48 protein-coding genes (1 of these 48 running past the window's edge) are annotated in these 57,671 nt (G+C 68.1%); 19 read left to right on the forward strand and 29 right to left on the reverse strand.

Going from position 1 to position 57,671, the window contains the following annotated elements; genetic code table 11:
- Positions 1–32: 32 nt before the first annotated feature.
- The 3 genes from exaC to AC1DHX_RS09215 form a co-directional block, all read right to left on the reverse strand.
- Positions 33–1,556 (reverse strand): acetaldehyde dehydrogenase ExaC, encoded by a 1,524-nt coding sequence (exaC, locus tag AC1DHX_RS09205; protein ID WP_230008636.1) that lies wholly within the window; start codon positions 1,554–1,556, stop codon positions 33–35.
- A 144-nt stretch (positions 1,557–1,700) separates the two neighbouring features.
- Positions 1,701–3,080, reverse strand: coding sequence for a GAF domain-containing protein (locus AC1DHX_RS09210; protein WP_476851253.1), 1,380 nt, complete (start codon positions 3,078–3,080; stop codon positions 1,701–1,703).
- 115 nt (positions 3,081–3,195) lie between these two features.
- Entirely contained in the window at positions 3,196–4,641 is a 1,446-nt protein-coding gene (locus tag AC1DHX_RS09215; RefSeq protein ID WP_476899971.1) for an FAD-dependent oxidoreductase, read from the reverse strand.
- A gap of 151 nt (positions 4,642–4,792) precedes the next feature.
- On the opposite strand from AC1DHX_RS09215, the gene rarD reads away from it, so the two are divergent.
- From rarD to AC1DHX_RS09235, 4 genes are all read left to right on the forward strand, one after another.
- Positions 4,793–5,797, forward strand: coding sequence for an EamA family transporter RarD (gene rarD / locus AC1DHX_RS09220; protein WP_476859354.1), 1,005 nt, complete (start codon positions 4,793–4,795; stop codon positions 5,795–5,797).
- A gap of 92 nt (positions 5,798–5,889) precedes the next feature.
- The gene (locus tag AC1DHX_RS09225; protein WP_223913730.1) at positions 5,890–6,294 is read left to right on the forward strand and encodes a DUF7793 family protein; all 405 of its coding nucleotides are present in this window, start codon (positions 5,890–5,892) and stop codon (positions 6,292–6,294) included.
- Positions 6,281–7,813 (forward strand): putative bifunctional diguanylate cyclase/phosphodiesterase, encoded by a 1,533-nt coding sequence (locus AC1DHX_RS09230; RefSeq protein ID WP_476859353.1) that lies wholly within the window; start codon positions 6,281–6,283, stop codon positions 7,811–7,813. Before AC1DHX_RS09225 ends, AC1DHX_RS09230 begins: the two co-directional genes overlap by 14 nt.
- A 50-nt stretch (positions 7,814–7,863) precedes the next feature.
- Positions 7,864–8,694: a class I SAM-dependent methyltransferase gene (locus AC1DHX_RS09235; protein WP_476863705.1), complete on the forward strand. Its 831-nt coding sequence runs from the start codon at positions 7,864–7,866 to the stop codon at positions 8,692–8,694.
- Here the strand turns inward: AC1DHX_RS09235 and AC1DHX_RS09240 are convergent.
- Positions 8,661–9,533 (reverse strand): universal stress protein, encoded by an 873-nt coding sequence (locus tag AC1DHX_RS09240; protein WP_223913727.1) that lies wholly within the window; start codon positions 9,531–9,533, stop codon positions 8,661–8,663. The two genes, AC1DHX_RS09235 and AC1DHX_RS09240, sit on opposite strands and share 34 nt — an antisense overlap.
- Positions 9,534–9,726: 193 nt before the next feature.
- Between AC1DHX_RS09240 and AC1DHX_RS09245 the strand changes: the two genes are divergently transcribed.
- Positions 9,727–10,509 (forward strand): AMIN-like domain-containing (lipo)protein, encoded by a 783-nt coding sequence (locus AC1DHX_RS09245; RefSeq protein ID WP_476859351.1) that lies wholly within the window; start codon positions 9,727–9,729, stop codon positions 10,507–10,509.
- A 164-nt stretch (positions 10,510–10,673) separates the two neighbouring features.
- On the opposite strand, the gene gabT is transcribed toward AC1DHX_RS09245, so the two are convergent.
- Together gabT and AC1DHX_RS09255 are read right to left on the reverse strand one after the other, a co-directional pair.
- On the reverse strand, positions 10,674–12,038 hold the full coding sequence (gene gabT, locus AC1DHX_RS09250) for a 4-aminobutyrate--2-oxoglutarate transaminase (RefSeq protein WP_223913725.1): 1,365 nt from the start codon (positions 12,036–12,038) through the stop codon (positions 10,674–10,676).
- 77 nt (positions 12,039–12,115) lie between these two features.
- Entirely contained in the window at positions 12,116–13,546 is a 1,431-nt protein-coding gene (locus tag AC1DHX_RS09255) for a gamma-aminobutyraldehyde dehydrogenase (RefSeq protein ID WP_476899972.1), read from the reverse strand.
- 146 nt (positions 13,547–13,692) lie between these two features.
- Here AC1DHX_RS09255 and AC1DHX_RS09260 point away from each other — a divergent pair, with 146 nt between their 5' ends.
- The 5 genes from AC1DHX_RS09260 to AC1DHX_RS09280 all read left to right on the forward strand — a co-directional run bounded on the left by AC1DHX_RS09260 (position 13,693) and on the right by AC1DHX_RS09280 (position 21,281).
- Positions 13,693–15,135 (forward strand): PucR family transcriptional regulator, encoded by a 1,443-nt coding sequence (locus AC1DHX_RS09260; protein WP_476899973.1) that lies wholly within the window; start codon positions 13,693–13,695, stop codon positions 15,133–15,135.
- 168 nt (positions 15,136–15,303) lie between these two features.
- Positions 15,304–16,596 carry an MFS transporter gene (locus AC1DHX_RS09265; protein WP_476859349.1) on the forward strand — a complete coding sequence of 431 codons (1,293 nt, stop codon included), beginning with the start codon at positions 15,304–15,306 and terminating at the stop codon, positions 16,594–16,596.
- On the forward strand, positions 16,593–17,273 hold the full coding sequence (locus AC1DHX_RS09270; RefSeq protein WP_223913963.1) for a FadR/GntR family transcriptional regulator: 681 nt from the start codon (positions 16,593–16,595) through the stop codon (positions 17,271–17,273). Before AC1DHX_RS09265 ends, AC1DHX_RS09270 begins: the two co-directional genes overlap by 4 nt.
- Before the next feature lie 341 nt (positions 17,274–17,614).
- Positions 17,615–18,484: a polyphosphate kinase 2 gene (gene ppk2 / locus AC1DHX_RS09275; RefSeq protein WP_223913723.1), complete on the forward strand. Its 870-nt coding sequence runs from the start codon at positions 17,615–17,617 to the stop codon at positions 18,482–18,484.
- A 28-nt stretch (positions 18,485–18,512) separates the two neighbouring features.
- Positions 18,513–21,281, forward strand: coding sequence for a cation-translocating P-type ATPase (locus tag AC1DHX_RS09280; RefSeq protein ID WP_476899974.1), 2,769 nt, complete (start codon positions 18,513–18,515; stop codon positions 21,279–21,281).
- 94 nt (positions 21,282–21,375) lie between these two features.
- Here AC1DHX_RS09280 and AC1DHX_RS09285 read toward each other — a convergent pair whose 3' ends face one another.
- Complete coding sequence (locus tag AC1DHX_RS09285; protein ID WP_476899975.1) at positions 21,376–21,912, reverse strand: hypothetical protein; 537 nt, start codon at positions 21,910–21,912, stop codon at positions 21,376–21,378.
- Positions 21,913–22,193: 281 nt separating this feature from the next.
- Between AC1DHX_RS09285 and AC1DHX_RS09290 the strand changes: the two genes are divergently transcribed.
- Together AC1DHX_RS09290 and AC1DHX_RS09295 are read left to right on the forward strand one after the other, a co-directional pair.
- Positions 22,194–23,033, forward strand: coding sequence for a DUF1206 domain-containing protein (locus AC1DHX_RS09290; protein ID WP_476859347.1), 840 nt, complete (start codon positions 22,194–22,196; stop codon positions 23,031–23,033).
- Positions 23,034–23,146: 113 nt separating this feature from the next.
- Entirely contained in the window at positions 23,147–23,728 is a 582-nt protein-coding gene (locus tag AC1DHX_RS09295) for a hypothetical protein (protein WP_476899976.1), read from the forward strand.
- Positions 23,729–23,753: 25 nt separating this feature from the next.
- On the opposite strand, the gene AC1DHX_RS09300 is transcribed toward AC1DHX_RS09295, so the two are convergent.
- The 12 genes from AC1DHX_RS09300 to AC1DHX_RS09355 form a co-directional block, all read right to left on the reverse strand.
- Positions 23,754–24,755 carry a DNA topoisomerase IB gene (locus AC1DHX_RS09300; RefSeq protein WP_476899977.1) on the reverse strand — a complete coding sequence of 334 codons (1,002 nt, stop codon included), beginning with the start codon at positions 24,753–24,755 and terminating at the stop codon, positions 23,754–23,756.
- 174 nt (positions 24,756–24,929) lie between these two features.
- Positions 24,930–26,405, reverse strand: coding sequence for an FAD-dependent oxidoreductase (locus AC1DHX_RS09305; RefSeq protein WP_476899978.1), 1,476 nt, complete (start codon positions 26,403–26,405; stop codon positions 24,930–24,932).
- A gap of 88 nt (positions 26,406–26,493) precedes the next feature.
- Positions 26,494–27,780 carry a uroporphyrinogen-III C-methyltransferase gene (cobA, locus tag AC1DHX_RS09310; protein WP_476859344.1) on the reverse strand — a complete coding sequence of 429 codons (1,287 nt, stop codon included), beginning with the start codon at positions 27,778–27,780 and terminating at the stop codon, positions 26,494–26,496.
- A 123-nt stretch (positions 27,781–27,903) separates the two neighbouring features.
- The gene (locus tag AC1DHX_RS09315) at positions 27,904–28,200 is read right to left on the reverse strand and encodes a putative quinol monooxygenase (RefSeq protein WP_476859343.1); all 297 of its coding nucleotides are present in this window, start codon (positions 28,198–28,200) and stop codon (positions 27,904–27,906) included.
- A gap of 199 nt (positions 28,201–28,399) precedes the next feature.
- A complete protein-coding gene (locus tag AC1DHX_RS09320) occupies positions 28,400–29,338 on the reverse strand; it encodes an ABC transporter permease (RefSeq protein WP_476859342.1) in 939 nt (312 codons plus the stop codon).
- The gene (locus AC1DHX_RS09325; RefSeq protein ID WP_018775157.1) at positions 29,328–30,053 is read right to left on the reverse strand and encodes an ABC transporter ATP-binding protein; all 726 of its coding nucleotides are present in this window, start codon (positions 30,051–30,053) and stop codon (positions 29,328–29,330) included. Before AC1DHX_RS09325 ends, AC1DHX_RS09320 begins: the two co-directional genes overlap by 11 nt.
- 44 nt (positions 30,054–30,097) lie before the next feature.
- On the reverse strand, positions 30,098–31,285 hold the full coding sequence (locus tag AC1DHX_RS09330) for an ABC transporter substrate-binding protein (protein WP_476859341.1): 1,188 nt from the start codon (positions 31,283–31,285) through the stop codon (positions 30,098–30,100).
- A 283-nt stretch (positions 31,286–31,568) separates the two neighbouring features.
- Positions 31,569–33,008 (reverse strand): sulfate adenylyltransferase subunit 1, encoded by a 1,440-nt coding sequence (locus AC1DHX_RS09335; protein ID WP_476859340.1) that lies wholly within the window; start codon positions 33,006–33,008, stop codon positions 31,569–31,571.
- The gene (cysD, locus tag AC1DHX_RS09340) at positions 33,008–34,063 is read right to left on the reverse strand and encodes a sulfate adenylyltransferase subunit CysD (protein ID WP_476899979.1); all 1,056 of its coding nucleotides are present in this window, start codon (positions 34,061–34,063) and stop codon (positions 33,008–33,010) included. Before cysD ends, AC1DHX_RS09335 begins: the two co-directional genes overlap by 1 nt.
- Positions 34,060–34,770, reverse strand: a complete 711-nt coding sequence (locus AC1DHX_RS09345; protein WP_476859338.1) for a phosphoadenylyl-sulfate reductase — start codon at positions 34,768–34,770, stop codon at positions 34,060–34,062. The genes cysD and AC1DHX_RS09345 overlap by 4 nt, the downstream gene beginning before the upstream one ends.
- Positions 34,767–36,512: a nitrite/sulfite reductase gene (locus AC1DHX_RS09350; RefSeq protein WP_476859337.1), complete on the reverse strand. Its 1,746-nt coding sequence runs from the start codon at positions 36,510–36,512 to the stop codon at positions 34,767–34,769. Before AC1DHX_RS09350 ends, AC1DHX_RS09345 begins: the two co-directional genes overlap by 4 nt.
- Positions 36,513–36,643: 131 nt before the next feature.
- Positions 36,644–37,390, reverse strand: a complete 747-nt coding sequence (locus AC1DHX_RS09355; RefSeq protein ID WP_476899980.1) for a sirohydrochlorin chelatase — start codon at positions 37,388–37,390, stop codon at positions 36,644–36,646.
- 61 nt (positions 37,391–37,451) lie between these two features.
- On the opposite strand from AC1DHX_RS09355, the gene AC1DHX_RS09360 reads away from it, so the two are divergent.
- Complete coding sequence (locus AC1DHX_RS09360; protein WP_476859335.1) at positions 37,452–38,117, forward strand: trimeric intracellular cation channel family protein; 666 nt, start codon at positions 37,452–37,454, stop codon at positions 38,115–38,117.
- 20 nt (positions 38,118–38,137) lie between these two features.
- On the forward strand, positions 38,138–38,566 hold the full coding sequence (locus AC1DHX_RS09365) for a hypothetical protein (RefSeq protein WP_223913705.1): 429 nt from the start codon (positions 38,138–38,140) through the stop codon (positions 38,564–38,566).
- Positions 38,567–38,709: 143 nt separating this feature from the next.
- Here AC1DHX_RS09365 and AC1DHX_RS09370 read toward each other — a convergent pair whose 3' ends face one another.
- From AC1DHX_RS09370 to AC1DHX_RS09385, 4 genes are all read right to left on the reverse strand, one after another.
- Positions 38,710–39,531: an endonuclease domain-containing protein gene (locus AC1DHX_RS09370; protein WP_476859334.1), complete on the reverse strand. Its 822-nt coding sequence runs from the start codon at positions 39,529–39,531 to the stop codon at positions 38,710–38,712.
- A 500-nt stretch (positions 39,532–40,031) separates the two neighbouring features.
- Positions 40,032–41,132 (reverse strand): polyprenyl synthetase family protein, encoded by a 1,101-nt coding sequence (locus AC1DHX_RS09375; RefSeq protein WP_230007829.1) that lies wholly within the window; start codon positions 41,130–41,132, stop codon positions 40,032–40,034.
- A 9-nt stretch (positions 41,133–41,141) separates the two neighbouring features.
- Entirely contained in the window at positions 41,142–42,521 is a 1,380-nt protein-coding gene (locus AC1DHX_RS09380; protein ID WP_476859333.1) for a geranylgeranyl reductase family protein, read from the reverse strand.
- 12 nt (positions 42,522–42,533) lie between these two features.
- Positions 42,534–43,325 (reverse strand): demethylmenaquinone methyltransferase, encoded by a 792-nt coding sequence (locus AC1DHX_RS09385; RefSeq protein ID WP_476899981.1) that lies wholly within the window; start codon positions 43,323–43,325, stop codon positions 42,534–42,536.
- Positions 43,326–43,478: 153 nt separating this feature from the next.
- Between AC1DHX_RS09385 and AC1DHX_RS09390 the strand changes: the two genes are divergently transcribed.
- From AC1DHX_RS09390 to AC1DHX_RS09405, 4 genes are all read left to right on the forward strand, one after another.
- Entirely contained in the window at positions 43,479–44,885 is a 1,407-nt protein-coding gene (locus AC1DHX_RS09390; RefSeq protein WP_476859331.1) for an isochorismate synthase, read from the forward strand.
- A gap of 268 nt (positions 44,886–45,153) precedes the next feature.
- The gene (locus AC1DHX_RS09395) at positions 45,154–46,107 is read left to right on the forward strand and encodes an ABC transporter substrate-binding protein (protein ID WP_476851223.1); all 954 of its coding nucleotides are present in this window, start codon (positions 45,154–45,156) and stop codon (positions 46,105–46,107) included.
- A 35-nt stretch (positions 46,108–46,142) separates the two neighbouring features.
- Positions 46,143–47,114: an amino acid ABC transporter permease gene (locus AC1DHX_RS09400; protein ID WP_476899982.1), complete on the forward strand. Its 972-nt coding sequence runs from the start codon at positions 46,143–46,145 to the stop codon at positions 47,112–47,114.
- Positions 47,111–47,887, forward strand: a complete 777-nt coding sequence (locus AC1DHX_RS09405; RefSeq protein WP_028276658.1) for an amino acid ABC transporter ATP-binding protein — start codon at positions 47,111–47,113, stop codon at positions 47,885–47,887. Before AC1DHX_RS09400 ends, AC1DHX_RS09405 begins: the two co-directional genes overlap by 4 nt.
- An 81-nt stretch (positions 47,888–47,968) precedes the next feature.
- Here AC1DHX_RS09405 and menD read toward each other — a convergent pair whose 3' ends face one another.
- The 4 genes from menD to AC1DHX_RS09425 form a co-directional block, all read right to left on the reverse strand.
- Positions 47,969–49,702 carry a 2-succinyl-5-enolpyruvyl-6-hydroxy-3-cyclohexene-1-carboxylic-acid synthase gene (gene menD, locus AC1DHX_RS09410; protein WP_476859330.1) on the reverse strand — a complete coding sequence of 578 codons (1,734 nt, stop codon included), beginning with the start codon at positions 49,700–49,702 and terminating at the stop codon, positions 47,969–47,971.
- Positions 49,699–51,534: an arginine--tRNA ligase gene (gene argS, locus AC1DHX_RS09415; RefSeq protein ID WP_476859329.1), complete on the reverse strand. Its 1,836-nt coding sequence runs from the start codon at positions 51,532–51,534 to the stop codon at positions 49,699–49,701. The genes menD and argS overlap by 4 nt, the downstream gene beginning before the upstream one ends.
- Before the next feature lie 217 nt (positions 51,535–51,751).
- The gene (locus AC1DHX_RS09420; RefSeq protein WP_476899983.1) at positions 51,752–53,848 is read right to left on the reverse strand and encodes a PhoX family protein; all 2,097 of its coding nucleotides are present in this window, start codon (positions 53,846–53,848) and stop codon (positions 51,752–51,754) included.
- Between the two features lie 158 nt (positions 53,849–54,006).
- On the reverse strand, positions 54,007–55,044 hold the full coding sequence (locus AC1DHX_RS09425) for an o-succinylbenzoate synthase (RefSeq protein ID WP_476899984.1): 1,038 nt from the start codon (positions 55,042–55,044) through the stop codon (positions 54,007–54,009).
- A gap of 358 nt (positions 55,045–55,402) precedes the next feature.
- On the opposite strand from AC1DHX_RS09425, the gene AC1DHX_RS09430 reads away from it, so the two are divergent.
- A complete protein-coding gene (locus tag AC1DHX_RS09430; RefSeq protein WP_476899985.1) occupies positions 55,403–56,506 on the forward strand; it encodes a phosphatase PAP2 family protein in 1,104 nt (367 codons plus the stop codon).
- Positions 56,507–56,566: 60 nt separating this feature from the next.
- Here the strand turns inward: AC1DHX_RS09430 and AC1DHX_RS09435 are convergent, their stop codons facing one another.
- Both AC1DHX_RS09435 and AC1DHX_RS09440 read right to left on the reverse strand, forming a co-directional pair.
- The gene (locus tag AC1DHX_RS09435; protein ID WP_476859325.1) at positions 56,567–57,073 is read right to left on the reverse strand and encodes a hypothetical protein; all 507 of its coding nucleotides are present in this window, start codon (positions 57,071–57,073) and stop codon (positions 56,567–56,569) included.
- Between the two features lie 228 nt (positions 57,074–57,301).
- A protein-coding gene (locus AC1DHX_RS09440; protein ID WP_476859324.1) for an MFS transporter crosses the window boundary here: on the reverse strand, positions 57,302–57,671 show its end. The gene runs 845 nt beyond the window's last position; 370 of the gene's 1,215 nt are visible here — the last part of the coding sequence; the start codon falls outside the window, past its right edge; it ends in the stop codon at positions 57,302–57,304.

A 57,671-nucleotide genomic window follows, 5' to 3' on the forward strand; every position in this document is an offset into this window, starting at 1 on the left:
TGCGCGATCCGCCCCGCCCGGGTCAGTGCGGCTTAGAAGAAGCCGAGCTTGTTCTCGTTGTAGCTGACCAGGAGGTTCTTGGTCTGCTGGTAGTGGTCCAGCATCATCGAGTGGTTCTCGCGGCCGATGCCGGAAGACTTGTACCCGCCGAACGCGGCCCCTGCCGGGTAGGCGTGGTAGTTGTTGACCCACACGCGGCCGGCCTGGATCTCGCGGCCGGCGCGGTAGGCGACGTTGCCGTTGCGGGACCAGACGCCGGCACCGAGGCCGTACAGGGTGTCGTTGGCGATGCCCATGGCGTCGTTGTAGTCGCTGAAGCGGGTCACGGAAACAACCGGGCCGAAGATTTCCTCCTGGAAGATCCGCATCTTGTTGTGGCCCTCGAAAATGGTGGGCTGGACGTAGTAGCCGCCGGCCAGGTCTCCGGGCATTTCGGCCCGGGCACCGCCGGTGAGCACCTTGGCGCCCTCCTGCTTTCCGATGTCAATGTAGGAGAGGATCTTTTCCAGCTGGTCGTTGGAGGCCTGGGCACCGAGCTGGGTTTCGGTGTCCAGCGGGTTGCCCTGGATGATTTTCTCCACCCGGGCCACGGCGTCGGCCATGAAGGATTCGTAGATGTCTTCCTGGATCAGGGCGCGCGACGGGCAGGTGCAGACTTCACCCTGGTTGAAGGCGAAGAGCGTGAAGCCCTCCTGGGCCTTGTCGTAGAACGCGTCATTGGTGTCCGCGACGTCGTTGAAGAAGATGTTCGGGCTCTTGCCGCCAAGCTCCAGCGTGACCGGAATCAGGTTCTGGCTGGCGTACTGGCTGATCAGGCGGCCCGTGGAGGTTTCGCCGGTGAAGGCGATCTTGCGGATGCGGGGGCTGGAGGCCAGTGGCTTGCCGGCCTCGACGCCGAAGCCGTTGACCACATTGAGGACACCGGCCGGCAGCAGGTCGCCGATGAGTTCCATCAGCACCAGGATCGAAGACGGCGTCTGCTCGGCCGGCTTCAGGACGACGGCGTTGCCGGCGGCGAGGGCCGGGGCGAGCTTCCAGACGGCCATGAGGATCGGGAAGTTCCAGGGGATGATCTGGCCGACGACGCCGAGCGGCTCGTGGTAGTGGTAAGCGGTGGTGTCGTCGTCGAGCTGGGACAGCCGGCCCTCCTGGGCGCGGACGGCGGAGGCGAAGTAGCGGAAATGGTCGGCGGCGAGCGGAATGTCGGCGTTGAGGGTCTCGCGGATCGGCTTGCCGTTGTCCCAGGACTCGGCGACGGCGAGCATCTCGGTGTTCTCATCGATCCGGTCGGCAATCTTGTTCAGGATCGCGGCACGCTCGGCCACGGAGGTCTTGCCCCAGGACGGTGCAATCTTGTGGGCGGCATCCAGCGCCAGTTCGATGTCCTCGGCGGTGCCGCGGGCCACCTCGCAGAAAGCCTTGCCGGTCACCGGGGTGATGTTCTCGAAGTACTGTCCCTTGACCGGCGCAACCCACTCGCCACCGATCCAGTTTTCGTAGCGGTCCTTGAAGGTGACCTTCGAGCCCTCGGTTCCGGGCTGGGCGTAAACAGTCATTGCTAGCTCCTTTGCTGTGCAAGATGGGGGGCTGCAAGGCGCTTCCGGCCCCCGTTGCACCCAGCGTAGGCGCGTGAAGGTTGCAGTCAGGTTGCAACCGGAGTGAGCCAGGTCACTGCGGGGCATTCCGGCGGTCCGCGACGGTCAGGCGCTTAGCTCGCGGTCCAGCCGTTCCAGATCGGCGACGACGGCGGCGCGCTTGGGCGAGCGCGGCGCCAGCAGCTTCAGCGCGGCGATGCGGACGTCGACGTCGTCCTTTGCTTCGGGCAGCGCGGCGTATTTCAGGAGCGATTCCGCGCTGCCGTCCGTCAACAGGGCCTCGCGCATCAGCGCGGAGACCCTGGCCCGCAGCTCCACGATGCCGGGGGCCTCGGAGCGGGGCAGCACGGCGCCGCGGTAGATTTCCAGCGCTATCCGGTGGGCGCCGCGCTGCAGGCAGTCCAGCACCTGTCCGGCGTCGGGGACCAGGTCCAGCGGCAGCCGGTAGGGGCGTGATTGCGGCACGGCATCGGGGTTGAGCTGCTGAAGTACCTTGCGCAGCCGCACCATCTCGGCGCGCAGCGTCATGGTGGAGGCGTCCCCGGGGTACAGGAGGGCGCAAAGCTCCTCGGCATTCAGCCCCGCCGGGTGGGTGCTGAGCAGGGCCAGGATCTCGCTGTGCCGGGCGGACATGGCCACGGTGCGGCCGTCAATGCTGAGCAGGGCCTGGTCGCGGCCGAGCAACTGGAGGCTGTTGCGGTAGAGGCTGCTGGCGCCCGGTCCCCCGGCCGTTTTCGGCGTCGAGTTCCGCCGCCTGGACGGCGAGGACTGGCCGGCGGCGGCCAGCTGCAGCCGCTCGACCCGCAGATGCGCCTGGGCCGCGGCGACCGTCGCCTCTACCAGCGACAACGTATGCGGGGCCACGGCCGACTCCGTGCCGGTGATGTCCACGACCCCCAGCAGGGCGCCGGAATCCGGATCGTGGAACGGCACCGCCGTACAGCTCCACGGATGCACGGAGCGCTTGTAGTGCTCGGCGCCGGAGATCTGGATTCCCCGGCCCAGGGCCAGCGCGGTGCCGGGGGCGCTGGTGCCGACCGTCGCCTCGGACCAGTCGGCGCCCGGGACGAACATCATGCCCTCGGCCCGGCGCTGCAGGGCGGCGTCCCCTTCCACCCAGAGGAGCCTGCCGACCTCGTCACCCACGGCTACCAGCATTCCGCTGTCGTGGCTGGGCAGGACCAGGAGCTTGTGGATCACGGGCATGATGGCGGCCAGGGGGTGCTGGCGGCGGTATTCTTCGAGTTCCTCGCGGTCCATGGCCAGCGGCGCCTCGGGGTTGTCCGGGTTGGCCTGCAGCCGGACGGAGCGCTGCCACGATTCCTGAATCAGGGTGCTGATCCCGGGCAACTGCAGGCCCTCGGAGAACGCCATTCCACGGGAATCCAGCTGCTCATGGCCCGCGCTGGCATATTGCTGGCGCAGCGCTGCGGTGACTCCGCCTGCCGGCGGCAACAGTGCTGCGGGATGGACCAGTTTCCTCATTGAACTCCCACCGGACGGGCTCGACGGCGTGCCGAAGGCCGCCTCGTCCGGCCCAGTCTAGTTCCGCGCGGGGCGTTTGGAAACGCACCGGCCTGCCGCCTCAGGCTGTCACAGCCTAGCCGCGGGAAATCTCGATCATGTCCTCGCGCGGCACCACCTTGATGCGCTCCCGTTCGATGCCGTTGGCGGACTCCGCCGCGGACCACTCGGCGCCGAGGGCGAGCTCGTGGGCATCGAGCTTGATCCACCCTTCCCACGTGGTGTACTCGATGCCGCGCTCCTGGAGCAGGTCGATGATGGCCTGCGGGTCCGGGTTCTGCGCCGGCGGCAGCGTCAGCCGGTCCTCCAGCAGGAAGCCGATGGTCTCCAGCGCGTCGCCCTTGGTGTGGCCGATCAGCCCGACGGGGCCGCGCTTGATCCAGCCCGTGGCGTAGATTCCGGGCACGGGGTTGCCCTCGGCGTCGAGCACGCGGCCGCCTTCGTTCGGGACGACGCCGCGGCGGGCATCGTATTCCAGCTCATCCAGCGGCGAAYCGTGGTAGCCGATCGCGCGGTAGACGGCCTGGACCGGGTAGTCGAGGAACTCACCGGTGCCCTTGACGTTCCCGGTGCCGTCCAGCTGCATGCGTTCGAACTTGATGCCGGCGACCTTGCCGGGGTTCGCGGCGTCGTCTGTTGTTCCATAGATTTCGACGGGGCTGTGCAGGAAGTGCAGGTGCAGCCGGCGCGAGGACGGTTCCTCGGCCTCGGCGTGCTCCTCGACGAGCCAGTTCGTGAGGGTGTTGACCATGGTCCGGATCTGGTTGTTGCTGCGAATGGCCTCGTCCGAAGCCTCGTCGAATTCGAAGTCCTCTGGATACAGGACGATGTCCACGTCCTTGGCGTGACTGAGTTCGCGCAGCTCCAGCGGCGTGAACTTCACCTGGGCCGGGCCGCGGCGGCCAAACACGTGGACGTCGGTGACCGGCGAATCCTTGAGCGCCCGGTAGACGTTGTCCGGGATTTCGGTGACCAGGAGTTCATCGGCGTGCTTGACCAGCATGCGGGCCACGTCGAGGGCCACATTCCCGTTGCCGATCACCGCAATCTCCTTGGCCTCCAGCGGCCAGTCCCGCGGCACGTCCGGGTGGCCGTCGTACCAGGAGACGAAGTCGGCCCCGCCGAAGGATCCCTCCAGGCCGATCCCGGGAATATCCAGGTCCGCGTCCTTGATGGCGCCGGTGGAGAAGATGACGGCGTCGTAGAACGCGCGGAAGTCATGCAGCGTCAGGTCCCGGCCATAGGTGACGTTGCCGAGGAACCGGATGTCGCCGCGGTCCAGGACCTTGTGGAGCGCGTTGACAATGCCCTTGATCCGCGGATGGTCGGGAGCCACTCCGTAGCGGATGAGGCCGTAGGGCGCCGGATACGCCTCGAAGAGGTCGATGCTGACCTGGAAGTCGCCGTCCTTGACCTCATTGGACTTCGTCAGGATGTCCGCGGCGTAGACACCGGCCGGGCCGGCGCCAACAATCGCGACACGGAGGGGACGAGAGGATGTGGATTCGGCCGAGTTGGACACCGGGAGCCCTTCTGAGTCTTAGGGACAGCGCCAGTAGTTACAGCGCACAGGCCCCCATTCTAAATGTGACCGGCCCGCTCGCGCTCCGATTGGCAGGAATAGGCGCCGCGCAGGTGGTGTTATTGGTCTTGTGTCTAAGCCCGAAGGATCCTTGTCCCCCGCCCCATTGACAGCGCCGGCCGGCCCGGCCGCTGGGGCGGGGCCGGCGCCGGCCCGGCCGGGCGGACCGGCACCGGTGGACAAGGACACGACGGCGGGAATCCTGTTCGGTATCGGCGCCTACGGGCTCTGGGGGCTGCTGCCCCTGTACTTCTACGTCCTGCATCCGGCCGGTGCGGTCGAAATCGTCGCCAACCGGGTGGTCTGGTCCCTCCTGTTCTGCGTCCTGCTCATCACCGTCACACGGTCCTGGCGGGTGCTGGCTGCTGCTTTCCGGGACCGCACGGTGATTGGGCCGCTGTCCATCGCCGCTGCCCTGATCGCGGTGAACTGGCTGACGTACACCTACGGCGTGACCACCGGCCAGGCTGTCGAGGCCTCCCTGGGCTACTTCATCAACCCGCTGGTCTCCGTATTGCTGGGGGTCTTCGTCCTGAAGGAGAAGCTGCGGCCGCTGCAGTGGGCCGCCGTCGGCATCGGCTTCGTGGCCGTCGGGGTGCTGACGGTCTCCTACGGCAAGCTCCCCTGGATAGCACTGACACTCGCGCTGAGCTTTGGCCTGTACGGATTCGTCAAGAAGCGCGTGGGCCCGCGGGCGGAGGCGATCACAAGCCTTACCGTGGAGACGATCGTCCTGGCGCCCGTAGCTGCGGCCACCATGATCTTCCTCGCGGTCAGCGGGTCGGCAACTCTGGCCGGAAACGGTGCGGGCCATTTCTGGCTGCTGGTGGCGTCGGGCGTCATCACCGCGGTGCCCCTGCTGTTCTTCGGCGCGTCCGCCCGCCGTCTGCCGATGACCACGATCGGGCTGCTGCAGTACTTCGCGCCCGTCCTGCAGTTCATCGTGGCGCTCGTCGTGTTCAAGGAAACCATGACACCTGACCGGTGGGCCGGTTTCGGCGTCGTCTGGCTGGCGCTGCTGGTACTGACCGTGGACATGCTGCACACGGCCCGGAAGAACTCCGTGACCCGGAAACGGGCCCGCGCCGCCGCCTAGCACTACCCCCCCGGCGGGTTGGCGGCCTGCTTACCCCTGCCGCCGTGCGTTAGTGTCATCATGAAGGGGACATGTCGGGGCGAAATTGAGGATTGCTGGTGCCACAAGAGGATCGTGAAACTCAGGGCGGGCGCGACATCTCGTCCCTGGACTTCGACAGCAACGGCATCTTGCGCCTTCAGTGGGCCCGCGGCGTGGTGATTGATGCCCCCAACGCCCAGCTGGCCATGGATCGTGTCAATGAGTTGTGCGGCGGCCGGCCCACGCCGCTGCTGATCGACATGGCCACCACGGAGTCCGTCAGCCGGGCCGCCCGGGCCGTGTTCGCCAAGCACTGCGACGCCTCGGCAATCGCGCTCCTCGGCTCCTCCGCCGTGGACCGGGTCCTCGCCAACTTCTTCCTCGGCGTCAATTCCGCGCCGGTTCCGACACGCTTTTTCACCAACGGTGAAGAGGCGGTCCGCTGGCTGACCTCGCAGGGCCATGACGGGGCGTGATGATGACCGCCGCCTCGAGGACCTCGTGGACGGCATCGTCGTACTGTCCTCGGGCGATCTGTCGAACCGGCTGCCGGTCTCACCGGCCCGGGACGGGATAGACGCAGTCACCACCGGCATCAACCTCCTGGCCGAAGAGCTTCAGAGCATGTACGAGGACCTGGAAGTCCGGGTCGCCGAGCGGACCGCGCTCCTGGAGGCGGCCAAAGCCGAACTCCGGCGCGTCATCAACACCGATGAGCTGACCGGCCTGGCCAGCCGCTCGCTGCTGCAGGAAAAAGTGGCCGAAGCCGTTGCCGGGGCCGGCACGGGACGCCAGCCGGCCCTGATCCTGATGGACCTTGATTCCTTCCGGCTCATCAACGACAGCCTCGGCCACGCCGCCGGGGACGCCGTGCTGCGCGAGACGGCCCTGCGGCTTAGCGCCGCGGCCGGACCGGGCCACTTGATCGCGCGCCTCAGCGGCGATGAATTCGCGGTGCTCGTCGCGGACCAGGACACGGAGTCCGTGCTGCAGACCGCTGCCCGGCTCGGCGAATCACTGAAGGACAGAATCGTTGCCGGCGGTGTGGCGGTCGCCCTCACGGCCGGCACCGGTGTCCGGCTGGGGGAACCGGGCCTGCGAAGCGAGGAACTCATCCGCGATGCCGACATCGCCATGCACGAGGCCAAGAAACGCGGCAGGGACACCCTCCTGGTGTTTTCCGCGGCCATGCACGAGGCCGCCAAGCAGCGGGTCCACCAGGTGGCGGAGCTGCGGACGGCACTGGCGATGGACCAGCTCGAGCTGGAGTACCAGCCCATCATGGACCTGCGCACCGGAGCGATCGCCGGCGCCGAGGCCCTGATCCGCTGGCGCCACCCCGCCTTGGGCCTGCTGGGGCCGGATACCTTCCTCGACGCCGCCGACGAGGCCGGGCTCACCGTGGAAATCGGCCACTGGGTGCTCCGGAACGCCATCGCACAAACCGGCCGCTGGAAGTCAGATCCGGGGCTTTCCGCGGACTTCAGCACGCACATCAACCTCTCCCCCGCGGACCTGCACCACGTCGATCTGGCACCCTACGTCGAAGGCCTGCTGGCCCAGCACGGCGTCGAGCCCCTCCATATTTCGATCGAAATCACCGAAACCGCGATCATGCGCGGCGGCCCCGAGGTGGCCGCCACCATGCAGTCACTCAATGACCTCGGCGTCCGGATCGAGATCGACGACTTCGGCACCGGCTATTCCTCCATCAGCTACCTGCGCACGCTCCCCGCCGCGCAGGCGAAGATCGATAAGTCCCTGCTCGACGGGCTGACCACGGACCGGCAGCAGGAAACCTTCGTCGCCGCCATCCTGCAGCTGATCCATTCGGCCGGGCTGGGCGCCGTCGCCGAAGGCATCGAGGACAGGGAGCAAGCCAACAGGCTGCGGCAGCTGAACTGCGAATTCGGCCAGGGCTATTTCTTCAGCCGCCCGCTCCCGGTGGCGGACATGACGGACCTGCTCGGGCACAGAGACGGCGCCGTCGCGTGAGCGTTCCGGCGGGCAGACGCAAGACAGGAACACGCAAGACAGGAAAACGCGTGCACAGGGTGGCAGACACTGTCCGGCTCGCGGCCAGGGTTGCCGTGCTCTCCCTGCACCGTCCGAGCCGCCCGGACCGGCGCTGGGATGCCTTCTGGCGCGGCGTGTCCCAGGGGTCCCTCCGGGAACCGGTCATTTGGGACGCAGCCCCGGGCGCCGGGAACGAAGAGATCCGGCACCACCTGCAGGTGATGGCCGGCGCGATGGACACCAGCCTTCCGGTGATCGATCTCGGCTGCGGGAACGGCACCATCACACGGCGACTCACCGCCATCTTCGCCTCGGTCCTCGGCGTCGACGTCTCACCCCAGGCCGTGGCAGCCGCGCATTCCGCGCAGCCGCAGGTCGCTGGCCTCAGTTTCCGGAGCCTGGATGCCACGCAGCCGGCCGCGGCGGCTGCGCTGGCGCGCGAACTCGGCGACGCCAACGTCTTTGTCCGCGGCGTGCTCCATGTCCTCAGCCGGCGTCGGCAGGCACGCCTCGCAGGCTCCATCGAAGCACTCCTGGGAACCCGGGGCAGGATCTACCTCGTCGAAACGAACGTCCCGGGCGGCGCCCTGAGCTACCTGAGGGAACTCGGCGCCACCGGCAAGCGGATCCCGGGACCGCTCCGCCAGGCCATTGCCTCGTTGCCGAAACCGGGCCACTTCGGTGCCGGGCAACGCTCCCGCGTGTTTCCCCCGGACCGCTGGACCCTCATCGCGGAGGGACCCACCGTCCTGAAGACGGTGCCGATGGAGGCCGGTGGACCGCCCAGCAACATTCCCGCGTATTGGGCGGTCCTGGCCCCGGGGCCTCAGACCTCCGGGAAGGCATCCACCCGCTGGTAGTCGCGCGGGACCACGACCATGGGAACGGGGAGCGCCCGCAGCACCTTGAAAGCCGTGCTGCCAATGAACAGTTTGTGCTTCTCCGCCAGGCGGGAGGACCCGACGATCATGACCTCGCCGTCGTCCCATTCCAGGTCATCGATCGCTTCCTCGATCGTGCGGCCGTGGGCGACCTCCACGCTGACGTGGTGGCCCTCGGGCAGACGGTGCGCGGCGGCAGCGAGGACGGTGTTGGCGTGGATGTGGGCGGCGTTGACGTTCTCCCCGCCGTCCCCCTCGACGTCCAGTTCCACGAGGGAAACCAGCCGAAGTGGCACCCCGCGGCGCTCGGCGGATTCGATCGCGACGTCGATCGCCGCCTCCGCTCCGACGCGCTGGCCCACCGCGAGGGTCAGACGCGTGATGGCTTCGGTATGGCGGTAGCCGCGCGGCGCCAGTGCCACCGGAACCGGGGCAGCGTGCAGCAGGGCGTTGGCCACATTGCCCACGGTATGGCGCTTGAACAGGCCGCTGCTGGCGGCACCCACCACGATCAAGCCTGCCCTGTACTCGAGTGCGGCCTCAATGAGGCCGGCCGCGAACGATTCTGCCTGTCGGACATGGAAGTGCGCCTCCAGCCCCTCAGGGACCAGTTCCATTCCCTGGCGTTCCGCTGAGCGGATCTGCTGCTCCGCGGCGCTGACCTGGTTTCCTTCCGGATTCATCGCCACATAGGGCGTGTGCCGATCCACCACATAGACCAGGTCGAGATGCGCTCCCTGCGCGCGGGCCATGGCTGAGGCCAGGGCAACGGCGTCCGCACCACGTTCGGTGGGTGTATAGCCGACTACGTATCGCATGTATGAACCCCTTTTTGGGTCTGGGGCAGATGCCAGCTGCGCCCCGGGGGTTCCGGGCGACGTCGGCCGGTCTGCGTTCCTGCAGTGGATAGGAACGACTCTAGTCCAGCGGAACCTCAAAAAGGTGGTGACTTATTACCCTGACCAGCACAATCTTCCGGACCTACGCTGGAATGGTCGAGGGGAGCGCACCATGGACGCCATTCGCAACGGACGGACCCGGACGCGGGCCGCGGGACTGGGAACCCTCACGCTCCTGCTGGTCCTGTCTGCCTGCACGCCGCCGGCCCCGCAGCCCTCCGCTGGCAGCCAGCCGCCGTCGCAGTCCCCGACCGCCTCCGCCGGCCCGACCGCCAGCCCGTCGCCGTCGGCAACCGGGGATGCCGACGAAACGGCACCGCCGCAATCAGGCGACAAGGTGATCTCCTCCACGGTCACCCACGACTGGTCCGTGCCGGGGCCAACCACTCCGTTCCACACGGACCACAAGAACCCTGTGCCGATCGCGCCCCCGCCGGCGGCACCGCTGCCGACGCTGTCCGCCATCGGCGCGGGCCAGCACCCCTCCGACGCGCCGCCGTACGACCAGTTGAGCTTCCGCTTCACCGGCGGCTTCCCCAGCTACGACGTCGAAATGGTCCCCGAACTCGTCGACGACGGCAGCGGCCTGCCCATCCCGATGCCCGGCACGGGAACCCTCCTCGAGGTGACCTTCCGCGGGGCCCAGTCACACACCGCGGACGGCACGGCCAGCACCGTGACCAGTGCGCCGCCGCCGGCAATCGGATACCAGGCGCTCACCAGCTACGCGCCGGCCGGGGACTTCGAGGGCGTGCTGAGCTACGGGATCGGCGTCGGCCGTCCGATGGGCACGATTCCGGAAACGAAGGTGCGGGTCACTGAGGTGGAGAAGATCGAGCAGGGCCAGCACCTGTACGTGGTGGCGATCCAGCTGGACGCGACCGCCTGGAAGTAGGACCGGATGCAGGGCCCGGATGCAGGGCCGAAAAAAGCCAGGCCGGAAACAGCGGAGGAGCCACGGACATGGTGTCCGCGGCTCCTCCGCTGTGTCGCCCGTTTTCGGGTAGCACCGGCTCGCCGGGAAAGGATCGCCTTCCCGGCAGCTCATTGGGCCTTGGGCTAGGCGTTGGCCTTAATGGCCGCGGCCAGGACCCCGAGGCCGTCCAGCAGCAGCTCGTCGCTGATGACCAGCGGCGGCAGCAGCCGGATGACGTTGCCGTAGGTGCCGCAGGTGAGGATGATGACACCCTCCTTGAGGCAGGCTGCGGCGACGGCCTTGGTCAGCTCCGGGTTCGGCTCCTTGGAACCGGCCTGGACGAGTTCAATGGCCAGCATGGCGCCGCGGCCGCGGACGTCACCGATCACCGAACCGTCAGCAAGCTCAGCGGCGAGTTCGCGCAGCTTGCCGAGGGCGATCTCTTCAATGTGCTTGGCGCGGCCGTTGAGGTCGTACTGCTCCATCGAGCCGATCGACGCCAGCGCTGCTGCGCACGCCACCGGGTTGCCGCCGTAGGTGCCGCCGAGGCCGCCCGGGTGGACGGCGTCGAGGAGATCGGCGCGGCCAGTGATGGCGGAGAGCGGCATGCCGCCGGCGATGCCCTTGGCCATGGTGATGATGTCCGGGACAACACCTTCGTGGTTCACGGCGAACCATTCACCGGTGCGGCAGAAGCCGGACTGGACCTCATCGGCGATGAACACGATGCCCTTGTCCTTGGCCCAGTCCGCCAGCGCGGGCAGGAACCCGTCGGCGGGGACAATGAAGCCGCCTTCGCCCTGGATCGGTTCGATGATGATCGCGGCAACCTGCTCGCCGCCAATCTGCTTCTCGATCATGGTGATGGCGCGCTTGGCGGCCTCGGCACCGGTGATCTCCGGGTTTTCCTCGCGGAACGGGTAGCTCATCGGCATGCGGTAGACCTCGGGCGCGAACGGGCCGAAGTTGGTCTTGTACGGCATGGCCTTGGCGGTCAGCGCCATGGTCAGGTTGGTGCGGCCGTGGTAGGCGTGGTCGAACGCGACGACGGCGTCCCGGCCGGTGGCCAGGCGGGCCACCTTGACGGCGTTTTCGACCGCCTCGGCGCCGGAGTTGAACAGCACCGTGCGCTTTTCGTGGTCGCCCGGGGTGAGGCGGTTCAGCTGCTCGGCGACGGCGACATAGCCCTCGTACGGCGTGACCATGAAGCAGGTGTGGGTGAAGTGCTCCACGGCTTCCTTCACGGCGCCGACGACGGCGGGGTCCGAGGCTCCGACGCTCGTCACGGCGATGCCGGAGCCGAGGTCAATGAAGGAGTTGCCGTCGACGTCGTGGATGATGCCGCCGTCGGCGTCGGCCACGAAGACCGGGACGCTGGACGCTACGCCGGCGGCGACGACCGCCTTGCGGCGCTCGGTCAGGGCGACGGACTTGGGGCCCGGGAAGTCGGCCTGGACGCGGCGCTTCTGCTCGAGCCGGTAGGTGATGTCATGTGCGGTGGTGGTCATGGGAAGGCCTTCCTAAGCGTGCGGTTGAGGCGCGCGAGTTATGCGTCAGGTTGAGGTAGCAGCGTTATGCGACGGCGTTATGCATCTAATGCAGACATGACGTGCTTGATGCGGGTGTAGTCCTCCACGCCGTACRTGGACAGGTCCTTGCCGTAGCCGGACTGCTTGAAGCCACCGTGCGGCATTTCGGCGGTGAGGAGAATGTGGGTGTTGATCCAGACTGCGCCGAAGTCGAGGTCGCGGCTCAGGCGCATGGCGGTACCGTGGTTCGTCGTCCAGACGCTCGAGGCCAGGGCGTAGTCGACGTCGTTGGCCAGTTCCRCGGCCTCGTCCTCGGTGCTGAACTTCTGCACCGTGATGACCGGGCCGAACGTTTCCTTTTGGACGATGTCATCGCTCTGCTTGGCGCCGGTGACGATGGTGGGCTCGAAGAAGAAGCCCTTCTCGCCCGCGCGGTGGCCGCCGGTCTCGATCCTGCAGTTGGCCGGCAGGTGCTCGACAACTGAGGTGACCGCGTTGAAGTGGTTGACGTTGTTCAGCGGGCCGAAGTAGTTGTCTTCGTCGTTCTGCGAGCCGGTGTGCAGGGTCTTGGTGTGCTCCACCATGGCGGCGACGACGTCGTCGTGCACCGAATCCTGGACGAGGACGCGCGTAATGGCCGTGCAGTCCTGGCCGGCGTTGAAGAAGGCGAACTCGGCGATCGCCGCGGCGCTCTTCTTGATGTCGGCGTCGGCGAACACAATGGCCGGGGCCTTGCCGCCGAGTTCCAGGTGGGCGCGCTTGAGTCCCTTGGCCGCACCCGAGGCGACAGCGATGCCGGCGCGGACGGAACCGGTGATGGAGACCAGGCCGGGGACCTTGTGCTCGACCATCATGGCGCCGGTTTCGCCGGTGCCCAGGACAACGTTCAGGACGCCGGCCGGGAAGATCGCACCGGCGAGCCGGGCCAGCACCAGGGTGGATTCGGGGGTGGTGTCCGAGGGCTTGAGGACCACGGTGTTGCCGGCAGCCAGGGCAGGCCCGATCTTCCAGATGGCCATGAGGAACGGGTAGTTCCAGGGGGCCACCTGCGCAACAACGCCGATCGGCTCGCGCCGCACGTAGGAGGTGTGGCCTTCGAAGTACTCGCCGGCGGACTTGCCTTCCATGATGCGGGCGGCGCCTGCGAAGAAGCGCAGCTGGTCGGCGCCCGCGGCCACTTCCTCGGAGGCGATCAGGGAGCGGACCTGGCCGGTGTTGCGGTGCTGGGCCTCCACGAGCTCGTCACTGTTGGCCTCGACGGCATCCGCCAGCTTGAGCAGCATGAGCTGCCGCTGCCCGGGCGTGGTGTGCTTCCAGGTCTTGAACGCGTTCTTGGCTGCCGTCATGGCGGCGTCGACGTCGGCCTGCACCGAGATCGGCGCCTGCGCCACCACGTCACCGTTGGTGGGGTTCACGATGGGCAGCAATCCTGTGCCGGCGGGGGTGACAAACTCGCCGTTGATGAAGTTCTGCAAGGTTTGAACCACGGTGTACAACCTCTTTCTTACTGCCAATGACGGATGTGTGACTGGTCACGAGCCTATGCCAGCAGGTCAAGGCAGGGAATAGGCACCTGCACACCATCCCCGCAGAACTTTAGTGCGCTTGACCAGCACCCGGCTATCCTGAATCCATGGCCATTTCACTCGCAGCCCTACTGGGAGTTCCGTCCCTGAATCTCACCAAGGCCGGACTCGCCGAAACCACCTGGCACCAGGACATTCTTTGGGTGGCCGTCACCGAACAGGAGGATCCGCAGCGGTTCCTCAATGGCGGCGAACTGATCCTGACGACCGGTATGCGGCTCAAAAGTGCCGCGGAGCAGCGCCGGTTCGTGCGTCAGGTCCAGCGGGCAGGCGCGGTGGGCATCGGGTTCGGGGTCGGCCTGACGCACGACGCCGTTCCGCCGGCCCTGATCGCCGAAGCCAACCGGTGGGGGCTGCCGGTGGTGGAAGTGCCCTACGAGACACCGTTCATCGCGATCGGAAAGCTCGTGGCCGACGCCCAGTCCGCGGACCACCTGGTCAAGCTTGAGCGGCTCATCGCCGGGCACCAGATCCTGGCCCGCGCCCTGCTGACGGGCGGCGGCCTGGCCGAGCTCCTGAAACACCTGGGGTCGATGCTGCGCACCGAGATCGTCCTGACCCAGTTCACCGCCCAGCTGTACAACAGCGTTGCGGGCCACCCGGCGCCCAAGGCCGAGGGCTGGGCGTCCTATCCCATCCCCACGGGACGCCGCGATGCCTGCACCCTGTGGGTGAAGCAGCCGTTCGAGGACWCGGGCATCGTGGGTTACGCCCAAAACCTGATCAGCGTTGAGCTCAACAACATGGTCAAGCAACGGCAGGCGCAGCGGGCGCTGGCGGGCCAGGTCCTCGACGACGTTATCCACGGGACGCTGGAGGCGTCCGAAGCCACCCGGCGCCTGGCCGGCGTCGGCATCAACAGCACCCGCAAGAACGTGGTCCTGCTCGCCGAATCGGCCGCCCACCAGAAGCAGTTGGGCAGCTCTTCGCTGCCCCAGCCGCTGGCCGCGGCGGTCGGCTCCGTCGTCGGGAAGGACCTCGTGGTGGTGGTGGCCGACGACGGCAGCGGCGCGAGCGCCCTTGCCCGCAGCCTCAGCGACCACCTCGCCGAGGCCGGGATCCAYGCCACGATCGGCMTAGGCGGGGCGTACACCAAGCCCAACGGCCTGCGCTGGAGCTATTTCGAGGCCCGTGACGCGGCCAGCCACGGGCTGCCGGTCAACGAGCCCGAGCGGCTGAGTCTGACCTCGCTGCTGCTCGCGAGCGAGGACGTTCCGCTGGCGGACATGGCCAACGAATCACTGAACCCGCTGCGGGCCTTCGACGCGGCGCACGGCGCCGAACTCATGGCCACGCTGGAAAGCTACCTCGGCAACAACGGCTCGGTGGCGGCCGTTGCCGAGGAACTGACGCTGCACCGCAATACGGTCCGCTACCGGCTGGCGCAGATCACCGAACTCACCGGATACGACCCCGCACAGACAGCGGACCGGGTGCAGCTCTGGCTCGCGCTCGCGGTGCAGCGGCTCAGCGCCCGGCACCCGCGCTGACCGCGCTGACCGCGCTTCCAGTCCGGCCCGCAGGCAACGCGGGGTCACTTAGCGCCCATTGAGCGGCCCGGGATGGGCGCTACGTGACCCCGCGTTGCTTTCTGTCACCTGCAGAGATATTCGCCACTAAAGGCTGAGTCTCAAACATCAAACGTCTAACCTTTAGCTATGGCTAGCAGCACGGCGGTTTCCGCACTTTCCCAGACAGCTCCACCCGGCGCGGTCCGCCCGCGGGGCGTGATCGTGGCCGGCGTCGTGGCGCTCGTGCTCATCGGGCTCAACCTGCGTGCCGGCATCACCGGCGCCGCCGCGCTTTTCCACGACCTGCAGGCTGTCCTGGGCTACGGCCCGCTGATCGCAGCGCTGCTCCCCTCGATCCCCACGCTGTGCTTCGCGGTGGCCGGCGCTGCCACGTCCTGGCTCACCCGGCAGCTGGGGCTGGAAAAAGCCATCCTGCTCTCCCTCGTGATGCTGGCGGCCGGGCTGCTGCTCCGCGGCGTCCCGTCCACCGGGATGCTGTTGGCCGGCACCGTGGCGGGGATGTCCGGGCTGGCCATCTGCAACGTGGCCATGCCCTCTTTCATCCGCGTGCACTTTGCGGACCGCACGTCCCTCATGACCGCCGTCTACACGCTGACCATGACCACAGGCGCCACTGCCACCGCCGTGCTGATCGTTCCGGTGGCCCAGGCCCTGGGCTCGCCGTCGGCGGGCGTCGGCGCGATCGGATTCCTGGCCCTGGGGGCGTGCCTCGGCTTCCTCCCGATCGCGGTGCACGCCCATCGCAACGCATCCCCCGGCAAGGCCGCCCGGGTTTCGCCGTGGCCCCTGCTGCGGACCCGCACCGGCGCGATGATCACGCTGGGCTTCACAGTGCAGGCGCTCCTGGCCTACGCCGTGCTCAGCTGGTTCCCCTACATGCTGGCCACGACGGGGCTCTCCGCGTCCGACAGCGGGCTGATGTTCGGGCTCATGCAGCTCGTCTCCGTCCCCGCCGGCATGGTGCTGGTGGCCATCGGATCACGCCCCCGGATGCTTCGGACCGCGTTCTATCTGGCCACCGTGACCATGGCCCTCGGCGTCCTCTCGATGCTGGTCGTGCCGACGGACTGGGCTCCTTTGACCGCGGTGCTGCTGGGATTCGGACTCGGCATTTTCCCGCTGGTCATGGTGATGATCAGCCGCAGCGGCCGCAGCACGTCCGAGACCACCGCGCTGTCCACCGTGGCGCAGTCCGCCGGGTATCTGCTGGCGACGCTCGGCCCGTTCGGCATGGGCCTGCTGCACAGCGCCACCAATTCCTGGACGTTGCCGTTGGCCCTGCTGCTGGCCGTGGCCCTTGGCCAGATCGCGGTGGGCCACCTGCTCTCGGCCGGACCGAAGGAGCTGCGGGCCAAGGAACTGGCAGCCAAAAAGCTGCGGGCCACCGCCCCGCACGCCCCGGAAGGAATCCGGCGATGACACTCACAGCTTCGCACCGGCCACCGCTGGCGGAGGAAATCACTGCCAAGCTGCGGGCCCTGATCCACTCGGGCGAGTGGCCGCTGCAGCAGCGCATTCCGGCCGAACCTGAGCTGATGGCCGCCTTTGGGGTCTCCCGTGGCACCCTGCGTGAGGCCATCAAAGCGCTGGCCCACAGCGGAATGCTCGAGGTCCGCCGCGGGGACGGCACGTATGTCCGCGCCACGAGCGAGATCGCAGGCGCCACGCAGCGGATGTATGAGGACCACTCCCAGGAGCACATCCTCGAGGTCCGGGTCGGGCTGGACACCCAGGCGGCCCGGCTCGCTGCACGCCATGCGACAGCCGACGACCTCACCGCCCTGCGCGGTTTGCTCACCGCCCGCCGTGCCGCCTGGCTCGCCGAGGACTACGCCGCGTGGGCCCGGGCAGACTGGGACTTCCATGCGCGCGTGGCGGAGGCGTCCGCCAACCCGCTGCTGCATGAGCTGTATGTCAGTTTCGGCAGCGTATTCCACAACGACTTGCTCCGCCAGCAGCGTCGGGGAGGCTTCAACGGCCTGCCGCACGAGGGCCACGACGAACTCGTGGCCGCAATTGCCGCCCGCGACGAGGCGGCCGCCGTCGAAAGCGTCACCCGTAACCTGAATTCCTGCGCGGAATGGCTCCAGGATTAACCCAAGGCTTTCCCAAGGTGCGCGGAAGATGCTCTGTCTCAGTGGCGGCCGCCACCCGCGCACCGGCCTCGCGGCCAGGCGGGTTTCCGTCATCATCGGCGCCAGCGCCGAGCCCGGACGGCCGGCCCCTGCGCCCAGCAGCAGGGGCCGGCTCGGCCGAGACACCCGGTTCCGCCGCCGCCCATTAGGGTCTTAGTGCCGTAGACCGGACCCGAGCCGCGGTCAACACTAAGAATGGCAGGACGCCGCACGAGGGTGCCCGCGACAAGTGCAGCCGCGCCCCAGTCCCGGGCCGGGGTGCCGGTCTCGTTGGATGACAGTCTCGCCGGTGTCGCAGTGTTGTGGTTTACCTCAGCAAGTACGTCGCGAGGAGGTCGATGGTGGGCAAGAAGAAGAAAAAGTCCAAGGGCTCCGACGAAGAGGACGGGCGCGCCGGGAAGAAGATGCCGCGCAAGAAGTACGAAGCGGAGATGGAGGTCCTGCAGGGTGAACTGGTCGCCATGCAGGAGTGGGTGAAGTCCACCGGAGCCAAAATCTGCATCGTCTTCGAGGGCCGCGACACGGCCGGCAAGGGCGGCACGATCAAGCGCATCGTCGAAAGGGTGAGCCCCCGGGTGTTCCGCGTGGTCGCGCTCCCCACACCGACCGAGCGGGAGAAGTCGCAGATGTACCTCCAGCGCTACATGTCTCACTTCCCGGCGGCGGGCGAGGTGGTCATCTTCGATCGCAGCTGGTACAACCGTGCGGGCGTCGAGCGGGTGATGGGTTTCTGCACACCGGAACAGACCCAGAGGTTCCTCGACATGACCCCGATGGTGGAGAAGGCGATGGTCGACTCCGGGATCATCCTGCTCAAGTACTGGCTTGAGGTCAGTGCGGACGAGCAGACCAGGCGGCTCGAGAGCCGCATGGACGATCCGCGCAAGACCTGGAAACTCTCTCCGATGGACCTGAAGTCCTACAAACGGTGGTACGACTATTCCCGGGCCCGGGACGCCATGTTCGAGGCGACCGACACCGCCTGGGCGCCCTGGTACGTCGCGCACAATGACATCAAGAAGCGCGGCCGGCTCAACGTCATCAGCCATATTCTCAGCCAGGTGCCCTACGAGCCGTACCCGGGGCTCGACGTCGAGCTCCCCAAGCGCCAGAAGGCCGGCGATTACACCGAGCCGGCACTGGCCGTGCGGCACATCCCCACCCCGTTCTAAGCAGCGCCCCGGCGATGAGGAGGAAGTCATGAGCGACGATCCCGGAGCAGTAGCTGGGGTGGCCCCGGCGGAGGCAGACGCGAGCTGGTACGCGCTGGCACCGGCTGAAGTGGCGGCCGAGCTGAAGGTGGATCCGGCTGGCGGGTTGAGCACGGGAGAGGCGCAGCAGCGTCTGCAGGAGTACGGCCCGAACGCCCTCGCCGCCGCTAAGCAGGAGCCGGTGTGGAAACGGTTCTTCAAGCACTATCAGGACTACATGCAGATCGTCCTTGTGGTCGCCGCCCTGGTCAGCTTGCTGATTGCGGAATACGGAACCGCCATTGGGCTTGCCCTGCTGACGCTGTTCAACGCGTGGCTGGGGTACCACCAGGAGGGCAAGGCCGAAGAAGCCGCCGCCTCCCTGGGGCAGATGATGAAGGCTATGGCCAAGGTGCGCCGCGACGGTGACGTTGTGGAGCTCCCCGCCGAACAGATCGTCCCCGGCGACATCGTGGTGGTCGATGCCGGTGACCGCGTCCCCGCCGACGGCCGGATCATCCTGGCGGCAACCCTCCAGATCGAGGAGGGCGCCCTGACCGGGGAGAGCGTCGCCGTCGAGAAGGACACCGAGACCATCGGCCGGCACGACGTCGGCATCGGCGACCGCCTGAACATGGCGTTCATGAACACGAACGTGACGCGGGGCCACGGCGAAATCCTCGTCACCACCACCGGCATGGGCTCGGAGGTCRGCCACATCGCCCACATGCTGTCCGGGCAGAAAGTGGAGAAGACCCCGCTCACCAAGCAGGTGGACCGGCTCACCATCTTCATCATTGTCGCGGCCCTCTTCGCGTTTATCGCCATCGTCGTGATGGGCCTGGCCTCCGGCGAGTCCTTCGCGGTGCTCTTCGGAATCGGTGTGGYGCTGGCAGTCGGCTCCATCCCGGACGCGCTGCCCGCCGTCGTCACCACCATCCTGTCCGTCGGGTCGGTCAATATGGCCAAGAAGAACGCCATCATGAAGGTCCTCCCTGCGGTCGAGACCCTGGGCTCCACCTCGGCCATCAATTCGGACAAGACCGGCACCCTGACCCTGAACCAGATGACGGTCCGCGAGATCACCACAGTGCAGCACCACTACACCGTCAGCGGTGAGGGCTACAGTTTCGACGGCCAGATCCAACGGACCACCGGGGACGCCGAGCGGGACCTGGACTACGTGATGTTTTCCTGCGCCTTGTGCAACGACTCCGATATCAACGACGGCGAGGTGGTCGGGGACCCCACCGAGGCGGCGCTCTACGTGCTCGCGCAGAAAGGCGGCGTGGACGTCAGGGAATTCCGCCGGAACAACCCGCGCGTGGCGTCGGTGCCGTTCGATTCCGACTACAAGTTCATGGCCACGTTCCACCGGATGCCGGGGGCCGATGGCAGGCCCGTGATCCGGGCCTACGTGAAGGGGGCACCCGACGTCCTCCTGAGCAGGTCCTCGTTCGGCCGGATGCCGGGCGGCCACGCCGAGCGCCTCACTGACGAAATGCGGGGCAAGGTGCTTGCCGAGAACGAACGCATCGCCAGCCAGGGCAGGCGGGTGCTCGCCCTGGCGCAGCGCGAGTTCGACCCGGCGACGTTCCAGCCTTCGGGCGACCTCATGGCGCTGATGCAGGATCTGGAGATTTCGGCGCTGATCGGCGAGGTTGACCCGCCGCGCGCCGAGGCGGTGGCCGCCATCGCCAAGGCAAAGCACGCCGGCATCCGGGTCCGGATGATCACCGGCGACCACGCCGTCACCGCTGCGGCGATCGCCGACGAACTGGGCATCAGGGGCCGCGCGGTGACCGGGGCCGAGTTCGCGGCGATGAGCGACGCGGAGGCCGACAGCCAGGTGGACGGGATCGGCGTGATCGCCCGTGTAGCCCCCGAACACAAGGTCAGGCTGGTCGAGGTGCTCAAGCGCAAGGGCAACATCGTGGCCATGACCGGCGACGGCGTGAACGACGCGCCGGCCATCGCGGCCGCCGACATCGGGATCGCGATGGGCATCACCGGCACCGACGTCGCCAAGGGCGCGGCCAAGATGATCCTGGCCGACGACAACTTTGCCACCATCGTGGCGGCGGTCGAAGAGGGCCGGCTCGTGTACGACAACCTGCAGAAGTTCATCCGGATCCAGGTCGCCAACCTGTTCATGTTCATTCTGGCGTTCATCGGATCCTCGGCCTTCGCCATAGCCGGCACGGCCCTGCTCAGCCCGGCCCAGGTGCTGTGGATCCACATGGCGATCGTCGCCCCGATTGGGGCGGTGATGGGCCTGGATCTCGCGACGCCGGGCATCATGGACCGCAAACCACGGCCCTTCAACCAGCCGATCCTCGTCCGGTCGATGATGGTGCGCCTGTTCATCGTCGGGCTTTTCATGGCGGCCGCGACGCTGATCCTCGTGCAGATCGGCAAAACCACCTACGGATCACTGGAGGTCGGCCAGACCATGGCCGTGGTGGGGCTGGGGCTGATGAACATCTTCGTGGCGCTCAATCTGCGTTACCCGACCGAGAGCGCCTTCGGGCCCGCCACGGTGTCCAACCCGAAGCTGCTCTGGGCGTTCGCGTGGGCCGTCCTCGGCTCGATGCTGATCACCCAGATGAAGGTGATGCAGGACCTGTTCGGCACGCTGCCGCTTTCCGGCCAGCAGTGGCTGCTCTGCCTGGTGCCGGGCGTGGTGTTGCTCTTCCTCGGTGAAATCTTCAAGATCATCCTGCGGGCCCGGCAATCGAAGGGCCGGGCCGCAGTCCCGGCTCCCCCCGTTCCGGCGTGAGAGTGCTGTTCCGGCGAGAGTGCGACTGCCAATGGTGAGGGCCGGAACGCGATGTTCCGGCCCTCAACAGTGGCGCATACCGGCTGTGCCGGGGCTAGCGGACGAGGCCCTTCAGTACGTTCTTAGGCCGCTGCATCTCGCCGTGCTTGGCGCCGAGCACGATCACCCAGCCGGCGAACACGGGGATGGTCCACTGCAGGATCTTCAGCTGCTGCTGCGCGGAACGGAGTTCCTCGGAGGCACCCGGCTTCGGCTCGGTGGCACCCTTGGCGCCCTCGRCGGCCAGCTTGTCCACCTTGGCTCCCTGCAGGCCCGCGTACAGGGTCACAGCGGCTCCGGCGAGGGTGACGACGGACTTGTAGACGCTCAGGCGCGTGACGCCGTCCTGCTTGGCCATCCGGCCCTTGTTCTCCCACATGACGGCGAGGCCCGAAAGAAAATGCGCCCCAAACGCCGCCGCCTGGTACGGCGCCCACTTCTTCCAGCCCAGGCTTGAGAGGCGGGTACGTTCCGCCGGGTCCTTGGCAGCAGCCGTGGCACCGTTGAGCCCAATGGCGCCCATCAGGGAACCGCCGAACCAGGCGGCTGCCGTCAGGTCGTGAATGGATCGGGCAACAAGATTACCTGCCATGTTGAGCTTCCTATCATCTGTCTTCGAATCCGAATCGCAGGGGCAGCAAGGCTGCCGGTCCGCGGCATGTCCACGAGCGGGGCCATGACCCGGCTATGGTAAGCACACTTACCAAAAACGCGGTAGTCCAAGCGGCTGCCACTTCGCCGCGCGTAGAATCGGCGCCATAGCCACACCGCAGTAAGGCACAACACCGGCACACCGCCGTAGGCACAACACCGGCACACCGCCGTAGGCACAACACCGTTCCACCGGACCAGATGAGGAATAGCCGCAGCACCATGGCAGAAGAAGAGTCCGGGATCGAAGCCGCCATCGGCGACGCCGTCGACACCGCGGAGGCGGCGTCGAACAGCACCGCGCTCGACGTCGTCGCACGTTCCGGATTCGCGGTGATGGCACTGCTTCATATCGTGATCGGGGCCATCGCCGTCGCCCTGGTCCTGGGCGCGCCGGGTCAGGCCGAACCCACCGGCGCCATCGAACAACTCGCTGCCAACCCCTGGGGTCCGGCGGTGATGTGGGCGGCCTGCATCGCCTGCGCGGGCCTCGCGCTCTGGCAGCTGAGCGAGGCGACGCTCCGGGGCCGCCACCTGCCGCGCCGGGAGCAGCTGGGCAAACTCATTTCCTCCGGCTTCCTTGCCATAGCGTACGGGAGCGTCGGGCTGAGCTTCGCGGGCTTCGGGCTCGGCCAGCGCGGCGATTCGGGCGACTCGACCCGGGATTTCAGCACGGCCCTGATCCAGTCACCGTTGGGGGTTCCGGCCCTGGTCGGCCTCGGGCTCACCATCATGGGAATCGGCGTGTATTTCATCGTCAAGGGCTTCGGGAAGAAGTTCAAGGAGGAACTGCAGCATTTCGAAGGGACCCGCCGCGGCAAACTGATCAGCGTGCTTGGCGTCACCGGCCACGTCTCGAAAGGGCTGGCGCTGATCCTGACCGGGCTGCTCTTCGTCGTGGCCGCGGCGACCAACAACCCCGGTTCATCCACCGGCCTGGACGGCAGCCTCAAGGCGCTCCGGGACCACCCCTTCGGCCCGTACCTGCTCCTGGCGATCGGGGCGGGCTTCATTGCCTACGGCGTGTTCGCGCTGGTCCGGGCGCGCTTCGGCCGGATGTAGCCGCCGCCCTGGGTGGGGATTTTCTTGTTTGGCATCCGCCCGCGGGACTATCGTGGAGCTACCCCGGGCCGGGCTGGGACGGCCACCGGCGGCAGGTCTCGCAGAGGCATGGCATGAGCTACGTTCCGGTGAGCAGACGCACCCTCCGACGGCACCGTGAATCTGAGCAGTCCACGCGGCGGCTCGTGRCCGCCCTGTCCGCCGCGGCCGCCGCGGCCTGGCTGCTCTCGGTCACGTTGTCCACCGCGGTCCATGTCGACACCTATGTCCACCATGTCGCCGTCGTGCTGCACGTGCTGTCGATGGTGGTGGCCTTTGGCGCCGTCGTCCTGATGGACTGGCACGGCTTCCTGTGGCTGATCGGCAGACGGGACCTGGCCGAAACCATCAGGCTCGACGGCGCGGCGACACCGCTGATCTGGGGCGGCCTGGCCGGCATGCTGGCCACGGGCGTGTTCCTGAACCCGCACCTGAGCAACCCGATGACCGACCTCAAGCTCGCCGCCGTCCTTGTGCTCAGCCTTAACGGGATCATGCTCATTCCGCTCATGCGGCGGCTGGCCAGGCTGACGCCCGATGCCTCGTTCAAGGACCTGACCGCCGGGCAACGGGTCCATCTGCTGCTGTGCCTGGTGATCTCGCAGCTGTGCTGGTGGACGGCGATTGTCATCGGGTTCATCAACGCCGAGTTCTGAGGTGCCGCCGGGCCGCGCCCGGGAACTAGCCGGCGGCCTTCCGCAGCGGCACCACGTCGCCTTCCTGGTACAGCAGGGCGCGGATCTCGGACTCGGCGGAATCCAGCCGCCTCGGGTCGATCGTTTCCCCGGCCGCGAAGTGGTCCAGCAGCCGGGGATCCACGTAGCTTTTCCGGGCGATCGACGGCGTGTTGCCCAGGACCGCGGCCGCGTCCTGCATGGCCTGGCTCACCGCGCTCTTCCGGGCCGAGACCTTAGTCTGCGGGCCGCTCTGCGCCAGGCTGACCGCTGCCGCCGCCGTCCCCCGCAGGGTGCGGAAATCCTTTGCGGTGAAGTCCTCCCCCGTGCGCTCCTTGACGTACTCGTTGATGTCCGCGCTCGACACCGGATGCCAGCTGCGGCCGTCCTTGTAGGCCAGCAGGCGGGCGTTGCCGCCGCGGCGCTTGAGCTGGCGCACGACGGCGGCGAGGTCGGCGTCGTCAATCCGCGACTCCCAGGTCTTGCCGCTCTTGGCCGGGAAGCTGAGCCGGAGYTCGTCYTTGCGCACMYKGACGTGGGCGCAGAGCAGSGTGGCGAGGCCATGGCTGCCGTTTTCRTTSGTGTAGCGCTCSGAGCCGACGCGCAAYGATCCGCTGTCSAGCATCCGAAAGGCGGCCGCCAGCACGCGTTCCCGCGTCAGCCCTTCGGAGCGCAGGTCCATGGTCACCAGGCGGCGTGCGGTCGGCAGGGTCTCAGCCAGCTGGAGCGAACGGTCGAACTTCAGCCGGTCCTTCCGTTCCCGCCAGCTCGGATGGTAGATGTACTGCCGCCGGCCCACCGCGTCCACTCCCGTGGCCTGGATGTGCCCGTTGTCGTACGGGGCGATCCAGACGTCGGTCCAGGCCGGCGGGATCCCGATGCCCTCGAGCCGTTCCCGCACGGGGCCCGGCGGCAGGGTAGAGCCGTCCAGGTCCTTGTAACTGAACCCGGTCCCGGCGGGGACCCTGCGGTATCCTCGGCCGGACGCGTTGCTGTGGCGGAGCCTCATTGGCCGGCCCTGGGCGAGTGTTCATCCATGACGGTAAGCCTACTGACTACCGCCCGGGTTTCCACGTAAATCAAACAACGCGGGGTCACTTAGCGCCCATAATCCCTTCCGGGATGGGCGGGAAGTGACCCCGCGCTGGTCTGCGTCGTTGCTCTGTGTTGCTCTGCGTTGCGGCTAGACCTCGACGGCGGCGCCGCGGGAGATCTCCACCATGTCCTCGCGGGGCAYCACCTTGATGCGCTCGCGCTGGACGGCGACGCCGTGCGACCCGCCGGCAGCGGTGGCCTTTTCACCGAGGGCGCGCTCGTGCTCGTCCAGAGCCAGCCAGCCTTCCCAGCTGGTGTACTCGACGCCGCGGCCCGCGAGGAGCTCGACGATCGCCTCGGGGGCGGGCGCCGCGGCCAGCGGCAGGTTTTCGCGGTCCTCAAGCAGGTAGGTCACGGTTTCGAGGGCGTCGCCCTTGGTGTGGCCGATCAGTCCCACCGGACCGCGCTTGATCCAGCCGGTCGCGTAGATCCCCGGCACGTGGGTGCCGGCGGCGTCCAGGACCCGGCCGCCGTCGTTCGGGACGACTCCCTTGCTGTGGTCGAACTCGACCTCGGGGAGGGCGGAACCGAAGTAGCCGATGGCGCGGTACACGGCCTGGACCGGGTACTCGACAAACTCGCCCGTGCCGCGGGCGTTGCCGGTGCCGTCCAGTTCGGTGCGCTCGAACTTGATCCCGGCGACGCGGCCGGGCGCGTCGGCGCCGTCTGTTGTTTCTGCGTAGATCTCGACGGGGCTGTGCAGGAAGTGCAGGTGCAGCCGGCGGGACGCGGTGAGCTCGGAGAGGTCCTCGGGCTGCTCGGCGATCCAGTTGGTGAGCGTGCCCACCATGGTCTTGGTCTGGTTGTTGCTCTGGATCTGCCGGTCCGATTCGGCGTCGAACTCGAAGTCCTCGGCGTAGAGGATGATGTCCACGTCTTTGGAGTGGGAAAGTTCGCGCAGTTCCAGGGGCGTGAACTTGACCTGGGCGGGCCCGCGCCGGCCGAACACGTGCACGTCCGTGACCGGCGAGGACTTCAGCCCGGTGTAGACGTTGTCCGGGATTTCGGAGACCAGGAGGTCGTCGGCGTGCTTGGAGAGCATGCGGGCCACGTCGAGGGCCACGTTGCCGTTGCCGATCACGGCGATTTCCTTGGCCTCCAGCGGCCATTCGCGGGACACGTCGGGGTGCCCGTCGTACCAGGACACGAAGTCGGCGCCGCCGTAGGAGCCCTCRAGCTCGATGCCSGGGATGTTCAGGTCCGCATCCTTGATGGCGCCGGTGGCGAAGATGACGGCGTCGTAGTGSGTGCGGAGGTCATCGATGGACAAGTCCGTGCCGTAGTCCACGTTGCCGAAGAACCGGATGTCGCCGCGGTCCAGGACCTTGTGCAGGGCGTTGACGATGCCCTTGATGCGGGGGTGGTCGGGGGCCACGCCGTAGCGGATCAGACCGTAGGGTGCCGGGTAGCGGTCGAAGAGGTCGATGCTGACGGTGAGCTCGCCGCTCTTGACGGCCTCGCTCTTGGTCAGGATGTCCGCGGCGTAGACGCCGGCGGGACCGGAGCCGACGACGGCGACGCGCAGCGGGCGGGCGGCGGTTCCTACGGGGGTGCTAGTTGACACGGCTGTGTTCCTTTTTTGTTCTGCATCCGTTGCTCCACAAACGCCCTTTGGGGCTTGATAACGGCAGTTGTGGAGCAATCGACGGGTGTTAGGGGGTCAGTACGCGGGTCTTGGTGGTGCGGGGAGCGTTCGGGGGGGTGGTGCTGTAGTCCGCGGTCTTGAAGTGCGACGGCGCGAACGGGCTGACGCGGACCACGTCGCCGATCACGATCACGGCGGGATTCGCTACGCCTGCGGCCTCCGCCTGGTCCGCGATGGTCCCGAGGGTTCCGATGGTCACCCGCTGGTTTGGCAGGTATCCATTCTCTACGATGCCAACAGGCGTCTGAAGAGGCAAACCGGCACGGGCCAGGGAGGCTGCGGAATCGCGCAGCTGGCCCACACCCATGAGCAGGATCACAGTGTGGTCGGCACGGGCCGGGACTTCCGAGAGTTCCTCATGGCCGGTGACCACACTGAAGCCTTTGGCCAGCCCGCGGTGCGTGACCGGGATGCCGGCGGCGGCGGGGACGGAAATGGCCGACGTGACGCCGGAAACCACTTCGACCTCGACGCCGTGCTGCCGGCAAAATTCGGCTTCCTCGCCGCCGCGGCCCAGGACGTAGGGGTCGCCGCCCTTGAGCCGGACCACGCGGTGGCCCTGCAGGGCTTCCTCGACCAGGATCCGGTTGATTTCGGACTGCGGCACCGGATGGTGGCCGGGGGTCTTGCCGACCTCCACAACGCGGACGTCGGGGGCCAGTTCGGCCAGGAGTTCACGCGGGCCGAGCCGGTCCGCCACCACGACGTCGGCCTGGCCAAGGAGCCGGCGGCCGCGGACGGTGATGAGTCCGGTGTCGCCGGGACCGCCGCCGACGAGGGCCACGGATCCGGGAGTTGCCCCCGTGCCGGAAACTCGGTGCCGGCGCAGCGGCAGGTCTCCGGTGGCCAGGGCGGTGGCGACGGCGTCGCGCAGGGCCATGGCGCGGCGCGGGTCTCCGCCGGCGTTGACGGCGATCTTGACGTCGTCCACCACGGCGACGGCGGGCGTCCAGGCGGCCGAGGCTTCGTGGTCGGAGGCGTTGACGCACCAGATGCGCTGCGCCTCGGCGTCGGCGGAGACCTGCGCGTCCACGGCGGCGTCGCCGGTGGCGGTCTGGACGAACCAGACGCCGTCGACGTCGGACCGCCGGTACGGGCGGGGCTCCCAGTTCAGGAGGCCGGCGTCGGCAAGTTCAGCGAGCGCCGGGCAGGCGGCCGGTGCCACGACGGTGACGCGGGCTCCGGCGTCGAGCAGCCCCTTGGTGCGCCGGGCGGCCACCGGGCCGGCGCCGACGACCAGCACGGGACGGCCGAGGAGGCGCAGGGCCGTGGGGTAAATGTCCTGAATTGCCATGCATCGACGATAGGGCGGCGTCACATAGCGGAACAACGGTGCGGCAACACCAGTTCACGCAAGGTAACGCCGCGTCACATAATGGCAATCGCCGCTCCTGATCTGCGGCGGCCGGGGGCACCGCTATTTCACGGCGATGAGTTCGATCAGCTTGATGTCGGGATCCTTGGCGAGCAGGGCGGGACCGTGTTCGCCGAGGGCGGCGGGGATGGCGCCGCTGAGGTGGGACTGACGGTCCTCCTCGGTATCGAAGGTGTCGAAGATGCCGAAGGTGTTCTCGTTGACCCGGAAGGCATACCAGGTGCGCGTTCCGGGCTCGTTGAGCACTATTTCGCGCCCTCCGTTCAGGAAGTCCCAGACGTCCTGTTCCTTCCCCGCTTTGGCTTCGACCAGGGCCAGCACGCCAAATTTTGCCGCCACAGCGACCTCCTAGGAATCGGGCTTTGCATCAGCCGTGGAAGGGGCCGCAACCCGGCCTCTAGGCGTGAGTGTAGGCCCGTGGATGTACCCGGGCAAGGAGCCATCGAAAAAGCAACGCGGAGTCACTTACGGCCCATAAACCAATGGATTATGGGCCGTAAGTGACCCCGCGTTGCTTTGGAGGAGCTGGGTGGCTGGCTTAGCGGGTGCTGCCGGCCAGGAGGCCGCGGCGGCGGAGCAGCCGCTTTTCAATCGGTGCGAACACGAGCAGCTCGATCAGGATTCCGACGGCGAGGATCAGCAGGATGGCGGACATGACGATGGTCATGTCGGACAGGACGCGGCCCTGGTCCAGCATGGAGCCCAGACCGAAGCCGATGGTGCCGCCGACGGCGATGATTTCCGCCGCCATGAGCGAGCGCCAGGAGAACGCCCAGCCCTGTTTGAGGCCGCCGAGGTACCCTGGCAGGGCCGCCGGCAGGATGATCTGCAGGGCCAGCTGAAGCCGGGACGCACCCAGGACCTTTCCGACGCTGCGGTACTGCGGCGGAATCTGGTCCACACCGGAGATCAGGCCGTTGATGATCGAGGGAATCGCACCCATGAACACCACGAAATACACGGTGGCATCCGTGATCCCAAACCAGAGAATAGCGGCCGGCACCCAGGCCACCGACGGCAGGACCTGCAGCCCGGAGATCAGCGGCCCGAAAGCGCGCCGCAGCGGTGCCACCTGGGCCAGCACGAGACCCACCGGCGTCGCGATCACCACGCTGATCAGGAAGCCCACGACGCCGCGCTGCAGCGAGGTCCAGACGGCCTCTTGAAGCTTGCCCTCCCCCCACAGGGTTCCGACCTGGCCGATGACATCCAGGGGGCCGGGCACGACGTCGCGCCGCTTGAAGCCGAGGGAGACGTACAACTGCCAGAGGATGATCAGCACCGCGAGCGCGGCCACCGGCAGCAGGATCCGGCTCCAGTCGATGCGGACCTTGCGGATGGCGTCTGACTGCAGAGAGTCGAGGCCCGCTTCGAGCTCGCGGAGGTCTTCCTTGCCGGTGGAGGAACGGGTCAGGGCGGCGTGGACCTTGCGGGTCTCGGCTGGCGCTTCCGCCACGGGAAGCTGGTTACTTGGCATGGCGGCGGATCTCCTCGCGTAGCCGGGCGGTGATTTCGCCGGTGAGCTGGCCGGCCAGTCCGGCGTCGGTGCGGTGCTCTTCGCTGACGTGCCATTCCCGCACCACGCGGCCGGGCCGGGAGGAGAGCAGCAGGACGCGCTGGCCCAGCCGGACGGCCTCGCGGACGTTGTGGGTGACAAAGACGATGGTCCGGCCGGTTTCCTTCCAGATCCGTTCCAGCTCGTCATGGAGCAGGTCCCGCGTAATCGCGTCCAGGGCCGCGAACGGCTCGTCCATGAGCAGCAGCTGGCGGTCCTGGGCCAGSGACCGGGCCAGGGAGACGCGCTGGCGCATCCCGCCGGAGAGCTCGTGGGGCCGTTTGTCCCCCGCACCGCCCAGGTGCACCAGGTCCAGCAGCTCCCCCGCCCGGACCCGGCGGTCGGCTTTCCCGACGCCGCGCAGCTTCAGGGCCAGCTCGATGTTCTCCCGCGCGGTCAGCCAGGGAAACAGTGCCGCGTCCTGGAACATGAAGGCGGCGCCGTCGCTGGGCACTTCCAGGGCGCCCGACGTCGGGGCCTCCAGTCCCGCCATGATGTTGAGCAGGGTGGACTTGCCGCAGCCGGAGGCACCGAGCAGGGCGACGAACTCGCCCTGCCCGATGGTGGCGTTGACGTCGTCCAGCACCGGGGCGCCGGCGCCGAAGCGCTTGCCCAGGTGTTCCAGTACGACTGGCATGGTCTGGTCCTTACTGTTGTGGCGGATGGCTGGGGGCCCGGGCGCTAGTCCCTGCCGAGCCCCTCGGCGGAGATCTTCTTGGCGGCACTCTCGCTCAGAACGCTGTTGAGCGCCGTGAGGTCGAAGATGCCGTTGATGTCGGCCTGCTTGGTGGTGCCGGCGTCGACGCCGTCCTGGAGCAGCTTCTTGTACGTCCCTGCGAGCGGGTCCGTGGTGAAGACGATGTTCTTCAGGGACCGGTCGATGACGTCGGCCGGCAACGCCTTGCCGGCGGCAGCCTTGAGTCCGTCGTTGAGGACGGTGGCTTTCTCGGCGGCGGGCGCCGCGTTGAGCCAGTCCACGGATTCGACATGGCCCTTCAGCAGCGCCTGCACCGTGGCAGGGTGCTCGGCCGCGAACGTCTTGTTCACGATCAGGACGGTAGTGACGAACTCGCCCTTCTCCCACAGGTCCTTCTCGTCGACCAGGACCTTTGCGCCGGCCTGGAGCACCAGGCGGGAGGCCCAGGGCTCAGGCAGCCACGCGCCGTCGAGCTTGCCGTCCTGGAACAGCTTGAGGGTCTGGGCGTTCTCGGTCGGGTTGATCGAGACGTCGCCGCTGCCGTCCGTGGAGGTCTTGAACCCCTGCTTGCCGAGCCAGGCGCGGAGGGCCACGTCCTGGGTGCCGCCGAGCTGCGGCGACGCGAGCGTCTTGCCCTTGAGGTCGGCCGCCGAGTTGATGCCGGGCTTGACCACCAGCTGCGCTCCGCCGGCCGCGGCGCCGGCGATGATGCTGATGGACTGGCCGTTGCTCTTGACATAGGAGTTGATGGCCGGGTTGGGGCCGATGTAGGTGGCGTCGATGGCGCCGGCGTTCAGGGCCTCGATCGCGGCCGGGCCGGCGTTGAACACCTGCGTGCTGAGCTTGGTCGCCCCGAGGTCCTTGGCGATGAACCCCTTGTTGACACCCACCAGGGCCGGGGCGTGGGTGATATTGCCAAAGTAGCCGAGCCTGAGCTCCGTGGCCGGGCCCGCATCCGCCGCTGCCGCTACGGGGGCGGTTTCGGGGCTGCGGGACAGCGAGGATGCAACTGCTGCGCCGGCGCCGATCAGGAGCACGAGGCCCGCGACCAGGGCGATCTCCAGGGTGCGCTTGCGTTTGGGTTTGCCGGTCTCGCCGGCGACGATCCGGGTGGTGCCGGGCTGTGTGCCGGGCTGTGTGCCGGGCCCGGGGTTTTCGGGGGTGTGTGACATGGGTGAAGTCCTGTTCTGGGGTGTGTGCGGAAGGGCCGGGCGGATGGTCAGCGCCGGCGACATCGCCCCTGGAAGTCCCTGCGGAGGAGGCCGGGGAACCGTTCCTGTGTCTTCATTCATTCACCATAGGGAGTGTCATATTCGGGGTTCAACGGCCCGGAAACCGGGGGTCACGCGGGTTCACGCAGAGTCACATTCGGCCCCAAAAGACGGCAGCTTGTTTCCCGGACAGCCGCCCATGGCGACCGACCGGGAAACAAGCTGCGCCCGTGTGACACGTGGCCTAGATCGAGTAGCGCTCGTCCTCGTGGTCGCCCGGGTGGTCTTTGACCAGGCCCGCGGCGAGGGTGTTGCCGTCGAGCGGGTCGATCACGAGGAACGCCCCGGTGCGGCGGTGGTGCAGGTAGTTCTCCAGCGGCAGCGCAGCGGCGAGCCGGAGCTGCGCGTGCCCGATGTCGTTGAGCTCCAGGGTGGTGGTCGGCTCCAGGCCGAAGCTGGCGAGGTCGAGCCTGCCTGTCACGTTCCGCACCAGGGCCTGGACCGTGCGGGTGCCGTGCTTGACCAGGACCTTGGAGCCCTCCCGGAGCGGCTTGGGCGAGAGCCAGCACAGGGCGGCGTAGAGGTCTGCCGATGCCTCGCGCACCGTCCCGGCCGCCGCGATCGTGTCACCGCGGGCGACGTCGAACTCATCGGCCAGGCGCAGGGCCACGGACTGCGGTGCAGCCGCCTCGGCGAGCTCGCGGCCCGCGAAGTCGATCCCGGTGATGGTGGTGGTGCGCGGGGCCTGGCCCGGGGTCAGGATGCTGACCTGGTCCCCCAGTTTCACGGAGCCTTCGGTGATCTGGCCGGCGTAGGCACGGTAGTCGCGGTAGGCCTCAGGATCGAGGCCGCCGGCGATGGCGTCCGGAGCCAGCGCGCCCTGCGGCCGGACCACCAGCTGGACCGGGAAACGGAAGCTTTCGAGGTGGCTTTCGAGTTCGTCGGCGGCCGGCAGCGTCTCCAGGACCTCCAGGAGCGCCGGGCCGTCGTACCACGGGGTCCGCTCCGAGCGGTCCACCACGTTGTCGCCGTCGAGGGCGGAAACGGGGACGACGAAGAGATCGGAGACACCGCCTGCATTTGAATCGTCACGGCCGAGACCGAGTTCGCGCCCGACCTGCTGGACGTCCGCCTCGATCCCGCGGAACACTTCCTCGCTGAAATCCACAAGGTCGATCTTGTTCACGGCGACGATCACGTGTGCCACGCGCAGCAGCTGCAGCACGGACAGGTGCCGGCGGGTCTGCTCGAGGACACCCTTGCGGGCGTCGATGAGCACGACGACGGCGTCCGCGGTGGACGCACCGGTCACCGTGTTCTTGGTGTACTGCACGTGCCCGGGGCAGTCCGCGAGAATGAAGCTGCGCCGGTCCGTGGCGAAGTAGCGGTAGGCGACATCGATCGTGATGCCCTGCTCGCGCTCCGCGCGCAGGCCGTCGGTCAGCAGGGCGAGGTCGATCGCTTTTGTGCCGGTGGCCCCTTCACCGCCGAACCCGCGGTCCGCCGAGGTGCGGGCGACGGCGTCGAGCTGGTCGGCGAGGATCGCCTTCGAGTCGTGCAGGAGCCGGCCCACCAGGGTGGACTTGCCGTCGTCGACGGAGCCTGCGGTGGCGAAGCGGAACAGCGTGGTGGGCAGCGCCGCGGCAACGAGGTCCGGGCCCGGGAGAAACGTTTCCGTGCTCATTAGAAATAGCCGTCCTTCTTGCGGTCTTCCATGGCGGCCTCGGAGATGCGGTCATCGGCCCGGGTGGCGCCACGTTCGGTGATGGTCGAGGCGGCAACCTCAATGACGACGTCGCGCACCGTGGCGGCGGCCGATTCCACGGCGCCGGTGCAGGACATGTCGCCGACGGTCCGGTAGCGGACGGTCTTGGTGATGACTTCCTCGTGATCGCGCGGCTGGGAGACCTCGCCGACGGCGCGCCACATGCCGTCGCGGGCGAAGACTTCGCGGCGGTGGGCGTAGTACAGGCCCGGCAGCTCGATGTTCTCGCGCTCGATGTAGCGCCAAACGTCCAGTTCGGTCCAGTTGCTGATGGGGAACGCGCGCACGTGCTGGCCCACCGTGTGCCGGCCGTTGTAGAGGTTCCACAGTTCGGGGCGCTGGTTGCGGGGGTCCCACTGGCCGAACTCGTCGCGCAGGCTCAGGATCCGCTCCTTGGCCCGGGCTTTGTCCTCGTCGCGGCGGCCGCCGCCGAAGACGGCGTCGAACTTGTTGCGCTGGATCGCATCCAGCAGCGGCACCGTCTGCAGCGGGTTCCGGGTTCCGTCCGCACGCTCGGCCAGCTCACCGGAGTCGATGAACTCCTGGACGGAGCCGACGACGAGCTTCAGGCYCAGCCGTTCCACGGTGCGGTCGCGGAAGTCGATGACCTCGGGAAAGTTGTGGCCGGTGTCCACGTGCAGCACCGGGAAGGGCACCTTGCCGGGCCAGAAGGCCTTCGTGGCCAGGTGCAGCATCACCACGGAATCCTTGCCGCCGGAGAAGAGCAGCGCAGGCTTCTCGAACTCGGCGACGACCTCGCGGATGATGTGAATCGCTTCCGATTCCAAAGTGTCCAGAGACGACAGGCGAGCCGGGGAGCTCAAGCGGGCCTGCGCCGTCGGCCCCGATGCCGCCCAGGGAGTGGCATCGGGCCTGTCGGAGCGGGACGCGATGCTGCTTGCAGCATCGCCGTCCCGCGAAGGGGCGGGGGCGGCATCGGGGTCGACGGCCACGAAAGTCTCAACATTGCTCATACGTGTAGTCCGCATTCTGTCTTGTCGGTTCCTGCCCAGCGTCCGGCGCGGGGGTCGTCGCCGGGCGCCACCTTGCGGGTGCAGGGCTGGCAGCCAATGGACGGGTAGCCCTGTGAAAGCAGCGGGTTGACGGGAAGAAGGTTGTCGTCGGAGTACTGCACCAGCTGGTCGAAGGTCCACGCCGCCACCGGGTTGACCTTGACCAGGCCGTTGGCTTCGTCCCAGGTGATCAGCGGCGTGTTGGTGCGGGTGGGCGCCTCGTCGCGGCGGACCCCGGTGAACCAGAGCTCGTAGCCGGCCAGGGTGCGGCGCAACGGCGCCACTTTGCGCAGGGCGCAGCACTGCGCGGGGTCGCGGGCGAAGAGGTCCTTGCCCAGGAGCCGGTCCTGCTGCTCCACGGTGTTCTCCGGCAGCACGTCCACGACGTTGACGCGCAGGTTGGCCGCGACCTCGTCGCGCGTCGCGTGCGTCTCCGGGAAGTGGTAGCCGGTCTCCAGGAACAGGACGTCGACGCCGGGGAGCTGGTCCGCGACCAGCGCCGGGAGGACTGCATCCGCCATGGAGCAGGCGACGGCGACAGTCGGCAGTTCGAAATTGCGGGCCACCCAGGCAATGACGTCGCGGGCCGGGGCGTCCCAGCCGAGCTCGGCGGCGCCGGCCTCGGCGAGGGCCTTGAGCTCGTCGTGGGTGCGGAGTGCTGCGGTCACTGGAGATCACCCTCCTCCGCGGCGAAGGCCCACTCGGCGAAGCTCTGGCCCTCGGAGCGGTCGGCGACGAACTTGCGGACCACGCGTTCCACGTAGTCGGGCAGTTCCCCGGCCGTGACCTTGAGGCCGCGGACGGTGCGGCCCAGGCCTGCCTCCTCGCGGCTGTCGGACGCGAGCCCGCCGCCGAGGTGGACCTGGAAGCCCGGGGTGGGGTCGCCGTCGGGCGTGGGCAGCATCATGCCTTTGAGGCCGATGTCCGCCGTCTGGATCCGGGCGCAGGAGTTGGGGCAGCCGTTAATGTGCAGGGACAGCGCCTGGGGCAGCTGCTTGCTCTCGGCGAGGTCGGCGAGCCGGCGCTCCAGCTCGGCAACCGCCGTCGCCGCGGTCACCTTCGTTTCCACGATGGCGAGCTTGCAGAACTCGATGCCGGTGCAGGCGATGGTGCCGCGCCGGAACACGGACGGGCGGGCGGACAGGCCCAGCGCGTCGAGCTCGGCCACGAGCGGGTCCACCTCATCCTTGGGCACGTCGAGGACCACGAGCTTCTGGTGCGGGGTGGTGCGCAGGCGCTGCGAGCCGCGGGCCTCCAGGGTGTCCGCGAGCTTGACCAGCTGGCTGCCGGAGAGGCGGCCGGCCAGCGGGGTGGCGCCGATGAAGAACTTGCCGTCCTTTTGTTCGTGCACGCCAATGTGGTCGCCGGGCGTGGAGGGCTTCGGGGCGGCCGGGCCGTCGGCGAGCTTGTAGCCGAGGTATTCGTCTTCGAGGACCTGGCGGAACTTCACCGGCCCCCAGTCGGCCAGCAGGAACTTCAGCCGGGCCTTGGTGCGCATGCGCCGGTAGCCGTAATCGCGGAAGATGCTGGTGACGCCGAGCCACACGTCGGCGGCCTGGTCCGGCCGGACGAAGGCGCCGAGGCGCTTGCCCAGCATGGGGTTGGTGGAGAGCGCGCCGCCCACCCAGAGGTCGTAGCCGATGCCGAGTTCGGGGTGGACCAGGCCCACCAGGGCGACGTCGTTGATCTCGTGCACCACGTCCTGGCTGGGGTGGCCGGTGATGGCGGTCTTGAATTTGCGAGGCAGGTTGGCCAGTTCCGGGTCGCCGATGAACCGCTCGGCAAGTTCCTGGATCAGCGGTGTGGGATCGATGATCTCGTCCTTGGCGATGCCCGCCACCGGGGAGCCGAGGATGACGCGGGGCACGTCGCCGCAGGCTTCCGTGGTGGACAGCCCCACGCCTTCGAGCCGGCGCCAGATTTCGGGCATGTCTTCGACCCGGATCCAGTGCAGCTGGATGTTCTGGCGGTCCGTGAGGTCGGCCGAGTCGCGGGCGAAGTCCACGGAGATCTGGCCGATGACGCGCAGCTGCGCGGTGGTGAGCGCACCGCCGTCGATCCTGACGCGGAGCATGAAGTACTTGTCTTCTAGCTCGTGCGGCTCAAGCGTGGCGGTCTTGCCGCCGTCGATCCCGGGTTTGCGCTGGGTGTAAAGCCCCCACCAGCGGAAGCGGCCGTGCAGGTCGGTGCCGTCGATCGAGTCGAAGCCGTGCTTGGAGTAGACGGACTCAATACGCTCGCGGACGTTGAGGCCGTTGTCTTCCTGTTTCCAGGTCTCGTTGGCGTTCAGCGGCGTGGTGCCGTCCACTTTCCACTGGCCGTGCGGCTTTGCGGCCGGGCGGGGAGGGCGCTTGGTGCGGCCGGCGGCAGCCTCGTCCGTGGACGCTCCGGCTAGAGCTGTATCAGTCATGCATCGACTGTAGGGGCGGCCGTAATCCCGTCACAAAGGGTCAGAAACGGGGAGTCACCTAGGGCAACATTTCGTCACGAACCGCCGAAAACTCTTGAAGTCGCCCTGCGGCTGTGCATCTGCGCGGACCGTCAGGGCCGGGGCTGCGGGGCCCCGGCCAGCGCCGCGTCGTAGCGTTCCAAGGCAATTTCGGCGAGGACCGGGGAGGGCAGCAGCGGCGCCGTCACCAGGTCCGCGCCGGCCTTGGCCAGCTGGTCATGGAAGAAACCGGGCGCCAAGAGATACGAGGCGATGACGACGCGACCGCCAAGGTCCACCGCTCCGGCCGACTCCCCCGCGCCGGCACCGCCGGCGGCCTCCTCGCGGAGCATGGCGACGGCGTCGGGAACCGAGGGTTTGGYGGAGGCGCCGTAGGCGGCCACGATCCGGTTGGAACGCAGGGCACGGAGCTGCTCCGTGAGTTCCTCGACATTCTGTGCGGCGCTGGGATCGGAGGACCCGGCGGCGGCGAGGACCACGGCGTCGTTGTCCGTTACCCCGGCCTCGCGCAGCCGCGCATCGAGCAGGGCTGCGAGCCGCGGATCCGGCCCCAGCGGCGCCGCGGCCAGGGTGTCCGGCCGGCTCTTCACGGCGCGGGCGATGTCCACCCTAACGTGGTATCCGACGCTGAGCAGCAGCGGAACCACGACGGCGGTTATCCCCGCCGGGAGCCCCGCCACGACGGCCGGCAGGTCCGGGTCCTGCACGTCGACGTAGGCCTCGCGGACGTCCAGCCCGGGACGGAGCCCCGCGATGCCGTCCCGGAGCGCGTTGACCTCCGAGGCCCCGTGCGGGCTCGACGTGCCGTGGGCGCAGGCGATCAGGATGGGGGTATTCATAGCCGTTAGCGTAACCTTGGAGCCGCCCTATCCGCCCCCTTGCAATCGACCGGGACGCTTCATGACCTTCTCCTTCAGCCTTGTCCTGGTCTGGCTTGACCTCGCCGGCGTGTTCTTCTTTGCGGTCTCCGGCTCATTGCTCGCGGCGCGGAAGCAGTTCGACATCATCGGCTCGCTGCTCCTGGCCTCGGTGGTGAGCCTGGGCGGCGGCGTCATCCGCGACATCATCATCAACGCGGGCCCGCCCGCCGCCTTCACCAACCCGGCGTACCTGGCACCGCCCCTGTTTGCCACGGTGCTGGTGTATTTCCTGTTCTCCAGCGTCCAGCGCTTCACGTCGCTGCTGATCCTGTTCGACGCCGGCGGGCTGGCCCTGTTCTGCATCACCGGCACACTGAAGGCGCTGGCCGCCGGCATGAATCCTGTGGCCGCCGTCCTGCTGGGTGTCACGACGGCGGTGGGTGGCGGCCTGCTGCGGGATATCACCGCCAACGAGGTCCCGCAGCTCTTCGACCCCAAGGATCTGTACGCACTGCCGGCATTCGCCGGGTCGGCGTCGACCGTGCTCCTGTCCCTCACGGGGACCTTCACCGCGGTGAGCGCCTGCGCCGTCGCCGGGCTTGTCTTCGCCTTCCGGGTCACGGCCTGGCGGCGCCACTGGTACGTTCCGCTGGCGGTGCGCGGCTGGCACCGGCTGGGCCTGGACACCGCGGAAAACGACCGCTGAGGATTAGCTAGGATAAGACCATGACTGACATGTTCCTCGAGAAATTCCGCGCGCTTGTCCCGAAGTATCTCGAAGAYGAATGGCAGGAAGAAGATGGCCTCCCGGCCGACGAACTCGACGCCGCCCTGGCCGAACACCAGTTCCAGGTCCCGATGGTCCTGCGCGAGTTCTACCTGGCAGTCGGCGGCTGCGAGGACATCATGGAGGCCTACCACTACTTCTGGGACCCCGAAGAGCTCGAAGTCGATGACGAGGGCTTCCTCATGTTCCTCGAGGACGAGGAAGAGCAGTTCACCTGGGGCTTCCGCGTCGGGGACCTCAGCATCCCGGATCCCATCGTGTACCGCCGCAACAACGCCCGCGGCCAGTGGAAGAGCGAGGAAGGGACCTTCTCCGAGTTCGTCTTCGACATGTTCGAGTGGGCCTTCAACGACGAGGACGAAGACTAGGCTCCACGGCCCTCTCCTCCCATCTCCGGCCGGCCTCTCCCCTCCTGCGGCCGCCGACTCTCCCCTTGTTTGGCGTCCCCCACCGGCGTGTCCGGAGGAACCGCCGGCATTCTGCGGCAACGGGATTCCATACGTGGGGAAATTCAGCGGATGACCCTGCCGCGCAGCACCTGCCACACCTCGTCGATCACCTTCTGCGGGTTGTAAACGACGTCGTGATATCCGTACCGGAGGACGGCGTAGCCGGTCAGGATGCTGGCGTTGTTCCGGCCCCGGTCCTTCTTGACCTGCGCGCGCTCAAGATGGGTGCTCCCGTCGATCTCCACGATCAGGAATCCTTCAAGCAGGAAGTCCACGACGCCGATCCCCGGCAGGTGCACCTGCGTCTGGGTGTAGATTCCCTGGCTCCTGAAGAGCAGCCTGGCAACGACCTCGATCGCCGAATCCGCCGTGCCGTCAACCAGCTCCAGGACCGCGCGGGCGGCCCCGTTCCGGTTTCCCGGCAGCCGCTGGCGCAGATAGTCCAGCGAGGTGCGGCCCTGCAGCAAGGCACTTTCCACCATGACCGCCGCATCCACCGGGGGCAGGCAGCGCAGCGCGTGGAGCAGAGCGTCGGTGAGTCCGGCCACGGGGCGCGGGTATTCCGGTGGGACCAGGCTGCCGCGGTGGATGACCATTCCGGGCGCTGAGCCGTGCGCGCACAGCAGGTGCAGCCGTGCGGGCTCGTGGAGGCGCCATATGCCGTGGAACGCCGCGGCGGAGGCGCAGGTGAGCATGCCGTTCGCGAGCACGGCGGCCTCGAAGTCCGCCCGCGCCCCGGGCAGCGCCACCACCCCATGGCGGAGGCGGCGAATTTCCCCCGCAGCCACGGCAGCGCGGATCCTGTTCGACGTAAAACCTGCCTGCAGCAGCGTGGACGTGCGGGCAACCGAGCCGGCGTATTCCAGATAAACCTTAACGTCCATGGGGCAAGCACACACGCGGCATGACAGCCCCGGGGGCCACAACATCGGTTATGTGGACAACTCGCACCATCCGCGCCGCTGGTATTCCCCGCTTTTGACCATGTCCGACGGCGTGTCCCGCCCGCGGCCGGCGTGTCCCGAAGCTGTCCGGCCAAAGGTGGGGAAACTCAGCGCGACAACGTCCGGCAATGAATCGAAATCTTATGACAAGAAATTTACAGATAAGTCTGGACGCTATGACATAACTGTCATAGAGTTGTTTCTGGGTTCACCAAATGCCTCCGGTGGATCTGATGCGAACGGAGAAATGGCCCCGGTTCGGCACAACGGAAGACTCGGACGTTGTGAGGAACCGGGGCCATTCCGTTTAAGCCGGAAGCCAGGTTAATCGTCAGGCTGCACCCAGCCGGAAGAACCGGCCGGGGAGCGACTCCGGCCCAGCTGTACCGCCGGGCCCGGCCTAGCTGGTGTGGCCGGAGGTGGGCCCAGCGGCCGGGGACCTAGCTGCTGCGGTCCACTACGGCGTGGGCGAAGCTGGTCAGCGAGGCCTTTACGACGCCTTCGGGCAGCGGGGCAAGGGCGGCAATGGCCTCATCGGCCCAGGTGCGTGCCACCACCCAGGACTGTGCAGTGACGGGGTGCTCCCGGAGTCCGGCCACGGCGGCGGCCAGGGCCTCATCCGAGCTGAGGTCACCGTCTATCAGCGTCAGCAGTTCGACGGCGGCCTGGTCGCCGTCGCGGGCCGCGTTGCGCAGCAGCAGCACGGGCAGGGTGGGCACGCCTTCGCGCAGGTCGGTTCCCGGCGACTTGCCGGACTTGACCTTGATCCCGGTGACGTCGATGACGTCGTCGGCGAGCTGGAAGGCAACGCCCACCTTCTCGCCGTACTCGACCAGGATCGGCTCGTAGGCTTCGTCGGCGCCGGAGAAGATTGCACCCAGCTGCCCGGAGGCGGCCACGAGCGAGCCGGTTTTGTCCGCGATGACGGAGAGGTAGTGCGCCAAGGGGTCCTCGTCCGGGCGCGGTCCCACGGTCTCGTGCAGCTGGCCCAGGCAGAGCCGTTCAAAGGTGCGGGCCTGGATGCCAAGCGCCCGGGACCCGAGCTCCGAGACCAGGATGGAGGCGCGCGCAAAGATCAGGTCGCCGGTCAGGACCGCGACGGAGTTGCCCCAGACCTCGTGGGCCGTCGGCGCCCCCCGGCGGAACGGCGCGGAGTCCATGACGTCGTCGTGGTAGAGGGTGGCGAGGTGCGTCAGCTCGACGACGACGGCGGCCTGCACCACTGCGGGCAGGGAGGCGTCGCCAAGGTGGGCGCACAGCAGGGTCAGCAGCGGGCGGATCCGCTTGCCGCCGGCTTCCACGAGGTGGCGCGACGTTGCGTCAGCCAGGGGATCGGAGTTGGCAATGGCTTCGCGCAGCTTCTTCTCGACGCGCGCCAGGTTGGTGGTGAGCGCCGGGCCGAGCTCGGCGTCGCCCGCGATGGCCGAGAAGCCTGCCGGCAGTTGGAGGCCGGTGGCGATCGCGGTGGTGTTGAGGCTGGGTTCAGCGCTCGGCAGGCCGTGTCCGGCGTGCGTCCAGCTTTGGTCTGCAGAGTTGGTCACGGGTTAACCCTAACTTTTTGTTGCGGAAACCGCGGAGTTGGCGCCGGAGTGCGGAACGCTGTCCGTGGTGGACGCGGCCTTGTTGGACGTTGCCTGATTGGACGTGGCGGGAACCAGGGATTCCAGGACCCGGATGACCCGGTCCTCGAAGCCCTTGGCGGCGGGATCGGTAAGGTTGGCCAGCATCCGCACCACGAAACGCATGAGCACGGGGACAGGCATACCGGTCCGGAGGGCCAGTTTCATGACGGCCGGCTTGCCGATCAGGGCGGCGAACGCCCGTCCCAGTGTGAAGTGTGAGCCCCACTGCTGGCGCACGTAGTCGGCGTACCGGGCAAGGTGCGCGTCGGCGGCCCTGGAAGCCTCCGTCCCGGTCCCCCAGCCGGCGGACGCCGACCGGGCAGCCGCGTCGGCGATGAATTCGGCCGCGAAGCGGGCGGACTCCATGGCGTAGGAGATGCCCTCGCCGTTGAACGGGGAGACCATGCCGCCGGCGTCGCCGAGGAGCAGCAGCCCCGGAGAATAGTGCGGAGTGCGGTTGAAGCCCATGGGCAGCGCGGCGCCACGGATTTCGCCCACCTGGTTGTCCGGGGTGAAGCCCCAGTCGGCGGGCATGCCGGCGGTCCATTCGCGCAGCACCTGCTTGTAGTCCAGCTTGCCGAAGTCCTTCGAAGAGTTCAGGATGCCCAGGCCCACGTTGGAGGTGCCGTCGCCGACGCCGAACACCCAGCCGTAGCCGGGCAGGAGTTTGCCGTCGCGGCCGGGAAGCTCGAGCCAGCCTTCCATCCAGTCGTCGTCGTGCCGCGGCGAGGTGAAGTAGGTCCGCACGGCCACGCCGAGCGGCCGGTCGTCGCGCTTGCCGATGCCCAGGGAGACGGCGGTGCGCGTCGAGTTCCCGTCGGCGGCGAGGACGACGTCGGCGCTGAAGTCGCGCGTCTCGCCGGTCCTGCGCCCGGAGTTGTCCAGCAGCGCTGCGCGCACGCCGGTGACCCGGCCATCCTCGGAGCGCAGCGCCTCGGTGACGCTGTGGCGTTCCAGCACGACGGCGCCCGCGGACTGGGCATGCCGGGCGAGCTGTTCGTCGAAGCCGAGCCGGGTCCGGATCAGCCCGTACTGCGGGAAGTCGGCAACCTCCGGCCAGGGCAGTTCGATCGTGCGGCCGCCGGCGATCAGGCGCAGGCCCTTGTTCCGCCGCCAGCCGTCGGCTTCGGGGTGGGCGAGTCCCAGCTTCTGGATCTCGCGGACCGCGCGCGGGGTGAGTCCGTCGCCGCAGACTTTCTCGCGGGGAAAGCTGGTTTTCTCCAGCACCGTGACGTCAATGCCGGCTTTGGCAAGGTAGTAGGCGGCGGTGGATCCGGCCGGGCCCGCCCCGACGATCAGTACATTCACAGCAGGGATCGGCTACCGGCCGGGCCGGGTGATGTTGCGGCGCAGCTTGGCCACGGGTCCGGTGTGGGCGGCCAGCGCCGCAGCGCCTGCGGCAGGGCCGGTTGAGGGGTCTGCCGGTTTCTGGGCCCGGTGCACGGCGACGATGCCGCCGCTGAGGTTGCGGTAGGTGACGGATTCCCAGCCGGCCTCCTGCAGCCAGGCCGCAAGGTGGTCCTGGTCCGGCCAGGCGCGGATGGACTCGGCGAGGTAGACGTAGGCGTCGGGGTTGGAAGAGGCCTTGACGGCGATGGCCGGCAGGGCCCGCATGAGGTATTCGGTGTACATGGTGCGCCACAGCGGCACCACGGGCTGGGAGAACTCCGCAATGACCAGCCGGCCGCCGGTCTTGGTGACCCGCAGCATCTCGGCCAGGGCCTTCTTCGGCTCGTTGACGTTGCGCAGGCCAAAGGAGATCGTGCTGGCGTCGAAGGTGTTGTCCGCGAACGGCAGGCGGGTGGCATCCCCGGCGATGAAGTYGATGTCAGGGCGGCGGCGCTTGCCGACCTTGAGCATGCCGAGGGAGAAATCGCAGGCGATGACGTTGATGCCCGCGTCGGCGTACGGCTCGCTGGAGGTGCCGGTGCCGGCGGCGAGGTCCAGGACGTGCTGGCCGGCCGATACGCCCATGGCCTCCACCACCACCTTGCGCCAACGCCGCGTCTGCCCCAAGGACAGGACATCGTTGACGACGTCGTATTTGGGGGCGACGTCGTCAAACATCGTGGCTACTTCGTCCGGACGCTTATCCAAGGATGCTCGGTTCACCCTGACATTGTCTCAAATGATCGGCGCTCCCACGAACGGGCCGCCAATTGACGCGGCTTTCACCTGCGGCAACGGCCGCGGCGGCCCCGCACAGGCCCGGCCGGCCCGTGTATATCCACCCAATGGGCGATCACGGGCTAGTGTTATGCCATCATGACGAGCACGTTCCGCACCTTGACAGTCCCCCTCGATGCCGAAACTTTCCCCGGGGGCCTGCCGTCGTTTCTGGTCCGGGACGATGTCCTCTGCTGGACCCGCCGCGAGGCCGGTCTCGTGGGCTTCGGCGAGATAGCCCGTTTCACCGCCACCGGACCCGAGCGGTTCCTGGAAGCGGACATCTGGTGGCGCCACCAGGTCCTGGAGGCAGACATCCAGGACAGTGTGGGCTGCCCCGGCACCGGCCCGGTCGCCTTCGGCTCCTTCGCCTTCTCCAAGGCCTCCGCCCATGAGTCCCGGCTGCTGGTCCCGGAAATCGTCGTCGGGCTCCGTGACGGCCAGGCCTGGCTGACCCAGCTCACGTTCGACGACGGCGACCTCACCGAAGCCGGTGCCCGCGCCGCCCTGGACCGCTGGCTTCACAGCACCAGCGCCAATCCCGGCTCAAATCCCCGAGCCAGCGCCAATCCCGGGACCAGCGTGACCGTGGTGGATGACCGGGTGCCGGCACCCGCGCAGGCCGGTGGCGCCGTCGTACGTCCTTTGCCATTGGCCGCAGGGGCAACGTTGCACACCGGCTCGCTCAGCGAGGAAGACTGGATGGCCGCCGTTGCCGCCGGCGTCGCGGAGATCCGGACCGGCGCCCTGGAAAAGCTGGTGCTGGCGCGGGACGTCGTGGCCACCGTCCCCACCGGCGTCAAGGCCGCCGAGGTGCTGCGCGAACTGTCGGCCCGGTACCGCGAATGCTGGACGTACGGGGTGGACGGGCTGGTGGGGGCCACTCCGGAAATGCTGATCCAGGTGGAGGGCCGCACCGCGCAGGCGCGCGTCCTGGCCGGCACCCTGGACCGCCGCGACGCCGATGGCATGGCGGGCTCGCCGCTGGAATTCGCCGAACGGGTGCTGGCCGGCTCCGAGAAGCAACGGCACGAACACGACATCGCAATCCAGTCCCTGACCACGCAGCTGGCCCCGTTTTCCGAGGCCATGAACGCGCACAGCGAGCCCTTCATCCTCGAACTGCCCAATGTGTGGCATCTGGCCTCGGACGTCAAGGCTGAGCTGGCTGAGGTGGAAGGCCACGTCCCCACGTGCCTGGCCCTGATCAACGCGCTGCATCCGACCGCCGCCGTCTGCGGTACCCCCACCACCGTGGCCGGGGCGCTCATCCGCAAGCTCGAGCACCTGGACCGCGGCCCGTACGCCGGGCCGGTCGGCTGGCTCGACGCGGCCGGCAACGGCGAGTGGGGCATCGCCCTGCGTGGCGCCGTCATCGAATCCCCGCACACGGTCCGGCTCTATGCGGGCTGCGGCGTGGTGGACGGCTCGGTTCCCGAGACTGAGCTCGCCGAGACGTGGGCGAAGTTCCGGCCGATGCTGGAGTCGCTCGGCATCAGCAACTAGTGTGCGGGGCTCGCGAGGCCCAAGATGCGGGTGGGGCCCGTGACGCCGGCCGGGCCGGCGAATCGGCCGTCGGACTTGCACCGCAGGAACTGGCGAAACGGACAGGAATCCGGGATCACAGACAGATCGGGCATTAAAGATATTGCATTCGGGTCTGGTTTAGTTATCCAATAGTGAAACTTAGTTTTCTGTGACGTACATCTCTTGTTCGGCGATACACTATAAATCGGCCTCGTTACGCATCCCTCCGGCAACAAAAGGTAAGAAAATGCAGATCTCCCCTTCGCTCCTGAGCAACCCCGCAATGAAGGTCGCCACGGTGCTCGCCGTCGGCGCATTGGCCTTGACGGCCTGCACGAACGCCTCCGAGACCGGCCCCTCCGGCGCGGCTTCCGCTTCGGGCAGCGCCGCGGCCAGCTTTGACCCCAGCACGGTCCAGAAGGACGACGCCCTGGCGGCCATGTTGCCCGAGTCGATCAAGTCAAAGGGCACCCTGACCGTGGGCTCGGATACCTCCTACGCYCCCGCGGAATTCCTCGGCACCGACGGCCAGACCCCCGTGGGCTACGACGTCGACATCGCCAAGGCGATCGGCGCGGCGCTGGGCCTGAAGGTCCAGGTCCAGACGGCCGAATTCACCGGCATCCTTCCGGCTCTCGGCCCGAAGTACGACCTCGGGGTCTCTTCCTTCACGATCAACCCGGAGCGGCTTGCCGCGGTGAACATGGTCAGCTACTACCAGGCAGGTACCGGCTGGGCCGTTCAGAAGGGCAACCCCAAGAAGATCTCCCTCGATGACCTCTGCGGCAAGTCCATCGGCGTGCAGACCGGCACCATCCAGGAAGATCCGGACCTCTCGGACCGCAACAAGAAGTGCACCGCCGAGGGCAAGCAGCCCATTAACATCGTGACCCTCAAGACCCAGACGGACATCACCACCCGACTGGTCAACGGCAGCATCGATGCCATGGCCGCCGACTCCCCCATCATCGGCTACGCACTGACCCAGACCAACGGCCAGCTCGAGAAGCTCGGCGAAGTCTACGATTCTGCTCCCCAGGGCATCGCCGTCGCCAAGTCGGACACGGCCCTGGCGGACGTCGTCCAGAAGACCATGACCAAACTGATGGAAGACGGTTCCTACAAGAAGATCCTTGAGGGCTGGGGCGTCACCGACGGTGCCATCACCAAGTCCGAGGTCAACCCGGCGGTCGCGTCTTGAGCCTCCCCACAACCGGATCCGCAGCAGGGGCAGAGATGGACAGCCATCAGGACCCTCACGCCGCACCGGTACTGAACAATGCAGTACCGGTTCGGCACCCCGGCCGCTGGATCAGCGCCATCATCATCGTCGGCTTCCTGCTTGCCTTCCTGCAGAGCCTGTTCACGAACCCCAACTTCCGCTGGGACGTCGTCGGCACCTACATCCTGGACACCAAGGTGGTCCAGGGCGTCGTCTGGACCCTGTTCCTGACATTTGCGTCCATGGTCCTGGCCATCGTCCTGGCCATCCTCCTGGCGTTCATGCGGCAGTCCGACAACCCGGTGTTCCGCTGGTCCAGCTGGACCTGGGTCTGGTTCTTCCGCGGCACCCCGRTCTACACCCAGCTGCTGTTCTGGGGGCTCGCCACGGTTCTCTATCCGACGATCGTCCTCGGCATCCCGTTTGGTCCTGCAACCTTCACCTGGGTGACCTCGGACCCCACCCACGGCCTGATCCCGGCCATCCTGGGCCTGGGCCTGAATGAGTCCGCGTATCTCGCAGAGATTTTCCGGGCCGGCCTGAAGTCCGTGGACCAGGGCCAAAGTGAGGCTGCCGAGGCCCTGGGCATGACGAAGGGCAAGATCATGCGGCGGATCATCCTGCCGCAGGCCATGCGCGTCATCGTGCCGCCCACCGGCAACGAGACAATCGGCATGCTGAAGACCACGTCGCTGGTCCTGGCGGTGCCGTTCACACTGGACCTGACCTTCGCGACCAACGCCCTGGCCAACCGGATTTACCTTCCCATTCCGCTCCTGATTGTCGCCGCCTTCTGGTACCTCGTCATCACCAGCATCCTGATGGTGGGCCAGCACTTCATTGAGGCGCACTACGGCAAGGGCGTGGACAACCGGGTTCCGGCAGCGATCAACCCCGCCGCCGCCAAGGCGTCCGCAGCCGTGGCCCCCAGCGCCGGGGCCGAGCCGGACCTCAAGATGGACTTCCCCGAGGAGGAGGCGAAATGACGATCACCACAGAGCAGCCCCTGGTCAAGATCGAGGGCCTTCACAAGTACTACGGCACACACCACGTGCTGCGCGGCATCGACCTGACCGTCAACCAGGGCGAGGTGTCGGTTGTGATCGGCCCGTCCGGTTCCGGCAAGTCCACCATGCTCCGCTGCGTGAACCTGCTCGAGACCATCAGTGCCGGGCGCATTTCCGTGGGCGGCGACCTGATCGGCTACCGCGAGGTCAAGGGCAGGCTCCATGACCTGAAGACCAAGGAAATCGCCGCCCAGCGCCGCGAGATCGGCATGGTCTTCCAGCGCTTCAACCTGTTCCCGCACAAGACCGCGCTGCAGAACATCATGGAAGCCCCGGTCCAGGTCAAGGGCCAGTCAAAGGCCGTCGCCCGCAAACGCGCCCTGGAGCTACTGGACCGGGTGGGGCTCGGCGACCGCGCCGGACACTACCCGTCCCAGCTCTCCGGCGGCCAGCAGCAGCGCGTCGCGATTGCCCGGGCCCTGGCCATGGACCCCGAGCTCATGCTGTTCGATGAGCCCACGTCCGCGCTCGACCCGGAGCTCGTGGGCGATGTCCTGAACGTGATGAAGGACCTCGCCAAGTCGGGCATGACCATGATCGTGGTGACGCACGAGATCGGCTTTGCCCGGGAGGTCGGCGACCGCCTGACCTTCATGGACGGCGGCATCGTCGTGGAGTCGGGCGACCCGCGGGAGGTCCTGGCCAATCCCCAGCACCCCCGCACCAAGGAGTTCCTCAGCCGCGTGCTGTAATTCCGGCATTCCGCACCGATTTAGGGCAGCCGCTACGTGGATCCACGTAGCGGCTGCCCTTTTTCGTAGCGGAAACGGGCGCTACGTCTGCGGGAGGCCCTCCACGGCCGTGGCCACCGCGGCCCGGATGGCGCGGTGCAGTTCCCCGAGCCGGTGCCGGTCCGTGCGCACCTCGATGATGCTGCGGCCCTCCGGCGGGCCGGACAGCGCCTCGGCGAGTTCCGCCGTCGTGCCGACCAGGCGGTGCGGGACGCCGTATGCCGCGGCCAGCGCGGCGAGGACCACCCGCTGCGGGGTGGCGAAGAGGCGTTCGACGGCGTCGCCGTAGCGCCCCGCCGCGGCGACGGCGCCGTGCTCCAGGAGCCCGAAGATGGCACCGCCGGCGTCATTGAGCACCACGATCCGCAGCTGCGGTTCGGCCTCCCCGGCGCCGAGCAGGAGTCCCCCGGCGTCGTGCAGGAACGTCACATCCCCCATGAGTACGGTGGTTTCCTGGCCGCCGCCAAGCGCGATCCCGGTGGCGGTGGACGTGGTGCCGTCGATCCCGGCCAGGCCCCGGTTGGCGAACATTGTGGCCTGGGGTTCCGCGGGCGGCGCCCCGGCGAGGTCGACGTCGCGGATCCCGTTCGAGGAGCCCAGGACCAGCTGCCCGCGGGCATGTTTCCAGACTTCGGCGCCCACCGACGGACCGGTCGCGGCCGGGGATGCGGCCAGGATCAGGTCCACGGCATGCTGCGCCGCGGCTCCTGCCAGCAGCCAGGCATCGAGCCAGGCGGCAGATCCGCGGCCGGCGAAGTCCGCCAGGTCCGCCAGGGTTTCCAGCGGCAGTTCGGTGCGGCGGCCGGGTTCGTACCAGGCCACCGGAACCGGCTGGTACAGGGCCGACGGGACATCGGCCCGCTCCAGCAGCGCGCTCACCGGCCGGGAGAGCGTCGGCCGGCCGAAGAGGACCACGCGTTCGATCGGCTGTGCCGCGTCCGCGCCGAAGTGCTCGATCAGCAGCCGGTAGGGGCCCACCGCGTTGGGGCCGAAGCGGGCGTTGGAAGACGGCTCGGCCAGCAGCGGCAGGCCGTGCGCGCGGGCGAAAGCCTCGGCGACCGGGCCGGCGTCGTGCCCGGCCAGCACCACGGTGCGCCGTTCCGGCAGCGCCGTCGACGCGGCCGGAAAGTCCAGGGCCAGGGGGTTCCGGGCGGCCCGGTAGATGCCGCCTCCGGCGGCCGCGGGCAGCCCGTCGCCCATGGCCGGGACCAGTGGGTCGCGGAAGGCGAGGTTCAGCTGCACCGGCCCGGGCGGGGCGTCCTCGAAAGCTCCGGTGGCGGCACTGAGGGCCGTTTCGACGGCGCGCTGCGGATCGCTGCCCGCGGGCACGTCGACGGCGAAGCGGACGTGGTCGCCAAAGAGGTCCAGCTGCACGGTGGTCTGGTTGGCGCCGGTCCCCCGCAGCTCCTCGGGCCGGTCGGCGGAGATGACCACGAGCGGCACCGCGGCATGGTTGGCCTCCATGACGGCCGGGAGGAGATTGCCGACGGCGGTCCCGGACGTGGTCAGGACGGCGGCGGGCGCACCGGCGGACAGGGCCAGGCCCAGGGCGGTGAAGCCGGCGGACCTTTCGTCGATCCGGACCAGCAGCTCCACCCGTCCGGCGGCTTCGGCCTCGGCCAGGGCGTATGCCATGGGCGCCGAGCGCGATCCCGGGGACACCACCACCTGGCGCACACCGGCGGCGAGCAACGTGCCGACGGCGATGCGCGCAGCCTCCACCGCGGTCAGGCCGCCAGGAGCGGATGAGCCGGCAGCGGAATCCGCCGGACTCACATGTTCTCCGGCGTTTCGATGCCCAGCAGTTCCAGGCCGCCGGAGAGGCGGCGCAGAGCCAGCGCGCACAGGGCCAGCCGCGAGTCCCGGACGGATTCCTCGGCCTTGAGCACAGGGCACTGGTCGTAGAACGTGGTGAAGAGCTGTGCGAGCTCAAAGAGGTAGCCGCAGAGCCGGTGCGGCTCCAGCGCGTCCCGCACCTTGTTCAGCGTTGCGTCGAACTCCAGCAGGTGCAGGGCCAGCGCGCGTTCTGCGGGTTCGACGACGGCGATCGCCGTGGCGGGGCCGCCGGATGCTTCGGCTGCCGGAGTGCCGGCCGCCGGAGTTCCCGCGGCGCCGGCTGACGGCGAGCCGCCGTCGCCGGTGATTTCTTCCAGTACCCCGGCTTTGCGCAGGATGGAGCGGATCCGCGCCGCAGCGTACTGCACGTAGGGTCCGGTGTTGCCGCTGAGGGCGAGCATGCGGTCGAAGTCGAAGACATACTCGGTGTCGTGGCCGGTGGAGAGGTCGGCGTACTTGACGGCACCGATGCCCACCTGGCGGGCGGTCACGGCGCGCTCCGCCTCGCTGAGCTCGGGCCGGCTCGCGTCGATGACGGCGCGGGCACGGTCCACGGCCTCTTCGAGCAGGGCCATGAGCTTCACCGGGGCACCGGAACGGGATTTGAGGATCTTTCCGTCCTCGCCAAGCACGTTGCCGATCTGCACGTGCACGGCCTCGACCGTCTCCGGAAGCCAGCCGGCGTCCCGGGCACTGGCCATGACCATGCGCAGGTGGACGTTCTGCGGGGCGCCCACGACGTAGAGGATCCGGTTGGCCGCCAGGTCGCGGACCCGGTAGCGGATGGTGGCGAGGTCCGTGGTGCCGTAGCCGTAGCCGCCGTCGGACTTGCGGATAATCAGCGGCAGCGGCTGCCCGTCGCGGCCGGTAAATCCTGCGGGGAAGGTGCACAGGGCGCCGTCGCTGATCCGGGCCAGGCCGCGTTCCTCGAGTTCCTGGCACAGCTGTGCCAGATGCGCGTCGTAGGAGCTTTCGCCGGCGATGTGGTCATCGGTAAGGCTGATGCCGAGGGTGGAGTAGATGGCGTTGAAGTAGCGCTTGGACTGGGCGACCAGCCGCTGCCAGACGGCGAAGGTCTCCTGGTCGCCGCCCTGCAGGGCAACGACGCGGAGCCGGGCCCGGGTGGCGAAGCCGTCCTCGTCGGTGGCGGAGGCATCGAACTTGGCCCGGGCGGCCTGGTAGAACGCGCTGGGGTCCTCCACCAGCAGCGCCGCCTCCGGGGAGTCCTCGCCGATCTCCAGCCAGTGTTCGATCAGCATCCCGAACGGGGTGCCCCAGTCACCGATATGGTTCTGCCGGATCACGGTGTCGCCGAGGGCTTCGAGCACCTTGACGAGGCTGTCCCCCACCACGGTGGTGCGCAGGTGGCCGACGTGCATTTCCTTGGCGACATTCGGGGAGGAATAGTCGACGACGACGCGCTGCGGTGTCGCGGCGGGCGTGACGGCCGTGGCCGGGGACGCGGCCTGGACCGACTCTGCATTGAGCAGCTCCTCGATCCAGGTGCCGTCAAAGCTCAGGTTGATGAAGCCGGGCCCGGAGATTTCCACACTGGTGCAGATGCCGTCCAGGTTCAGGGCGTCCACGATCCTGGCGGCGGCGTCCCGCGGCGGCAGGCCGGCCTTTTTGGCCAGGGCCATGGCGGCGTTGATCTGGATGTCGGCGAACTGGGAGGGCCTGACCACCGGATCCGTCTGCCGGAACTCTTCGCCAAACGCGGTGGCAATTGCAGCCTGGACTCTGGGGACAACCAATTCGGCCGGATTATTCACAGTCCCAAATTATCAGTTCGGCAAAAACCCGACGCTCCCTCACGTCCCGCCGCCAAAAACCCGACGCTCCCTCACGTCCCGCCGCAAAAACCCGACGCTCCCTCACGTCCCGCCGCCAAAATAAGGGAAGTGAGGGAGCGTGGGAAGGAAACCTGCCAAACGTGAGGGAGCGTGGCGAGGAAACCTGCCAAACGTGAGGGAGCGTGGCGACAGGAAGCTAGCCGCCGGCGCGGAACACCTGGACCACGGATGGACGCGGGGCGCGCACCTGGCCGGGCTTCGGTGTGGCGCCGGCCGCGACGTAGTCCGGGAAGTACGAGTGCTGTTCGGCGAAGGTGCCTTCCTCGCCCGGGTGCTGAACGGCAACAAAGACGGTTCGCTCCTCGTCGTGGATGACCGGGCCGCAGGTCTCGGCGTCGCGCGGGACGGCGAGGAACTGCTCCACCTTGCCGCGGTCCGCACCGTCCAGGGTCACTTTGAAGAGCCCGTCGGCGTAGCCGATGCTGGAGGGCGCGCCGTCGGTGGAGATCCACAGGTTGCCCACGGAATCGAAGGCCACATTGTCCGGGCAGGACATCGGTGAGACCTGGCTGGCAGGGAACCCGGCGAAGTAGGTGGCGGAGTTCTTGGCCGGATCGCCGCAGACCATCAGCAGGTTCCAGCCAAACGTTGTAGAGCCCTGGTCCCCGGTCTCGGTGATTTCGACGATGTGGCCGTCGCGGTTGAGGGTACGGGGGTTGACCTCGGTGGCACCTTCCTTGCCGGGCTTGCCGCGGTCCGCGTTGTTGGTGCAGACCACGTAGACCTTGCCGGTGTGCGGGCTGGGCTGGACGTCCTCGCAGCGGTCCATCTTGGTGGGGCCCACCTTGTCGGCGGCGAGGCGGGTGTACACCAGTACCTCTTCCACGGACATCCCGGCCACCTTGGACTGTCCGCCCACCACGAGGGGCAGCCAAACACCGGCGCCGTCGAAGGCGCCGTCGGCCGGAAGCTTGCCCGCGCCGTCGAACCCGTCGGCAGGGGAATTGCCGGTGAACTTCGCGACGTACAGGTCGCCTTCTGAGAGCAGCGTGAGGTTGTTCCTGCGGTCCTCCGCCGTCTTTCCGGGCCGGTAGGTGCCGGCCGAAACGAACTTGTACAGGTAGTCGAAGCGCTCGTCGTCGCCCATATAGGCCACCACGTGACCGGACTTGGCGACGATCACGTTGGCGCCCTCGTGCTTGAAGCGGCCCATCGCGGAGTGCTTGCGGGGCGTGGAGGAGGGATCGAAGGGATCCACTTCCACGATCCAGCCGAAGCGGTTGGCCTCGTTCTGATATCCGGGGTTGCGGGTGTCGAAGCGCGGGTCATCGAGTTCCCACTGGCGGGCAGTGGGCTTGCTGGTCAGGCCGTAGCGCTTGTCGGCGTCGGAGGTTCCGGGCGCGGCGAAGTAGCCGTTGAAGTTTTCCTCTCCGGAGAGGATCGTGCCCCACGGGGTGGTGCCGCCGGAGCAGTTGCCCAGGGTGCCCTGGATGGCCCGGCCGGAGGGGTCGGCGGCGGTCTTCAGCAGCGGGGACCCGGCGGCGGGGCCGTCGAGCTCGTAGGTGGTGTCGGTCAGGAAACGGCGGTTCAGCCCGGCGCCCCGGACGTAGCTCCAGGGCTTGTTCTTGTTCGCACGCTCCAACTCGACCACCGTGAGGCCGTGGGCCGCACGGCCGATCGCGCGGGCCTCGGCGGCGTCGAATCCGGCCGGCAGCATGATGGACTCGTTGGTGTATTCATGGTTGGTGAAGAGCACGGCCCGGCGGTCCTTGGAGCCATCGATCGGCAGGATGTCGGTGTAGTCGTTGTTGTAGCCGAACTGGCGGGCCTGCGCCGCAGCGCTCTGGTGGTCCAGGTCGAAGGCCGGCGAGTCGTTGAAGAGCGGGTCGCCCCAGCGGATGACCGGCTGCCAGGTGAACCCGGCCGGGACGGTGAACTGATCCACGGCGGCGTCCACCGGAGCGATGGCGGTGAACTGCAGCTTGGATTTTCCAAACCCGTCCTTGGCCGCAGCGGCGAGGCCCGGGCCGCCGTCGGCCACTGCCGTATCGGCGGACGTCACGGCGTTGCCGAGGACGACGGCGARCGCGCCGGCGGCGCCGAAGCCCAGCGCGGCGCGGCGGGACATGGTGGCGGAGGCGATGTCCCGGAAGTAGCTGTTGGTGCTGGTGTTGCAGACCTCGCCCGAGCAGGCGTTGTCGCACTTCAGCGCGCAGGTGACGGGGCTTCGCTTGCCTTTGGTGTGGCCGAGCATGGGGAGCAGGGAAAATTTGCGTCCGGAGGTGACAGACATGGAGAGACCTTCCATGGGGTGAGTTGCGGTCGCGCCCACCCTTCCAGCCGCTGGCTACCGAGAGGCGTCTGTCAGATGAAGTCCCGGTGAATGCTTCGCCGTGCCGCCGAACCCATCGGTTGCTCCGTAATCGCCGTTTTCGAGGTCCTGAAGGGCCGTTACGGAGCAGTCGATGCGGCCAGTACGGCATGCACCCGCCGCAGCCGGTCCAGCCACCAGTCCCGGCGTTCCGGCGAGGCGGCGTGTTCGGCCAGCAGCTCGGGTGCCGGGCGGACGTCACGCAGGGCGATCGCGCCGTCGTCGGGTACCAGCGGATCGTGAGTGACATCGGCGGCGAGCAGGGACACCGTGCCCAGGCCGCAGGCATACGGCAGCTCGGGCAGGGCGGCGGCCAGGGCCAGTCCGGCCCGGATCCCCACCGAGGTGTCCAGCGCCGAACTCACGACGGCGGGCAGCCCGGCCTGCGCCACGATCCGCAGGGCGCGCCGCACTCCCCCGAGCGGGGCCACCTTGACCACGATCAGGTCCGCGGCGCCGGCCCGCGCCACTTTGAGGGGGTCGTCCTCCTTGCGCACGCTCTCATCCGCGGCGATCAGCACGGGGACGCCGGCGGCCCGGAGCTGCCGCCTGACCTCGGCGAGGCCCTCGATCTCCGGCACGGGCTGTTCGGCATATTCGAGCCCGACGGCGGCGAGCCGGGTCAGTGCCGCAACGGCCTCCGGCACGTCCCAGCCGCCGTTCGCGTCCACCCGGATCACGGCGTCCGGCAGCGCCGCCCGGACGGCCGCCACCCGGGCGGCGTCGTCGTCCAGGCTCTGGCCGCGCTCCGCGACCTTGACTTTGACCGCGTCCACCCGGCCGAAGCGGGCCAGGATCTCGGGCACCCGGTGCGCCGGCACGGCAGGAACCGTAGCGTTGACCGGGATGCTGTCCCGCAGGGGCTCCGGGAACCCGGCCCAGCCGGCCTCGATGGCGGCCGTAAGCCAGCGGGAGGCCTCGGGGTCGCCGTACTCGGGAAAGGGACAGAATTCGCCCCAGCCCAGCGGCCCGCGGAGCAGCAGGGCCTCCCGCTGCAGGATGCCCCGGAATTTCACGCGCATCGGCAGGCTCACAACATGGGCGCCGGCCAGGAGTTCGTCGAGGCCGGGCAGGGGCGCGGCGGGACGTGCCGGGGGGTCCATGRGGAGGGCAGGCATGGAGCCACTGTACTGGGAATGCACTGCGGGGAATGCACTGGGAGGAATGTACTGCGGAGCTTCCCGGTCACCGGTCTGGGGCACGGGGCACGGGAACGCGGCGCCGGGAGCCGGATATGGACCTTGATTGGGCCGGCGTCGACTGGGGGTGAGTCCCTGGTCCAGGAAACTCGTCTCCGCCGGCCCCGCTCAAGGAGCGCCGTGCCGGGGACAAGCCGCGCCGGCACACACCCGACTCTACAAATCCCGGCCCGGCGGCGCACCAGTAGTGAGTACTCGTTTATTGACGGGCACTACCCTCCGCGCCGCGCGCCGGCCCTTCAGCTGGCACGCAGGGTTCTATGGGACTCTTAATGGCATGACTTTTCGGCAGGAACGCACCCCTTGGGACCCGTCTGCCCCGGTCTATGAAACAGAGGCCCAGAAAACCCAGGCCCGGGAGATCCCAGCCCAGGAGGTAATGGTCCAGGAAACACAGGTTGCGGAAACACAAGTCCTCCCGGCGAGTGCGCCCGAGACGCCAGAGCGCAGCACACGGGACCGCACAACACCGGATCCGCAGGCGCGGTGGTCCCCCGGCAAGGCCACCGCAGCCTTGTTCGTGCTGGCCACGGTTGCCTGCATCGCTGCGCTGGCCGTCACCTATGTCTTCTTTGTCCGTACCACCACGGGCCAGTTCATTGACGAATCGGCCCTCGTGGAAGCCGTGGCGCTCAGCGGGACCGCGGGCAAGGCCGCCACCAAGCTGTTGGACTGGCTGCCGGCGCTCTCCGTGGTGATCGCGTCGGTTGTGGTCGTGTTCGTCACCATCCTGCGGCGCCGCTGGTCTGCGGCGGTGATTGCGATTGCGGCGTGTGTGGGCGCCAACCTTGCCACCCAGATCCTGAAGGACTGGCTTCCGGTCCGGCCGTACCGCGGGGTTGAGACGCTGGAACTGAATTCGCTGCCCTCGGGCCACACCACCATGGCGGCCTCGGCCGCCGCCGCCGTGTTCCTCATGGTTTCGCCGCGCTGGCGGCCGCTGGCCGGCTATCTGGGCGGCAGCTTCGCCGTCRCCACGGGCGTGTCCACGCTGATCAACCAGTGGCACCGGCCCGCCGATGTGATGGCGGCCTTCCTGGTGGTCGGGGCTTTCATGATCCCGGCCGGCTGGATGATCATCCGCCGGGGCCCGGGCTGGAACGTCTGGAACGGCTACAACGAACACTGGGCCTCGGCCAGGGTATGGGTGGCGCTTCCCGTCCTCACCGGTCTCGCCGCGGCCGGGGTGGCGGCCGTCGCCTTGCTCAGCATCGGCCCGGGCGGCCAGGAGGTCAGCACCACCAGCTACTTTTGGGCCGGCACGTCCCTGATCGTCATTGCCGGCTACCTCGCAACGGTGGCCGGCGTGTGGCTGTTCGGCTTGGCCGCCCTGCAGCCGGACCCACGACGGCGGGACAGGCCCCTGCACCAGGAACGCTAGCGCGGCGCACGTAGGCCCGGGAAYAACAGCGCGCCCGGGCCTAAGCAGATCCTGCGATAGCTACTTGAGGCGTGCGCAGATGTCCACGGCTTTGCCTGCGCTGGCGTCCACGGATTTCACGTTCACGGTCGCCGGCGAGTCAATGGTGAGCTTTAACTGTCCGGTGTACTGGAAGGCCCCGGCCCCGGGCGCATCTGTCGGAAAGAAGATAAACCCAAAGTGGCCTGCGGCGCTGAACGTCCAAGTTTTTCCGTCCGGATTTTGGGTGAATTTGGCCACTGTTCCGGCCGTGTTTACCCTGTACGTCTTCCCGTTGCTCAAGTTGGTATAGGTCAGTATGACTCCCTTGCCAACCTGAAAGAAGTTGCCGTTCTTGAAGTCAATCCGTGTAATCTTTCCGCCGGTGCCGGAGACGCCCAGATCAAAGCCGCACGCTAGGTCGGCCGGAACAACAAAATCCGGCGGGTTGGGCGGACGTGTGACAGTTGCACCCGCGGGCGAAGCAGCAAATAGCAGAGCCGCTGTTGCGGCCAGGGGCGCGAACCAGCGGGACTGTTTTCCTAACATGAGCATCTCCTCATTTTTTTGCGTCGAAACGCATCACCCATCCGGGCGGAGACCATGCGCTGCAAATAATCACGGGCGGACCCTGACTGCGGCACTCGTGCCGCCCCACGAAGGGCCGGTCTCGATGCACCGGCGCGGTTCCACGACCTTACTGAGCCCACGCAGGCGTCGCCCGAGTAGTCGCTACCTGTTAATCACTGCCTGCTTGGGCGCCGGCGCCCCGGCCGGTCAGTAGTTCCGGCGGTGTTTGAGCCGCGGAATGGTCACGGCGAAGACGGCCGCGGCGGCGAAGCCGATCACACCGGTCGCGGCCACGCCGGCCCCCAGGGACACGGCGGCGGTGACGGCGGAGAGCAACACGGGCCCGCCCGTCGCGCCGGCGTCGGCCATGAAGCGCCAGATGCCCAGGAACTGGCCGCGGCCGTTGTTCGGCGAGAAGTCGGCCCCGAGCGTCATGTTCAGGCCCGAACTGATCCCGTTGCCGAAGCCGATCAGGAGCGCCGCCAGCATGAGCGAGACGAAGCCCGTGCTGAGCGGAATCAGCACCATGGCCGTCCCCATGATCAGTGTGGACGGCACGGCCACCCATTGCCGGCCC

The organism is Arthrobacter sp. 05N33_2 (assembly GCF_056397425.1).

Excerpts from the sequence above, each read along its gene's own strand:
- AC1DHX_RS09240 (WP_223913727.1), bottom strand. The coding sequence starts at position 9,533 with ATGCGATACGTAGTCGGCTATACACCCACCGAACGTGGTGCGGACGCC.
- AC1DHX_RS09270 (WP_223913963.1), top strand. The coding sequence starts at position 16,593 with ATGACACTCACAGCTTCGCACCGGCCACCGCTGGCGGAGGAAATCACT.
- AC1DHX_RS09290 (WP_476859347.1), top strand. The coding sequence starts at position 22,194 with ATGGCAGAAGAAGAGTCCGGGATCGAAGCCGCCATCGGCGACGCCGTC.
- AC1DHX_RS09335 (WP_476859340.1), bottom strand. The coding sequence starts at position 33,008 with ATGAGCACGGAAACGTTTCTCCCGGGCCCGGACCTCGTTGCCGCGGCG.
- cobA (WP_476859344.1), bottom strand. The coding sequence starts at position 27,780 with ATGGCAATTCAGGACATTTACCCCACGGCCCTGCGCCTCCTCGGCCGT.
- AC1DHX_RS09370 (WP_476859334.1), bottom strand. The coding sequence starts at position 39,531 with ATGGACGTTAAGGTTTATCTGGAATACGCCGGCTCGGTTGCCCGCACG.
- AC1DHX_RS09390 (WP_476859331.1), top strand. The coding sequence starts at position 43,479 with ATGACGAGCACGTTCCGCACCTTGACAGTCCCCCTCGATGCCGAAACT.
- AC1DHX_RS09405 (WP_028276658.1), top strand. The coding sequence starts at position 47,111 with ATGACGATCACCACAGAGCAGCCCCTGGTCAAGATCGAGGGCCTTCAC.
- AC1DHX_RS09320 (WP_476859342.1), bottom strand. The coding sequence starts at position 29,338 with ATGCCAAGTAACCAGCTTCCCGTGGCGGAAGCGCCAGCCGAGACCCGC.
- AC1DHX_RS09230 (WP_476859353.1), top strand. The coding sequence starts at position 6,281 with ATGACGGGGCGTGATGATGACCGCCGCCTCGAGGACCTCGTGGACGGC.
- AC1DHX_RS09435 (WP_476859325.1), bottom strand. The coding sequence starts at position 57,073 with ATGTTAGGAAAACAGTCCCGCTGGTTCGCGCCCCTGGCCGCAACAGCG.
- AC1DHX_RS09360 (WP_476859335.1), top strand. The coding sequence starts at position 37,452 with ATGACCTTCTCCTTCAGCCTTGTCCTGGTCTGGCTTGACCTCGCCGGC.
- AC1DHX_RS09330 (WP_476859341.1), bottom strand. The coding sequence starts at position 31,285 with ATGTCACACACCCCCGAAAACCCCGGGCCCGGCACACAGCCCGGCACA.
- gabT (WP_223913725.1), bottom strand. The coding sequence starts at position 12,038 with ATGACCACCACCGCACATGACATCACCTACCGGCTCGAGCAGAAGCGC.
- AC1DHX_RS09265 (WP_476859349.1), top strand. The coding sequence starts at position 15,304 with ATGGCTAGCAGCACGGCGGTTTCCGCACTTTCCCAGACAGCTCCACCC.
- AC1DHX_RS09350 (WP_476859337.1), bottom strand. The coding sequence starts at position 36,512 with ATGACTGATACAGCTCTAGCCGGAGCGTCCACGGACGAGGCTGCCGCC.
- AC1DHX_RS09210 (WP_476851253.1), bottom strand. The coding sequence starts at position 3,080 with ATGAGGAAACTGGTCCATCCCGCAGCACTGTTGCCGCCGGCAGGCGGA.
- exaC (WP_230008636.1), bottom strand. The coding sequence starts at position 1,556 with ATGACTGTTTACGCCCAGCCCGGAACCGAGGGCTCGAAGGTCACCTTC.
- AC1DHX_RS09245 (WP_476859351.1), top strand. The coding sequence starts at position 9,727 with ATGGACGCCATTCGCAACGGACGGACCCGGACGCGGGCCGCGGGACTG.